Genomic DNA, 47028 nt, shown 5'->3' on the forward strand with positions numbered 1-47028 from the left:
TAGCAAACTGTGGGAAGTCCACATAACGACCACCTACAATTGCAGTGATGTTATCAAAGTCTAAGTAGGCTGAAATATAAACAGCGGCTGTATCTTCAACTACGTTACGGTACGCACTTTCTTGAAACTCTTGGTTGTCTGAAAGGCTTCCTGTTGTTGCTAAGTTAGTTCCTGCAAGCAACTGTTGTAACTGAGCGTAAGTATTCGCTGGGTTAGATAAACCGTTGTAGCTTAAAAACGTGAGTAGGTCGTTTTGTCCTGAACTACCTAATTGATCAAATGAGTTATCGTGGCTAACAGTTGTAAAGCTATTTGAAAACGCAGCATTGTAATCATCTACCCATAAAGTCGCTAATGAACCGTCTGAGTCATTAAATGCATTTTTATAAATGTCTTTAATTTCAACTTTGTATTGCTCGTACTCGTAATCTCGGTTGGTAACACGTACACCGGTTTTTATTTTAGATACCCAGCTTAAGCTGCTGATAGGTTCAAACATTTCTACATCAAAACGAATAGCTGTTTCTTCGTTATCAGTTCTTCTATCTTCACTTTTAAATGTACGTAATGCTAAGTTTTGTGGGTCTGTAAATGCGTTTGGATCTGAGTGAATAATACTTGGGAGTTTATTACCGTCTTGTGAAAAAGCGCCATCGTATAAATGGTTTACTAAATCAACGCCACCGCTTGCTTCAAATGTCGATTTTTCGATTGGGCGAAGAGTAAATTCAGAATCAGGTCTTACGCTTTCAGATGATGCAACAGCAATTTCACCAGAAATTTTTATATTATCAGTGATATTCCATTCTGCACCAAGTGCATTTGAAAACGAGTCAGTTTCTCTAAAGTCACTGTATGTTTTAGGAATACCAAATTCGTTTGTTAGTGTGTAGTTATTTACGCCGTTAGCACCTTGAGTTGTGTTTGCATCTGTTGATAGTGAACCTGCTACACCCAAAATAGAGTTACCAGCTTGTTCGCCTGAGCGTTTAGTACCGCTTAAATCAAGGTACACCATGCCATTACCAGATTGAGGTGCCCATTGCAGAGATAAATTTACAGCGGTGCGTTCACGTTTTTCTACGTATTGCTCAACACTGTGCTCGTCGCGTACGATAGCGTTGCCACTTGGTGTATTACCTTCTTGGCCGTTAATTTCAATATCTTGAGGCTTAACACGGCTTGAAGTTTCATCTTGACGAATTTCACGATCTTGATATGAAAACATCACAATAGCGCCAAACGTACCCATTTCGTCAAAGTCCCAATTGTCGCCAATTGAACCACTAAAAATAGGGGCTACATTTTCGGTTTTATCTGCGTATTCGCCATCAATCGAAATAGCACCTGTTAGTTTATCTAACTCTAATGGGCGAACTGTTTTTAAGCTAACGGTTCCGCCTAGCGCACCTTCAATCATGTCTGCGGTAGGTGATTTAACAACTTCTACGGTTTTTAAGAAACTTGAAGGGTAATCTTGTAGGCTAATACCATCACGCGAGTCACCAATGGTAGAGCGGCCATTTAATTCAACGCGGTTTTGCGGTAAGCCACGAATCGATACACTGTCACCCACACCAAAATCGGTATTAATAGATACACCTGTAATACGTTGAAGTGCTTCAGCAATATTATTATCAGGCAGTTTACCAATATCCTCTGCAACAACAGCATCTACAATACGTCCGTCAGTACGCTTAAGCATTGCAGCCGCTTTCATACTGCCTAACATACCTTTTACTTCAATAACTTCTATATCATCAGTTGGTATATCTGAAGTTGTCGGCGCTTCCTGTGCTGAAATAGTAGAAGACGCCATTAATAAAAGGGCAGCAGCGCTGAGTGTTGTTGAGCTACTTTTTTGGTGTTTATTAATTAGCGATGAAGTAATTTGATTGAGTTTCATGTATCTCTCCCGTTGGGGTACGACTTGCGTCATTGTGTGTGTTGCAATATGGTTTGGTTAACCAATTTTGTTGTGTTTGATCTGTTTGTGTCATACAGATTGTGTGGTTGAAATTAGTACAATTTAAATTTTATTACAACCTTTGTTTACCAAAATTTCATAAAATGTATTACAAATTATTATTAAATTTACTTAAAGTTAATTTGTTCAATGAGTTATGATTGATGGAATGTTTAAATAATATTTAATATAAATTGGAAAATAACCATTACCAGAGCCATTTTATATATGATTTGTAATATTTAATGAGGTATTTATGACTAACTTAAATTTTTTATGTAGGTATTTAGTGTGTTAATTATGTGCCTAAATTGGCTATTACTATTCTTAATAGATTAAGTAAACCTAAAATTGTTACGATTAAATAACTAGGTTGAAATTACTGGTTTTTATTTACGTTAATTATTTGGTAATACCAATTTTCTATTGTGTTTAATTTATATTTATATTATGGATATGTGGTGGGGTGTTGTACAAAATGGTAAATGAGCTTATTTTTTGCAAAAAAAAGCCCCGCACAAATGCAGGGCTTGTATAGATTAAAAATTTTAGCTTTGCAGTTGGCCTGTAGCTGATTCAATATGAGCACGTACAAACCATTGAAATTGCTCTAAGTCAGCTAATTGGCTAGTAATCATATCTTCAGAAACAGGATCTAGCTCTGAAAGCGTTTCGATTGCTTTACGGTGATCGCCATTAATACCGTTGTACACTTTATCAAGTGCACCTAAATGCTCGGTTACTAAACCTTTACCAACAGAATATTCATTCCATGAGCGACGGTCTACTATCGATTGCGGCGTTCCAACGGGTATACCGCCAAGGGTCGCAATTCTCTCCGCGATTGTATCTGTCATTTCGCGTACAGCTTCAACTTGTGGGTCTAACATTTCGTGTACGCCAATAAAGTTAGGTCCAACTACATTCCAGTGAATATGTTTTAAAGTAAGCTGTAAATCAATAAGCGCAACCATACGGTTGTCGAGTGTGGCAATTGTATTTTGCGCTGCATCGTTATCCATTCCGGGTGCTGTAAATTCGGCTACTTTATTTGTATTACTCATAATGTCTCCTGTTATGTGATTTATTGTTTATAAATCTAATTACAAACATGACTTGGTATTAATAAAGCAATACATATGCCGAATTTTTTAATTTATATAACAGGCTGTTTTATATGGATATAATTTAAATTTAAGTTTTTATTAGACTTTAAATAAAATGTGCTTATGAATTATCTGCAGCTCCTTTGTAAATTATGCACACTGCTAATTAGCCCCGCAAATATAAAGCAGAACTAAGTAGATCCTAATATTTGTATTGGTTACTTTTTTTAATCTAATCTCTTTTTATTATTTACCTACTTTAGTTAGTGAATACTCACTGGTATACTCCTGCCGCATTTTAATTGGGGTTCTGTTAATAATTTATGAATTTTTTAAAAACACTGTTTACAACATTTATACTGCTTTTGTCGCACTCAGCATTGGCAGAAAACTGGAGTGTTACACAGCTCCATACAAATTTTGGTGATGCTTTAAACCCATTTACTGGGGAGTCGTCATTTACACGCACATACACCATAGAGCATGCATCTGAGCATGACTTAGGTGATAACTACTTATTTATCGACTTTTTAAACGACAGCCTTACCGATGGTTTTCAAGATACGGGTATTTATGGCGAGTGGTACACAACACTTAGCCTATCTAAAGCTCTTAATACTTCATTAAGGTATGGTCCAATAAAAGATACAGGTTTAGTGTTTGGTATTAATGCAGGCGAAGAAGGCTTAATGAAATACACGCCTGGCGTAAAACTAAGTTGGGATGCCCCTGGGTTTGATTTTTTAACCACTACTTTTGCTGGATACATCGATGCTAACGGCGGTATACAAAAAGATCAGCTAGCTAAGCAAGATAACAGTATTTTTGTAGATCTTGCATGGGGCGCACCTTTTTTGTTAGGTAGCCAAGCATTTTATTTTACTGGCCACGTTGAATATATTTCAGGGCGTGATGACGAGCAAGGCAGCAAAGTAAACGAATGGCTACTCGCGCAGCCCGCAGTGCATTGGGATGTTGGTCAAAACTTTAATTTAGAGGCCAAGCAATTAATGGTTGGGGTTGAATGGCGTTATTGGTACAACAAGTTAGGTACTGATGAAATAGAAAACCAACCATTTTTACATGCTATTTGGGTTTTTTAAGTAGTATGTTTTAAGCATTTTAAAACGAATAAAAAAATAGCGCCTTAGGCGCTATTTTTGTTTACTGTGGTTGTTAACTCATGTGGTTGGTATAGCTTTATTCGTATCCGCGAGGTTTTTTAGTTTTAATAACTGCGATATAGGCATGCCAGCTAGCGTAGCTAAGTAGCGGCATAATGATAATAAACCCCGTTGCCCCGGTAGCAAAACCAATGGCTACCAATAAAAATATACAGATTGACCACACTACCATGGCTGCAAAGTTAGTTTTTACTGCATTCATAGAGCTGATCACTGCTGTCATTATATCAACGCGTCGCTCCATCATAATTTGTGGGGCAAATGCCGAAAGCGAAAATACCGTTACTAGCAGTACTCCACCTATAATACTGCCTAGTGTTAAAAACGCCGATAGCTCTTCAAAGGTTGGGTTGGCGTGGCTTGGGTATAAAGCGTGTACTAATGCAGCTAAGCGCATCCAAGCAATCATTATTACCATAAGCAATATAGCAAAACCCCATTCACCTACAGGGTTTCTAAACATCGACTTAATAGAGTGGGCAAACGTTGGTTTGTGGCCTTTTTCAAGTTCCCACGCTACATCGTAAAGCCCTGCTGCAAATGCCGGACCTATTAAAGCAAAGGCAACTGTTGCCGGTAAAATAACGAGGTAGGTGCCTGTAAACACAGCTGAATAAACAATAGCAACAGGAATAAGCGTAAATATAACCCCGTAAATGAGGCTTAGTATGGGCGCGCGTGCCATGTCTTTAAATGCAAGCGCTAACCAATGAAAGGCGGCAAAAGTATCAACCTTATTACACTCAATACAGCGTGCAAATTCGGTATTTTTATTAATAGTATTTGTTGTTGGCATAACAATGTTCCTTAACAAGGTGTCTATTAAAGGTTTAGAACACATTGGCTTTATTTACAAATTGAACAATATATACGCAAAAACATTAGGCTTTTCTCACTTTATATTCACAAATGTGATTTTTAAGCTTTATTACTGCGTAAAAAGTAATGCGCTTAGCTTTAGGTCGTTGTAAAGTCGTATTTTGGTTAATAAAAGGTTAATATGTCGGCGTTATAATGTTTTAAAAATTTACAAACAGTTCAACAGGAAAAAAAATGGACGACATAATAAATAATCTTGATGTAAATCAGTACTTACCTGCGGCAATAGATTGGGCAACTAATATTTTGCTAGCAATTATTATTTTACTTTTAGGCTTATGGTTAGCAGGTAAAGTAAGAGGCATAATTATAGGTTTGTGCCACAAGTATACTCACTTAGACGATACACTATTTCGCTTTTTAGGCAGCATGGCTCGCTACATTATTTTAGCGTTTGTGTTTATTGCAGTGTTAAACCGTTTTGGTGTACAAACGGCTTCAATTATTGCGTTGTTAGGCGCTGCAGGTTTAGCAATTGGTTTAGCATTGCAAGGTGCTATGTCTAACTTAGCTGCAGGCGTAATGTTACTTATATTCAGACCTTATAAAGTGAATGATTTTATTGAAGCAGCAGGGCGCTTTGGTAAAGTAACTGAAGTAGATATGTTTACTACAATTTTGCAAACGTTCGATAATCAACAAGTTATTATTCCAAATAGCCAGATTTGGGGTGCGCAAATTATTAACCACTCACACCACCCAATTCGTGGTGTAGATATGCACTTTGGTGTGGCATACGATGAAAACACCGACGCAGTACGTAAAGTAATAGATAGTGTGTTAGACGCACACCCACATATTTTAAAAGACCCAGCACCATTTGTAGAAGTAGAAACCCTTAACAACAGCTCAGTAGACTTTTTAGTAAGGCCATTTTGTAAAGGTGAGCACTACTTTGAAATTTTATACACAGTGCCGGAGCTTATTAAAAAAGCCCTTGATGAAAACAATATAGAAATTCCATTCCCGCATCGTAAAGTTATTTTAGTTAACGAGAATAAAGATTAGCTAAATCTAGAACTACATAAATCTAAGAGCACTTTTACGTGCTCTTTTTTTTCTGAAAAAGTTACATACCTGTGTAACTTTTTCTTTTTTTAAACCCTCTAAATACTACTTTTTTGCCTGTGTGGGCCTTTTTTACTAGGTTGGATGGCTGGTCTTTATTTTGCATTTGCATAGTCGCTTTTAGTTTTAAAGCTCATAAAAACTATCGACCCATTAAATCAAATTGTATGAAGGACTAAACATGGCTGAATCATTTAAATACTCAGGTAATAAAGGGCATGGCGGCGAATTGCATCAAAAGGCATCGGATGAACACCCTACCATGACCACCGCGCAGGGCTGCCCTGTAAGCGACGATCAAAACTCATTACGTGCGGGCAAACGTGGCCCCGGATTATTAGAAGATCATATAATGCGCGAGAAGATCTTTCACTTTGATCATGAGCGCATTCCGGAGCGAGTAGTGCATGCTAGGGGTTATGGTGCGCACGGATATTTTGAAACTTACGACACGCTTGAAGATTTAACGTGTGCAGATATTTTTCAGCGAAAAGGTGAAAAAACGCCTGTGTTTACTCGCTTCTCTACGGTTGCTGGTAATAAAGGATCACCAGATTTAGCGCGTGATGTACGCGGTTTTGCGGTTAAGTTTTATACCCAAGAAGGAAACTGGGATTTAGTGGGTAACAATATACCAGTATTCTTTATTCAGGATGCAATGAAGTTTCCTGATTTAATTCATAGCGCTAAAGCCGAGCCTGATCGTGGTTTTCCGCAGGCGCAAACAGCACATGATAACTTTTGGGACTTTGTGAGCTTGTCACCTGAGTCAATGCACATGGTTATGTGGGCAATGTCTGATAGAGCTATTCCGCGCTCTTTACGCTTTATGGAAGGCTTTGGTGTTCATACCTTTAAATTTATTAATGCCAAAGGCGATGAAAAATTTGTTAAATTTCATTGGAAGCCAAAAGGCGGTATGCAATCGGTAGTATGGAACGAAGCACTTAAGCTTAACGGCGCCGATCCTGATTTTCATCGCAGAGATATGTGGGAATCTATTGGCAATGGCGACTTCCCTGAATGGGAGTTAGGTGTGCAAGTGTTTGATCAGCAGTTTGCTGATGAGTTTGAATTTGATGTTTTTGATGCCACTAAACTTATTCCTGAAGAGCAAGTGCCAGTTCAAATTGTTGGCCGCATGGTGCTTGACCGTGTTGTAGACAACTTTTTTGCAGAAACAGAACAAGTTGCCTTTTGTACTCAAAATATTGTACCAGGGCTCGACTTTACGCCCGACCCGTTACTGCAAGGTCGTAACTTTTCATATTTAGATACTCAAACTAAGCGTTTAGGTGGGCCTAACTTTACGCACATTCCGGTCAATGCTCCTAAATGCCCAATGCGTCATTTTCAGCAAGATGGCCACATGGCAATGCACAATCCAAAAGGGCGTGTAAATTACGAACCAAACTCGTGGAGCGGCGACGAAAATAACCCGCGCGAATGCCCTGTACATGGCTTTAAAAGCTCAAGCGAGCCTGAAGTAAGCGGCGGTGATAAACTACGTTATCGCTCAGAAACATTCAGCGATCACTACAGCCAAGCACGCCAATTTTATTTAAGCCAAACAGACGTTGAGCAAGCGCATATTCAATACGCGCTAGTGTTTGAGCTTTCTAAAGTTGAACATTTACCAATACGTGAGCGTGTAGTTTCGCACTTACTTAATATAGACGACACGTTAGCACAAGAGGTTGCCAAAGGCTTGCGCTTACAAGAAATGCCAGAGCCGGCAGAAGCAGCATTGCCAACTCGCGATGACTTACCTACTTCAGATGCACTTAGTATTTTAAAAAATGCGCCCAACACCTTTAAAGGCCGTAAGTTAGGTATTTTAGTAAGCGATGGCTTTGACGCTGATATTTTTGCTTCAGTTGTCAATGAACTTGAAGCCGAAGGTGCAAACTTTGAAATTATTGCAGCGCAAGTTGGCGGCGCATGTTGTAGTAAAGGTAAGCATATTGCAGCGGACCAAGTAATTAATGGTGGCCCTTCGGTACTGTACGATGCAGTAATGATACTGGCGACTCAAGAGGGCGCTGAAAAACTTGCTGGCATTCCTGAGGCCAAAGACTTTGTAAACGATGCATTTGCTCATATGAAATACATTGGCTATACGCAAGAGGCTGTGCCTTTATTTAAAGCGGCAGGCCTTGATGGAAAAGCAGATGATGGTTGGATAGATTTAGAGGCGCATTCAGCCGATAAGTTTATAAATACATTACGTAATTTAAGATACTGGAAACGTTAATAAGCCAATGATTAAAAAACCACAGCATGAATTGTTGTGGTTTTTTTAAGCTCACCTAGCTAAGGTATTAATTCAAGCCAGCAATAAAATTGGATTTATTATGAAGCTTAATGGCGCTTGCCAGTGTGGCGAAGTGAAATTTACGGTTAACTCAAAGCACCCTTATCCTTACAATTTATGTTACTGCTCTATTTGTCGTAAAACCGCTGGGAGCGGCGGATTTGTTATTAATTTAAGCGCAGAGTATAAAACGCTTGAAGTGCAAGGGCGTGAACACATCACTGTTTACCATGCAAAAATAGGCGATAAAGTCAGCCCAGCAGAGCGTCATTTTTGTAAGCATTGTAGCGTTAACTTGTGGTTATATGATGCACGTTGGCCAAAGCAAGTTCATCCCTTTGCTGGTGCAATAGATAGTGAGTTACCCATACCGCCAGAGCGCACTCATTTGATGCTTGGTAGTAAAGCAAATTGGGTAAATGCGCCCATTAATGAAGGTGATAAGCAATTTGAAGAGTACCCTGATGAAAGTATCGCTGCTTGGCATCAGCGTTTAAATCTCGAAAAGTAACGCAATTTTTTGTATGAGCTAAGCTTAAGTGTAGAGGCAATTAAACGCATATTTAGTTACTTAAAAATTAAAGAACACCGCGTAAGTAAAGGAGAACATTATGGCAGTTTCAGCAATCCCAAAAGGGTTTACTTCAATAACACCTTATTTAATTATTGATGGCGCTCAGCAAGCCATTTGCTTTTATTGCGATGCATTTGATGCACAACTTGTTATGCAAATGCCTTTACCTGAAGGTGGTATTGCACATGCTGAAATTATCATTGGTGACTCCCATATTATGATTTCAGATTCATGCCCAGATGAGTCTTTTAAAAGCCCAAGTGAGCTTGGTGGCACACCTGTAAGCTTAATGCTGTACGTTGAAGACGTAGATGCAGTTTTTAATAAAGCCATAGAGCTAGGTGCCACGCAAATACGCCCAGTGCACGACCAATTTTATGGCGACAGAGCGGGCACTTTACAAGACCCATATGGCCATATGTGGACCATAGGCACACACAAAGAAGATTTAACAGATCAAGAAATTAATCGAAGAATGGCTGACTTAATGTCAAAAGAGCAAGATGCATAAAGCAGCTTGCTCTTTGGAGATTAGAATATATTAACAATTAAATTTGTGTATCTATTAAAGTTCTAATTTCATTTAGTGTGGTTTCTTTAACTATTTTGCCGTTTTCAAAAACAACCACTAATAGGCCTTTAGATTCTTCTTGCTCGGTTACGTCATCAAATAAAGTGAGTTCGCCATTTACTCTGTCTATTTTTAAGAGCCCTTTAGCCGATTTTTTCTTTGAATCAGTTTTTGGGTCTTTAAAAATAGCTAAACGTTCACCTGCTTTAACTACACTTGTTGCTTTTACAGCAGAGCCATGTGTATCACGTGTTACGTATTGATAGCTGTATGAGCCAATACCAAGTACGACTTTTGAAGCGAAGCCTTTATCTAATAAGCGTTGTAAAATTTGGCGTTGGCGAATTAGTGTTATTGCGTCACCATATATAGCACCAATATGCTCATCAAGCAGTTTATAGCCTTTAGATGATATTGTGCCGCCAAATGTATCCCATAGGCACTCTATAAGCCCTTTAACTTCACATTCCATTAGCTCAATAGTGTTGCTATCTTCAAATCCATAATATTGACCATTAAAGCGATACGCTTCATAGCCTTTATTAATAACGTCAGCTTCAGCTTCTTTTTGTGTTTCAAATAACTCCTTGTAATCAGATATTGGTGAAACTTTGTAACCCGTTAATACTTTAACAGGGTCACCTGAGTCGGGGCGTATAACTAAGGTGCCATCGCGCGCCATTATTTCGCTTTTTAGCTGAGGCAAGTAGTCAGTAACAAGTGTCCAAAAGTCCCATGTGTCAGACACAACACTTAAAATCCCTTTTGGTGATTGCTCTTTCATTAAGTACTTAAAAAACTCTATTTCACCTTCCATAATCCATGAACAGGTAACCGAATGTTCAGTTGCATCTACAGAGCAGCCAACTAGCTCGTTATCTACATTTGCTCCGTAATATTTTTCTGCAAATAAAACAGCGGGTATGGTATCTGTACCTACCAGTCCTGATGCTAAATGGCCAAAGCCACTCATTGCCGCAGCGTGTTTGCCAAACATACCTCTAAAGCTAAAGTCATGGCCTTGAAATGGAACAAACTCCATAGGCGTCCCTGTTTTTTGTGCAAACTCTTTGAATACTTTTAAATATGCAACAGAGGTTGTAGCGCTGGTTTGTATTGGCCAGTTTTCGCAGCTCAATACAGTTTCAATCATATTCGTTAGCCATTGAAAGCCAGCTTTAGTGTTTACTATCGTCATAGGTGGAACTAAATAAGGGACTAATGTTCCCTCTGGTAACGCTTTAATTTTTAATGGTAAGTAGCCTAAATCATGTAAATCTTCTAAATACTTTACATCAACTGTATAGCCAAGCATTGAGCTCATTATACGTTTATGGTTAGCAACGGCAGTTGCTTTATCTAGTTTAAAAAACTCATTCCATTCTTCTAAAAGATAACTTTTAATAAAGTATTGAAGACCAACAAACGCAACTTTATCGTTATTCTCTATGTTGCTAAGTTTTCCGCTTCTTGATGTAAAGTTTGCATATACTTCACTTACATCAGGGTGATAAGCACGGCTATGAAATTCTTTATAAACATCTTTTTGCATACTTGCAGCTGTAATAGTCATGGTGTTTTCCTTACATCTCAATTATTTGTAAACTAATGGTGTTACTATTTTTAAACTCATTAGCCGGTTTAAACGAATCAGTTGTATAAATGCGCTCTATTAGGCCTTCAAAAACATCAAGCCCCTTTGAAAAAATACCGTGAGTTATAAAAAGAGAAACTTCAGCAGCACCATTGCTTTTTAGTACCTTTGCAAGTTCAATAAACGTTCTGCCGCCATCACAAATGTCATCAGCAATAAGTACGTTTTTACCTTTAACATCGCCAATAATTTCTGTTTTTATTATTTCACCAGTTTTTAAGTTTCTTACTTTTTGAGCTTGAATAACCTCAGGTACGCCATCGAATTTTTCTGAAATTTTAATCGTTTTTTTACTTGCCCCAGCGTCAGGAGAAATAAGTGTTAGTTCGCCTTTTGCTAAACGTTGGCTAAGCTCTTCACAGCGTCCAAGTAACGAAATTTGCTCAACATTAGTTACTCTATTAATTAAAGCAGGGGATACATCGCTATGCGCATCCCAAATAGTAACCTTTGAAAAGTGTAAGCTATTAATAAAATTTGCCATAACAGCAGCGCCTAGCGCTTCTCCTTCAACGCATACTCGGTCTTGGCGTGCATAAGGAAAGTAGGGAATAGCAAGTTCGATAGGCGTGCTTTCATTTGTTAATCTTTTTAACGCATCAACAGCAATCATTAATCTAACCATTTTTGAAGAATTGGTTAGTCGTTCAAAAATCTCTATTTTGATAGAGTCTGAAAAATTAGCAGTGTTGAATCTGACATGCTCTTCACCACCTGAAAAAGTAAAGTGATCATAATCAACCAACGATTTACTTCCTGTTGAGTTATAGCTAAATATTTTCATTTTTTGTCCTTTTAATGTTTGTGTCCTAGCGACACAATAAGGCTATCAAATGTACCTATAGTAATCAAGCTGTTTTTTAAGCTAAATTACTGAGCTAATGATATGTCTGTAATTTTACGGTAGGTTGAAATTGAGATGTGTTTAATTTATTGTGTCATTAAGACATTAACTTTGCATGGGCATGCAATGACTAATCATTACGATATTACTGAGTACAAAAATCCATTATTTACAGTCGACAGTGTGTTATTTACTGTTAAAAACGGTGACCTAAAAGTACTGATGGTTAAGCGTGCTAGCGAGCCATTTGCAGGTCGGTGGGGGCTGCCAGGTGGGTTTGTTGACGTAGATATTGACGATAGCGTAAGTATGACGGCGCTTAGAAAGCTTAAAGAAAAAACCAGTGTGGCGCCTCAATATTTAGAGCAGTTGCAAACATACTCAGGTATTAATCGAGATCCTAGAGGGTTTAGTGTCACTTTAGTTTATTTTGCTTTAATTGCAGAGGCTCAAGTATCAACCCATATAGAAACGGTTGATGATGCAAAGTGGATAGATATAGATGAAGTAAATAATTTGCCAGTAGCTTTTGATCACAAGTATATTATTGAGCAAGCTAAAGCGCGTTTAAAACAAAAAGCATTGTACTCAATGGCGCCGGTTTATTGTTTGCCAGAGCATTTTACCGTAGGGCAATTTAAGTCAGTCATTGAAACCATTATAGGTAAACCTGTTCAGCGTAAAAGTATAATAAGGCGCATTGAAGCTGCTGGTATGTTTGAAACACTAGATGAAAAAGTTAAATCTGGCGGTCGCTTAGCACAGTTATACAAAGTAAAAGCCGGCGTTGATATTGTAAATTTCGAACGTAATTTAAGTGTCTAACTTTAAATGGAATTAAATTTTGAGTAGTAAAAACGTCCTCTCGTATTATCGCGATTGCTACAAAGAAGATAGCGCGGATTTAAATTTATGGAATCTAAATAAATTAAAAAAAGAGGATCGCTTTGTTCTTCAAGGCCGAGATGATTTAGGTTCTGGATTTTTACCACGTCTTCCAATTCCTGCTGATTTTGCTAAGCAAATGATGAAGCGTGTAGAAGTCTATCAGCGAGAACGGGTACTACTTTATGCACGCTTTATATTAGTTGGTAATCTTGAGGTTAAGGGGGAGTTGAAACAGGTTGTTTCGCCTATCTTATTTAATGAAGCTGTTATAGAAAAAGAACAGGATGACTATTACTTTTCTCTTACTGACGCTCAACCGGACATAAATGAATCATTAACTCAACTATTAATACCACAGGGTAACAAGCTTACAAGTATCGATGAAACGGCTGATATTCAGTCAGCTTATTTTTGGACCTCATTATTAAAAGAAAGCCCGATAGCACTGAACCTATTTGAGCTTTTAAACTACCCTGAACTTGCCAATTACGACGAAATAAAAAAAGCCTTAAAAAGTAAAACCCCAACACTTTTACCTGCTTCTATGCTGGTTTTTGCTGAGCGCTCAAATAGTAGCCGAGGTGTTCTACATGAGCTAGAAGAAATCATTGAATCAGATGAACTATCACCGCCTATTAACGGTTTAATTGACACTTTGAAGCCTTCAATTAAAAATAAAAATCTGAAGTACGATTATTTGCCTGGGCTATTATCAGCTTCGCAAAAGAAAGTTATCTCAATTGCCGCAAATATTAATTTAGGCTGTGTTTCTGGACCGCCAGGCACGGGGAAAAGCTACACCATTGCAGCGATTGCGGCTGAGCATATGGCGCGAGGAGAATCGGTGCTTATTGTAGCAAACAATAATCCCGCACTGGATGTAATAGCCGATAAACTTGATGAAAACTTTGGGCTAAGCGATGTATCCATACGCGCCGGACAAAAAGAATTTTTAAAAAAATTAAAAGATTATATTGCCGATTTATTAGCAGGGTACTTAGCGGATGAACAAGATAACCCCGCGCTTATTGAGTCTGAACTAAATAAGCTAAATACCTCATTAAATGAATTAGAACTGCGCTTTAGTCAGTTTTGCCACCGAGCCATAATTAGAGGTAAAAGACTCAAAAATCTTGAAGAAAAGAATATCGAATGGCTTAGCAATTTATACATTAAATTTGCTCGTCGTGGTATTAAGCAATTAGCAAAGCAGTGGTCTTCGTTAGAGCAAATAAATACCCAACAACTTAAAAGAGAAAAACTGGCGAGTAGTTATTTAAGCGCGTTAAAAAATAAAAACCTTAAAGCGCTAATTGATACTCAGCGTAAATCGTTAAACGCATTTAACCAAGCTATTCGTAGTCGCACATCTAAAAGGCAGTTTGAGCTTTTTGATAATATAGAATATGAGTCTTTATTATCGGCTTTTCCGGTGTGGCTCGTAAGTTTAAATACCTTGTATAGAGTACTCCCGTTAAAAGCCGAAATGTTCGACTTAGTTATTATTGACGAAGCGACACAATGTAACATCAGTAGTTGTTTACCTGCACTTTATCGCGCAAAAAGAGCGATTATTGTCGGTGATACTAAGCAGTTAAAACATTACTCTTTTTTGGCAAAAAACAAAGAAGCCCAGCTTATGTCTAAGAATAATGTGAGCTTTAGCGATAAAGGCGTTATGAGCTATCGTGATAACTCTATTCTAGATCTGACCTTAAATGCATTAAACGATAATAAACAACTGGCATTTTTAGATGAACATTTTAGAAGCAAGCCTGAGTTAATTAATTTTAGTAACGAACATTTTTATCAATCAAAGTTAAAAATAATGCAGCACAGACCTTGTACAAGTACGGGTAACTTACTGGTACAACGCGTTAATGGAACTCGAGATAGTTCAGGTATTAATCATCTTGAGGCGGACAGTATTATAAACACGATTAAGCAACAAATTGATGATGATAAAAGCGCAGGGATCAGCCATAGCATTGGGGTTGTTTCGCCTTTTAGAAACCAAGCTGATTATATTACCAAAGAGATAGAAACTCACTTTAATGAAGCTGAGATAATAAAGTATAAACTGAGATCTGCCACTCCATTCGGTTTTCAAGGCGAGGAGCGAGACATTATGCTTATCTCTTTTGCGCTAGATAATAATGCTAAAAGAGCTGCGGCTTATATTAATAAAGCAGATGTATTTAATGTGTGTATTACACGAGCGAGGCAAAAACAATGTGTATTTTTATCAATAGATGAAACGCAATTGCCAGAGCATTATTTACTAAGACGTTATATAAGTTCAATAACGCAGTTTGAAGCAACTCACAATGTAACCTCTGATATTGATAAATTTCAGCAAAGTGTTATCTGTGAATTAACTAGTTTAAAAATAGAAACGTGGGCTGGTTACACGATAGCGGGAACGGATGTTGATATTTTATGTCGTTACAATAATCAATACCTCGCAATTAATTTAGTCGGCTTTCCTGGCCCATGGGCTGACTTTTTTGAGCTCGATACCTATAAATTATTTAGCCGCGCCAATATAGAAATACTACCAATTAGTTATGGATTATGGGTTGTAGATAAAAATATGTGTGTAAAATATATCTTTAGTAAAATCCAACTAATACAGTGACTTATAAAAAGGAATTTAAATGTTTTTATCATTATTGAAGCCTGAGTATGGTTACTATGGATTATTTTTGATGAGTATTATTACTTTTCCCACTTTACTTATTTGGGCATATTCTATAAAAAAAGAACGAGTACGGACTAAGGGTTATGATATTGAAGTTGATGCGAGAAATCATAACATGACAGTAGATGAGTTTATTGAAAAAAAATTAAAGGAAGAAGTTAAACCTCTTAGTAATTTAAAACAGCTCGTAAATAATGTCCATGAAAAATTATATGCCATTTTTATAGTTTTATTTTTTTGCATGCCTGTCATCATGGCTGTCTATAGTTCTTCTATATTAATATTTGCAGATAGTTATTTTATTCATTTTCTTATGTATGCAGCTATCTGGTTTGGATATGGATATTTTTTAATGCCTTTCATTGAAGGGGCAGGTGAGGGAGCTATGCTATTCATGCTTCACTATGCTGCTTTCATAATTGTTTTTATTTTTAGTTCGTTAATCGTCATTGCTAGATGGATAATGGGTGTATTGTGGTAATTAAGACCTATATGGGAAGATTTCAAAAACAAAAGGCTCAGCTATTAATAGCTGAGCCTTTTGCTTGAGGGATTAATCATTAGCTCTTACCCAAGACTTATTGCGAGGTACTTTATTTCATCACCATCCATTTGCGGTAAAAAATAAATATCTTGGTACTTAAAATATTGTTGATCGTTAATCGTGACAGCCTCTGCCGAAATAGGGAGAGTGTCGTAGGTTTGGCCTAAATCATAATTTTTAGCACTGCCTACCTTTATAGCCTGATTAACAACTATTTTAGGCTCATCAACTACTCTATAACCATTATTGTCAGCTACATAATAAACGTTTTGATACGCATAGTACGTTGTATTATGACGTTTAAAATACGAGTAATGCTTTGGTAATGAGCGAATTCTTAGGCCTCTTGGTGGCTTAACCACATGGTAGCCTCTTTTCGCTTTACGATAATAAATACCGTCACTGAAGGTAAACGAAATACCATTAAATCTAATTGATGCACTGTTACGCGGTAAATGATTAAAGTAGCGCCCTGGTCTGTAGGTAACTACATTGTGGCGGTTACTTTTTATGTAGGTACGTTTGCGTTTTTCTTGCTTGTAATGCACTACTTTACGTTTTGTTTCTTTACGCTTTTCGCGTTTCTCTTGTTTACGATCTTCCCTTTTGTTTTGTTTATATTCAATACGTTGCTTTTTATCTTCACGGCGTTCATCGCGTTTGTACTGAATACGTTTAGCACGGTCGTTATTAAAATTTTTGCTGTTCTCTCGCTCGTTTGGTGCTCCAAGCGCAGAGCCAGATACTGTGCCAAATGCAAGTAGAGCTGGGAGTAAAAAAGTAAGTTTCATAATATTGCCTCGTGTATGTTTTTACATAACTGGGTTCAATACTAGCGTTTTAAACTGAATGGTAACTGACATGTAACGGCTAACAAGGGGATGTTTACAGCTTTTTACTAACGTTTACTGTTCTTGACACAAGCCAACGCTTTCTCACACTTTTGACGATTTTAGGAACTTTTATAGGCTATAAGTCGCGTAACTAATTGTTACGGCAAGTGCTTTTAACACTTGCCGTAATTTGTATTTAACCTGAACTTTAGATAATAAATTTATCTCGAGCAGCTATTTTCAGCGCTAGCAGCGTTGAATTTACTGAAAATCTCTGGCTAGAGAATAAACCTAAATATCATCATGGTTCAATATGTTAGTAAATCTCTTAATCAGAGTTTAGGTTAATTAGCGTTTTGGTTTTTCGGGTAGGGCTGCTTTTAATTGCTCCAATGGTACGTTAAGTGCTTTTGCTACAACCGCTAAATCGGCATTGGGGCCGCCAGCGTCTTGCATGGCTTGATTTAGTGCCTTTTCGCTAATGCCTAGCTTTTTAGCTGCTTGCGCAAACCCAGGTGGTGACATGCCGCCGCCATTAGGACCACCTGCTTTTGGGCCACCGCCACCAGGTGGTTCATGGCGTGTTATTTCAGTACCTTCGGGCGGTTTAGCACCTACGCCAGCTTGTGCTGTGGTAGTAAAGTTGTTTTGTGCAACCACGCCTTTTAAGCACTTAGGTAAATTAGGGAACGTATTACTGGCATGATAGTGGTAAGTAACTATGCCGTTTTCACCCGTAGGACCTGTGTGGCCATTACAGCTATCTAGCTCGGCAGGGGTTGTACCATCAACTTCTTGGCTTCCGTAAATTGGGTAGCCATCAAAGCCATAGCCAAATAGGGCACTTGGCTTTTGCGCTAAATTATTACAGTTAGCGTTTACATGTTCGTGTTTATATACGCTATCTATATCACTTGCTGTACCGTGATAGTGGTACCAACCACCAGGGTCAATATGGCCCGCGCACGTATCAAGTGCTGGTAAATGCCCAGTTCGCTGCACACTTGGCGCATCTGAAAATATAGGTACACCCGCAAGCGCTATCCCTACTTTAGACACTGTGCCCAAAGCAGTTGATTGCTCAGACATAACAGGGTGAAGTGGCAAAAGGGCGGTAATTTCCACGCTCTTATCTACCGATACATTAATGCATGCATGATCAACTGTTGGGCGAATGGTCGCGTTATCAACAATATGTACGTTGCCGTCTTCGTCATAAAAGGTAAAACCTTGCTCGCTAAGCATGGTTAAAAACGCTTTATCTAATCTATATAAACCTGCGTCTGTGCCATCCCAATCCCAAATTCCGCCAACGTCGTCGAGCGTTTCTGGGCAAAAAGGGCCGACTTCAATGTTGTCGGGCTGATATTTTAAAACAACCTGAGCACATTGGGTTTGTAAGCCGTTTTCAAGCGTACACTCAACAGTTTGTGGCAGCTTTACCATGGCTTTAATATTAAAATCATCGGTATTAATAAGCGTGTTTTTGACTGTTTTTTCTTGAGAGGTAGCTGCTGTATTGTCGTTTTGGGCGTGTTCGCCACATGCAGATAAAAGTACAGCGCTACTTAATATACAAAGTGCTAGTTTAGCTTTTTTTGCGTTAATGCTACTTGCCACCGCTTGAGTGACTTTGGTTAAGCTCATACTTACCCCAAATACTGTTTAATTTCGTGTACCTAAGTATGGCAATAAATTGTGCAAATAAAATGAAAGTTTTAAAAGAGTTATTGATATGTCTAAGATGCATGGCTGGCTTTTAATTAACATTATTGAGCGTGGTTATTAAGTTATTCAATAAAATTACACGATTAAATACAAAGTATAAAAGTACAAGTTAATTACTGCTGTTTTTACTTGCCCAAGGTTTACCTAATAAAGCTCCTTATAGTTAGAGCTCAAAACGCAAAAAGCACAAACCTAGGTTTGTGCTTTTATATTTTACGGTTAAATAATTATATTTTTTCCCAGTAGGGTTCGTCACCAAAGTAGCCGCTAAAGTAGTCTATAAAGGCCCTTACTTTTGGCGCTAATAAACGCGAACTTGGATAAACACTCCAAATAGCGGTGTCGGATGCAAGTGGGTAGTCTTCTAAAATTTGTACCAGCTCACCACTTTGTAGCTTTTTATACACACACCAGCTCGACATTAATGTAATACCTAAGCCTTGTACGCATGCGTCGCGCACGGCTTCACCGTTATCGGCTTGTAATACATTATTGGTTTTAATATTTTGTGGGCCTTCGGGTGTTGTAAACGACCACGTAGTTAAACCATGTAAATTAACACAGGTATGATTTTTTAAATCTTGCGGTGTTTTAGGAGTGCCGTGTTTAGCAAGGTACTTAGGTGATGCGCAAATTAAGCGTTTGTCGCGGGCAACTTTTCGAGCAATTAGGGTTGAGTCGTTTAATGCGGCGTCGCGTATTGCTATGTCAAAACCTCCGCCAACCATATCAATAATGCTATCGCTTAGGCGTAAATCAATTGTCAGGTCGGGGTATTGCTCAATAAAGCCCTCTAGCGCAGGAATAATATGCATACGCCCAAATGAGGCTGGTGCAGTAATACGTAGCTTACCTTGTGGGGTAACACTGCCTATACCTACCGACGCACGCGCCATTTCAATATTAGCAAGTACTTCTTCGGCGTGAGGTAAAAAGGCTTGGCCTTCTTCAGTTAACGACACTTTACGCGTTGTACGGTGCATAAGTTTAACGCCTAGGGTTTCTTCAAGCTTATTCATTTGTGCGCTAGAAACCGCAGCCGACAAGCCTAACTCCTTGCCTGCTAAGCTAATATTGTGTGTTGTTGCTATTCTTACAAACAGATTTAAATGGGCAATATTCATTATCAAATTTTTCAATAAACTGATTATTTAAACAACTATATTATCAAAAGTTAGTTGTGTAAATATACTAGCAGCTTATTCATTGTGACTTTTCCTTTGGCGCTTATTATAAGCGCCTTTTTTTTCTGTTTTTTATCTCGTTTAAATTTTAAATTTAGAGTGAGTCCATTTCATGAATCGTAATACATCATTACTTTCTAAGCATTTATTTAAGCAAACATGGCCTATGTTGGTTTGTTTTCTATTATGGGTAGCCAATTAATCGACAGCATTTTTATTGCTAAATTAGGGGCCGACCCATTAGCCGTAGTGGCGTTTAGTATTGCTATTTTTCAGGTGGTTGTAGGCGTACAAGTAGGGTTAGGTATTGCTGCCACCGCGACTATTTCAACAGCCCTTGGCGAAAATAAACTTAACTACGCGCGCTATTTAGGTAACTTAATTATTGTTATTGGCACACTTGTGGTGACCATTTTATGTGTAGGGCTGTGGTTTTTTCAGCAACCTATTATTTTAATATTGGGTGCTTCGTCTTCATTATTTGAGCTAACCGCGCTTTATTGGTTGCCCTGGCTATTAAGCTGCTGGATTGGAGCTTTGCTTTATATTGGCTACAGTATTTGCCGCGCGCATAACGAAACCTTATTACCTGGGCGTGTAATGGTGCTAACCAGCGTGTTAAATATTGCGCTCGATCCACTTTTTATGTTTACCTTTAATATGGGCTTAGCGGGCGCTGCATGGGCAGCATGCATTGCGTTTTTAACGGGTTTTATTGTTATATTTTATACGCTTATTAAACGAAAGCTAATTACCTTTGAGGTTATAAATAATCGCACAGAACAAGCCGTGCAAGCAATAGCTAAAATGATGGCGCCGGCTTTACTTTCGCAATTTATTCCGCCTATTTCAGCCATGATAGTAACCGCGCTTATTGCCGCTTATGGTGGTTTTGCTGTAGCGGCTTGGGGGCTTGCAAACCGAATTGAATATATAGCAATTATTTTAATTTTAGCGCTTACCATGGCCTTGCCGCCCATTGTGGGTAATTTAAAAGGGCGTGGCGAGCTTAAGCAAATAATGAGCGTTGTAAAACTTGCTTGCGGTTTTGTTATTGGCGTACAAATTTTATTAGCCGTTATTATTTATGCCTTAGCTAACCCACTTGCACATGCATTAAGTGAAAACAGTGCCATTGTTTTAAACTTAATTGACTACTTTGCGTTTGTGCCGCTAAGTTACGCTGCGCTTGGCGTGTGCATGATCACGGTATCGGTATGTAACGCATTGGGGTTTCCGACTACGGCATTATTTATTTCAATATTACGGCTATTTTTATGCTATTTGCCACTTCTTTGGTTAGGCTCGCATTTTTATGGCCTAACAGGGCTGTTTATTGGTATGGCATGCGGCAATACCTTGTCGGGTATTGTGGGTTGGCAGTTATTTAAGCAGCAATATAACCGCCTAACTATGCAGTTTAGCGGGCATTCTATTGCTGTTTAGTATTATCAAAATTATAAAGAAAGTTATTCCACTATAATTGCAATTATCAAAATAGTTGCATGCAATTATTATACACCTCATAGCGTAATTGATTAATCTATAATGGCTAATGCTGCTGTGTTTAGTTCAAGCAATTGCGATAAAAAAGAAAACTGCTTGAGGTGAACAACATGAAACTTTTTAAACTATTTTTAATAGCAATAACGTTATACGCAGACGCTGCAACGGCTGCACAAAACTACTTTTCAATGAGCTACATTCAAGGTGAGGGCGACGTACAAGGCGTTAAACTTGCTTATCAATACGGCCTAGATTACCAAATAGAAGGATTTGAGGAACTCGAAATTTACCTTGAAGCGAACGTTAACTTTTTTGAATATGACGACCCAAAACGTTACGACGCTAATTTAGGTTTATCGCTCTCGCCTGTTATTTTTTATCCTATTGGTAGCATTGCAGGTAACCGTGTTTTTGCCGAGTTTGGGATTGGTTTAAGCCTATTAGACGACACTAAATTTGCGGGTAAAAACATAAGCACCCATTATCAATTTGAAGACCGCCTAGGCATAGCCATGAAATTTGGCGATAGGGAACAGCACAGCGTATCTCTTAAGTATTTTCATTATTCAAACGCAGGTATTAAAAAGCCCAACCCAGGCCTCGATTTTATCTCGCTAAGCTACACACGCGCACTTTAATATTATCCACCTCGGTGAAAAATACTTCACTGAGGTTTTTAGTTAACCCCTTTTAACCCATCCTTAACCCTTGCTCTAATAAACTATGTGTAATGATGTAAATTAGGCACAGTTAAATGGTTTATTTTAAAAAGCGCTCAACAGTTTTATTGCTTGCACTTAGCTGTACGCTTGCTGCGTGTAGTAGCCAGCCAAGCTATACAGGTAATAGCACCGAGCAATCGCTAAAGCAGCATGCAAATTGGCAATACACACAAGAAGATGCAACCGAGGTTAGTTATATCACTGATTTAGTGAATATAGCGGGGCTTGATTCGCTTATTGAGCAGGCTGTTGCAAATAACCCTTCGTTTAACCAAGTGCATGTGGCGCTAAAACTTGCTTATGCACAGCGCGATGTAACCGCAGCAAGCCAGTGGTTTAGTATAGATGCCGACTTTGACGCTCAGCGAAACGAAACGAGTGGCACGCAGTACAGCTCATCGGTAGGTGTAAGCTGGGAAGCCGACGTATGGCAAAAAATTGCTGATAACGTTGCCGCGCAAGACATGACCATTGCTAGTAATCAAGCCACTTATCAAGGCGCTAAAGACACCTTAGTAGCAAGCGTTATACGCACGTATTTAAACATTATTTTGCAGCAAGATTTATTAAATATAGAGCAGCAGCGTTTAACGGTTCTAGAAAATAACGAACAAAGTATTGTTGAGCGTTACCAATACGGCTTAGGCGATTTAGAAGCCCTTGATACCGCCCGCACTGATACGTTATCGACCCGTGCCACTATTGCCGATTACCAAGAGCAAATAGCGCAAGCTAAACGTGCTTTAGTATTATTAGTAGGCGTTGATAAGCTTGAAAACTTACCTACTACTTCTGTTTTACCTGAGGTTGTTGAGCCACTAAGCGCGTTACCAGAGCAAGATTTAGCGCGTCGCCCCGACCTACAAAGTGCCTATTACAATATCCAATCTAAACGTTATTTAGTTGATGTAGCTTACAAAGATTTACTGCCAAGCATTACGCTTTCGGCATCGCTTAGCGATTTAGCAACTACACCAAGCCAAGCGCTATTAACCAGCCCAGTTTGGAACTTATTAGGAAGCTTAAGTGCGCCATTGTTTCAAGGTGGAGCATTGCGTGCACAAGTTGATATTGCAAAATTAAATGCCGAACAAGCGTTTTGGGAATATCAAGACACCTTATTAAGCGCCGTAAACGAAGTAGAAAATGCGCTAGGCCAAGAGCAATCATTAACGCAGCAGCAGCTACAAATTAGCAAAGCGCTTGCCAGTGCTAAGCGCAGTTTTAGCAACTATCAAAGCAAATACCAGCAGGGATTGGTTGATATTTTAGACCTACTAACCGTGCAGCAACAGGTATACGACCTACAAGCTCAGCTTAGCCAAATAAATTACACCCTTTTAACTAACCGTATAGATTTAGGCCTTGCCTTGGGCCTTGGAGTATCGTCATGAAAATTTCGCCAGCACCTGTTGTTGTAACCCTAGTTGCCATTGTTTGCATAGGGCTTGCTATTACATATAACGGCCAAAAAATGGCAGCACAAGCGAACGGGCCAAAGCCTGAGCCAACTGAATCTATAGCGCCAAATGTAACGGTAATTAATGCTGTGCCAAGTACGTATCAAGCATATGTTAGCGGCCACGGTGAAGCCAAAGCACATTGGGCACTTACCTTAAAAGCGCAAGTTAAGGGCGAAATAACGAATATGAGTGAGCAATTTGCCACAGGTAATTTAGTTAAAAAAGACCAAGTACTTGCACAAATAGATAACACCGAATACCTACAAGCAGTCGCGAGTGCTAAAGCCACCCTTGCCGATGCTAAGCTTGCACTTCAAGAAGAGCAAGACTTAGGAGGCCAAGCAAAACGTGAATGGCAGCGCTCGGGCGTTACTCAAGCTCCCAGCTCACCATTAGTATTTAGAACGCTACAGCTAGAAGCTGCACAAGCTACTGCCGATAATGCTCAATACGCATTACAAACAGCGCAACGAGATGAAAAAAATACTCGCCTTAGCGCCCCGTTTGATGCTGTTATTTTATCGCGCGATATAGACCTAGGTACGTATGTAAGCATTGGCGACACGCTTGCTACATTAAACAGCACCGACAAAGTAGAAATTAGCGTACCGCTTTCATTAAGTCAGTGGCAAAACTTAGCAAGCGATAAGTCGGGAGAGGTTATTTTAAGCGATGTAACAACCCAAAATCAGTGGCAAGGTTACATTGCTCGTTTTGAGCAACACCTTGACGACAGCTCGCGCCAGCGCAGTGTAGTGGTTGCGCTAGACAAACCTTTTGAGCAAGCAACACCGTTATTGCCAGGTACTTTTTTAGCGGTGCAAATTGCTGGTAAATCGCTTAATAACGTAATTAAATTACCAGCTTCTGCGGTATCGCAAGATGGCCTAATTTGGTACGTAAACGAGCAAAACAGCTTAGTAAGCATTAAAGCTAATAAAGTATTTGAGCGTGATGAATATGTTTATATTTCGCCTATTGAAGGGCAAAGTAACTTACGTGTTGTTGCACGCCCGCTAGTGAGCTACCTAAACGAAATGTTAGTAAACCCCGTAGTTGAGGAGATGCCATAATGAGCCCGCATCAAGCACCGCAATTACCTAATAATACTAACCCTTTGCACGGCATTATTAGCTGGTTTGCTAATAACTCAGTAGCGGCTAATTTATTACTAATTAGCGTAATAGTAATGGGCATAATGTCGCTTTCTACCTTGCGTAAAGAGGCGTTTCCTAGCCTTGAGCCTGATACTATTTCGGTATCGGTGGTTTACGACAGTGGCGATGCCCTGCAAGCAGAAGAAGGCATAGCTCTAAAAGTAGAAGAAGCTCTTGAAACCGTACCCGGCATTAAGCGTATTACCTCTACATCCGATGCCAGCGGCAGCCATGTAAGCATTGAGAAAAAAACCGACTACTCGTTAGATGAACTACTAACCGATGTAAAAAACCAAGTAGATGCCATAAACAACTTTCCGGCAGATGCCGAAGAGCCGGTGATCGATAAAGCCCGTAGGCAAGATCACGCATTATCCATACAATTATTTGGTGATGCCGACCGCCATACATTGCAAAGCCTAGGTGAGCAATTAAAAGCTGATTTATTAGCTAAATCAGGCATTAGCGATGTAGAGCAATCGGGCGTGCTTGACCCTATGATGTCGGTAGAAATCGACGAAGGTAAATTACAAGCCTACGGTTTAACCATTAGCGATGTAAGCGAGGTGATTAACAACGAATCATCGAGCCCGCTTTCTACTAGCTTGCGCGATAGCAACAAAATTATGCGCCTAAAAGCCGCTGACCAAGCTTATTGGCAGCGCGACTTTGCCGATATTGTATTGCTAACAACGCAAACAGGCACACAAATTAAATTAGGTGATGTAGCAACCGTTACCGACACCTTCGCAGAAGATACCAACTCGTTAAGCCGTTATAATCAAAAAAATGCTGTAGGCATTGAAATTTTAATGGATGAAAACAGCGATATAACCACCATTGTTGAGCAAGCACACAGCGTTATCGACACGTGGCACGAGCGCGGTTTATTGCCACAAAATGTAGAGCTTGAAAGCTGGCAAGATAAAAGCACCATGATCACCGAGCGTCTATCGCTGCTTACTAAAAATGCCGTAACCGGTATTATTATGGTGTTTGTAATTTTAGCGATATTTTTAAACGTACGTGTTGCATTGTGGGTTGCCGGTGGCTTGCCATTTGTATTTTTTGGCACACTGTATTTTATGACCGACAGCTTCACCGCGCTTACCATAAATGAAATGACCACCTTTGGTTTTATTATGGCACTGGGCATAGTGGTCGACGATGCCGTAGTAGTGGGGGAGAGTATATACACTACCCGCAAAAAACATGGCGATACCCTTAATAACACTATTTTAGGCACCATGAAGGTAGCTGTACCCACTATATTTGGCGTATTAACCACGGTGGCTGCGTTTGTTGCGCTTTCGAATGTATCAGGCAACCTAGGTAAAATTTACGCTCAGTTTGCAACCGTAGTGACTATTTGTTTATTACTTTCTGTTGTTGAATCAAAGCTTATTTTACCGTCGCATTTAGCGCACGTAAGCACTAAACGCCAATTAAAGTCAGGTCTTAGTGGCTTGTGGTCAAAAGTACAGCACGGTGCCGACAGCGGCTTAAATTGGTTTAGCGTTAATGTGTATCGCCGCGTAATTGAATACTCACTACGCTTTAGATATGCAGTAGTCGCTGCATTTATTGCATTTTTTATACTTGTTATTGGTATGCCTATGACGGGGGCGGTAAAAGTTGGTTTTTTCCCAAGCATTGCCGGCGATACTGTCAGCGCTGAGCTTGTTATGCAAAACGATGCTGCTTATGGGCAAACTAATAAAAACTTGTTAGCGCTTGAGCAAAGTGCACTGCAAGCACAGCAAAATTTAATGGATAAGTACGACTCGCAAGATAGCGAAATAACCAGCTTACAATTAGTGAGCAGTAGCGATACAGGCGGTACGGTAAGTGTTGAGCTGTTAAACGAAGGCGAATTTACCGCCAACGAATTTGCACAAGAATGGCAACGTCTTGCTGGCATGCCAGAGGGCAGTAAAAAGCTACAAGTATTGGCCACACGTAAAATGGTCGATAACTTTAAAGTAGAGCTAAAAGCATGGGATGACGAAACCGTTATGGCCGCAGGCGCACTGTTTAAAGAGCGCTTACAAAACACCGCTGGTGTTAATGGCATAGACGACAACTTAAACCCAGGTCAGCCACAGCTTAAATTTACTTTAAACGCACAAGGCCGGGCTTTAGGTATGGATACCGCGAGCCTATCAGAGCAAGTATTACAAGCTTTTGGTGGTGCAATTGTACAGCGCTACCAGCGCGATAAAGACGAAGTAAAAGTACGTGTACGCTACCCAGAAAACGCTCGTAAAACACCGGCCGATATATTGCAATCGCGTATTAGATTACCCGATGGCACTGTTGTGCCTTTAATTAACGTAGCCAATATAAGCAGCGAATATCAGCAAGATGAAATAACCCGTATTGATGGCCTACGTGCAATTTACTTAAGTGCTCAAGTAGATAAAAACGTAGTGGCCTCTAATGAACTGGTTGATAATTTAAGCCGCGATTTAGTACCTGAGCTTACTAAGCAGTTTCCTAACTTAAGTATTCACTTTGCTGGTGAAGCCGAAGAGCAAGACGAAACCACAGGCTCAATGGGCACTATGTTTATAGCGGCGTTATTAGTTATTTACGTATTGCTGGCTATTCCGCTTAAATCTTACATTCAACCTGTATTGATTATGGTGGCGATTCCGTTTGGTATTGTGGGTGCTATTTTAGGCCACTGGTGGAACGACTTAACCATAAGCATACTTTCTTTAAATGGTATTTTGGCGCTAAGCGGGGTAGTAGTAAACGACAGCCTATTACTTGTTTCGCGCTTTAACGAGCTTGTAAAAGACGAGGGCATGAATACGCACGATGCCATTATAGAGTCGTGTACAAGCCGCTTACGGGCTGTTTTGCTTACCTCAATTACAACGTATGCGGGCTTAGTGCCGTTATTAAGTGAAACATCATTGCAGGCACAGTTTTTAATTCCAGCTGCGGCATCGCTTGGTTACGGTATTTTATTTGCAACCGTAATTACATTAATACTAATACCGGCCTTATTAATGATTCAAATAGACGTTAAGCGCTTACTAGCCAATGTGTTAGACTTTTTAAGTGGTAAACGCACTCAAGGAGCTGCCTCTTAATGATAAACGTACTACTGGTTGAAGACGACATAGACCTTGCAACAACAATTGTAGATTACCTCGATATAGAAGACATTGAGTGTGACCATGCAAGCAACGGGGTTATGGGTTTAAATTTAATCCAAAATAATCAGTACCAAATGATTATTTTGGATGTAAATATGCCCAAAATGGATGGCTTAACAATGTGTAAAACATTGCGCGAACAAGGTAAAGATACGCCGGTATTAATGCTGACTGCTCGCGATAGCCTCGACAACAAACTAGAAGGCTTTGCCGCCGGTAGCGACGATTATTTAGTTAAACCTTTTGCCATGAAAGAGCTAGTAGCACGTGTACAAGTACTTGCAAAGCGTAAAAGCGGTGAGGCTAAACGCCTCACTCTAGCTAATTTAAAGTTAGATTTAGCTCAGCGCTGTGCAAGTGTTGAAGAGCAAACATTAAAGCTCTCTCCCATTGCCTTTAAACTGCTCGAAACCTTAGTACGCGAAGCGCCGCAACCTGTTACACGCAGCGCTATTATGCAAGCCGTTTGGGGCGAAGAGCAGCCCGACAGTAATAGCTTAAAAGTGCATATATACCATTTGCGTAAGCAGTTAGAGGCAGCTACTGAGCAAGTAAAACTTGAAACCATTCCAAGTGTTGGCTTTGCAATAAAACCAACCCAAGAGCAACCGTAATGAAAATAAGGCCAAGCCTAAGAATTTACTTTTTTGCCAGTATGGTGGTGCTTAGCTCTGCTATGGCCATTGGTTTTTCATTTTTAAGCGTCAATTACTTTATTGATGGTCTAGATAAAGGCTTAAATGGCGTTATGTTTGCGCTTTCGCAAACGGCAAAGGTTGAAGATGGGCAACCAATTGAAATGGTCGGTTTTAGTGTTGCGAGTCGCTGGGAAGATATGCCAAAGGAGATAAAGCAACGATTTATAAAACCAACTCACAATGGCGTACTTCAAAAAAGGGCAGATAAGTCATCTTTTTTTTCGATGCCCGAAAACCTATTTTTTGCCGTGTATTATCAAAACGAAGCTGGAGAGTCGCGTTATGTATCGCGCATCATGCTTGAAAAAGACCGCCCTAGAAAACAAATTACCGATGAAAAACCAATGCAAAGGTTGTTTTGGATAGCCTTAACGGGGGTTACGGCAATTGCTTTATTTACCTTCTTTTTGTTTATGGTAATGAAAAAAATAGCCAAGCCAGTTGAATCGCTACGTGGTTGGGCTAAGTCGTTAAATCAGAAGAACTTACAAAACACGCCACCCGATTTTACCTATAACGAACTAAATACCTTGGCAACGCTAATACGCAGTAGCTTGCTTTCTGCTCACGACAGCGTAGAGCGCGAACAACGCTTTTTAAGTTATGCAAGCCACGAGCTGCGTACACCAATATCGGTTATTCGCAGCAATGTAGAGCTACTCAACCGCTTAAGCGAAAAAGCGCCATTAAGTGATAAACAACAGCTTACATTGCAACGCATAGAACGCGCCGGTTTAACCATGAGCGACTTAACCGATACGCTATTATGGCTAAGCCGAAACGAAGAGCAGCAAAGTAGCCCAGAGCCCGTAAACCTGGCCGATAAAATAACAACCCTAAGCACCGAACTTAATTATTTACTTATCGCAAAGCACGTTAATGTGGCTTTAAACACACAGCAAGACTGCACAATTACAACCGATGCCACTGCTTGTCATATTGTACTTACTAACTTAATTCGTAATGCTTATCAGCATACACAAGCGGGGCAAGTACACATTTCGCAGCAAGGCAGTAAAGTCACAATTATTAATTGCAGCGCAAAAGATGATGCCCCCGTCGCTAAAACATCCACAGCAAAACACGCCAGTATAGGTTACGGACTAGGCCTGCAATTAAGCGAAAAAATAATCAAACGCCACGGCTGGGTATACGAAGTAAACGACATGCCAGGGCGCTACGAAGTGGTGGTCGATTTTAGTTAGTTATTAGGTTAATTAGGCTAGAAAGTATTGATAACCGCGCTAAAGCTTTTTATAAAGAGTTAGCGCGGTTTTTTGTTGTAGGTGTGAAGTTTAAAACAAGTAATAGTAAAGTGTTAAGTAATTTGATAAAACCTTAGAGGCTAAGAGATTCGCAGAATGTTAATTTATTAATCTCCAATAAAATTGAGGTCGTATGGAATTAAAAGACTTTGGTTATCATCAATTTGATAGCTTTATGGAAGAGCATAAAATAGAAATTAGCGATGAGAGCTATTTAGGTGTGCGTTTAAAAAATTTAGGTAATGGGGGTTCTGGTTCAAATATACTAAATATTAATGCTGCAGTTGAATCTCTTGTGGGCATTGATAGACATGAATCATGGCTTGTTGAAAACCTCAAGTTGCTATCTTACGAGTCTTATAAATCCAATGACAAAAAAATTCAGTTAAACTCAAAAGTAGCTGCTGAACTTATTGCAGGCGGACAACTATCTAATGTTTTTCATGAAATTGAGCCTTTAGTAGAAAGGCAGGGTCAAAAAAATCCTGATTTTAAGTTACTAGACTCTACTTATTTGGAAGTATATTGTCCCCAAACATCTCAACAGAATATTGAAGCGGTACAAAAGCAACATAATGAACAAAAAGATAAAATGGTTTCGTTTTCATTCTCTCACCCCCAAACAGGACAAACAGTAGGAGCAAAAAGGTACCCTTCAAATAAGATTATAGATAGAGTATTAAGCCACAAAAGAAATAATGACCAAACCAAAGTTGATTCTTATAACTTGCTTTGGCTTGATTTAACTCATGGTTTTAATGCTTTTTGCGATGATGCCCTGCCATTAGTCACTATCCACCATGTAGGTACTATATATACTGGTAGTTTTGGTATTTGGCATGCATTTTATGGCAAAAAACGTAAGTCTACTTTTGCCCCTGAGAGAACAGAGTTACGTTATCTAAACTCTAATTCTGGTTATTACCAACAAATGGAGGATGGGCTATTTAGGCAAAGAGAGTATTTGAATGGTGCCTTATTGTTAACTAAAGATGGTTTGATTTTCTTTGAAAATCCATGGGCAAAAATGGCATTACCGGAGGAGGTAAAGAAAAAAATCACTCAACTCTACAGATTTCGGGCTAACTATTCATGGTTTCAAGCTGGTGAAAAGATTATGCCGAGTGAGTTGGTTGAGAGGGAGTTAAATAAGATAGAATGGCTCTACCAAAAGAGTGACTAATCAGTTTTCAAACGCTTACAGTTTAAAGCTATTTTTAAATTAATTTTTATTGTTAGATTTATTCTATAAGCTCGTTATATTTACATGGAGTGTTTATTTTTATGTTCAAAATTATAATTATTTTAATATCAATTATTTCTTTTAATGCCTTGGCAGCAGAAGAAGTGAAGCTTGGAGTTGTAGGGAATGTTGGGGCTGATGGCTTTTTTAGCCCAAAAGTAATGTCATTTATTATTGAAAACGTAAAGCCTAATTCACCCGCTGAAAAAGCAGGGATTGTTGCAGGGCAAAAAATTATTTCTATAGAAGGCTGTAAAATTCCGGGCTGCCCTGCCAGTAAAGCAAAAAAATTAATGCGCAAGGAGTCAGGAGATATCTTACAGTTAGTTTTAGAAAATGAGGATGGTAGCCAAGTTCCTTTAGAAGTTCCTATGAATGCTTGGTAAGCCTAATGAGCTTTAAAGCGCCGTTAATTGTCGGATGGCGCTGCGCTTGCGACCTACGTTTTAAAACGGTTTGAAAGTACATTAAAAAGCGGCTTGACGCAATGAACGTTAAGCCGCTTTTTTGTGATTACTGATAGGATAATACTTGTAAATGATTACTCGGCTGCAGCTTGTTTGGTTTTTCTAAACATAAACTCAAGCGGAATATGTAAGCGTTTTGCCCATGCGTTTTCGGTGTGATCTTCCCCTGGGAAGTACTGGCTTTGCCAAAGTTTTGCCGGATACTTATGCTCCATAAATAAATCATCAATTTGCGCTTGTAACTTAAGGTACATGGCATCTAAGGTGCTGTCGCCATAATCAAAATACACCTTTTGGTTACTTAGCTTTGCGATGTTGTTGGCAATGTACTGTTTAAATTGTGCAAATACTTCGTCGTCGTGGCTAAAAATACCCGGCCAGTGGGTCGACATACTAATAGCACCTGCAAATTCGTTAGGGTAATTAAGTAGTGTATACCACGATATAAGCCCACCCATGCTAGAGCCACCAATATAGCGGTGCTGCGCGCCTTTATTTACGTTGTAGTTAGACTCTATATAAGGAATAACTTCTTTAACTAAAAAGCGTGAGTAGTTGTCTGAGTACACCTTAGAGGCAAATAATTTGTGGCCTGGGTATTTTTCTAACTGGTATAGGGCGTTTTGCTTTTGTTTGCTCAAGGCCTCAAACGGTTTTTGTGGGTAGTATTCGCTGTGGCGGTTTTCTACGGCGTTAGGAATGCCTACCACAATAAATGGGCGTACTTTGCCTTGCTCCATTAATGAGCCAGCTACTTCATCTACGCGCCACTCTTGCTTGTTCCATGTGCTATTGGCATCAAACAGCATGCGGCCATCGTGCATGTAAAGTACATCGTAGGTGGTGTTTTTGCTGTAACCTGGCGGTAACCATACATTTAAAAAACGGTTTTTTACAAACTGTGATTCTATATTGTCGATCACCTCAATATGGCCCTTGCTTACTTGCACTTTGGCCGTGTTTGCATAGCTGGTATGCACTACAAATATTGATAAGCTAAACAGTAAAGCAACTAATTTCATGGTGGCGCCTTAGCATACAAAAAGTGCACTATCACAAGCTCGCATTGTTAATTCAATGTGAATACGTATGCACTTGTATTTAAGCAACAAATGCATACACATACAATTTATAAATCGCTGCGCCAGCCCATGCCCGACTCTTCCATAAGGCGCTCGTATACGCCTTCAATATTAAGTGGCAACCATGCTTTGTATTGCTTTAAATCTGAAAATTCATCGAGCTTAACGTTTTGTTTTATTTGCTCTAGGCTTTGTCCTGCAAGCGCTGCGGCGGTTACTTGGCTGTAAAGCTGCTCTATATAACTTAAGTAGCGTGCAACATCAGCCTTACTACCTATGTCGGCATGGCCGCCCACAAAGGTATTAAAATCGTAATTTAAAACCGCTTGGGTTGAATTAATCATACCTTGAATATCGTAGCTCCATAGTTTTTGCCATGGCATTCTGCCAATGACTATCCAGTCGACCACAAATAGTGTTTTTTGTTTTTCGAACAGCATACTTACCGAGCCTCGGCCATCGTTAGGGCCGTGGTAGTTAAGTTTTAAGGTTGAGTCGCCAAGGGTAAGTATTAATTCGTCATCAAAAGTAAGGTTAGGCATAACCGTTTTTATTTGTGTGTTTTTAATATCTTGCGCGGTAAGTTTGTGTGCTACAAAGGTAGTGTGCGGGCTTTTAAATACCTCGGCGCCGTAAATATGGTCGCTGTGATTATGGCTATATACAACGTATTTTACCGGTACATTAAAACGCGTTTTAATTTGCTCATTTAGCCATGTGGCTGCTTTTTTATTAAGTGGGTCGGTAACGATTGCGCCTTGTGGGGTAATTAAAAATACCGAACGGTGTCTGTCGTCAATAAAGCGGTGGAGGCCATCGCCTAAATCTTCAATTTCGTAACTTTGCGCCATAAAACCTGTAAATAGTAGGCTGGTGGCAAGTAGTGTTTGTAATAAGCGAAGCATGCACAATCCTGTTTAATGTTCTTAGTGTTAAGTAAGAAAGTGCTAATGAGTAAAAAATTTCAGTCAAAGTAAAAGCCATTTTATTTTAAATATAAAATGGCTTTATTAAGTTGGATTTAACGCAGGGTGAGCTGTTGGTTTATTTCTTCAAAAATACCAGCATCATCTATGGTTGAAGGTATTTGTAGTTCGTCGCCATCAATAAGTTGACGTAAATTTTTACGTAGTATTTTACCTGAGCGTGTTTTTGGTAAGCGCTCTACACTCACAATAGTTTTAAGGCAGGCAATAGCGCCTATTTGGTTTCGTACTGTTTGAACAAGCTCTTGCTCTACATCGGTAGGGGAGCCAGTAAAATCGTTTTTAAGAACAATCATCGCCATAGGTAATTGCCCTTTTAGGTTATCGGTAACTCCAAACACAGCGCATTCGGCAACGGCTGGGTGGGCTGCTACTATTTCTTCCATTTCGCCAGTTGAAAGCCGATGGCCTGCTACATTTATAACATCGTCTGTGCGGCCCATTATAAATAAGTAGCCGTCGTCATCTATGTAGCCACCATCGCCCGAAAGGTAGTAACCCGGGTACTCCGCTAGGTAACCTGTTTTAAAACGTGGTGTATTTTGCCAAATGGTTGGCATGCAACCTGGTGGCAATGGCAGTTTTATTACTACAGCACCTTGCTCGTTTGGTGCGCATTGCTCGCCATGCATATTTAGTATTTGCACATCAAACCCTGGGGTTGGCACCGTTGAGCTGCCTGGTTTTGTTACTAATTCTTCTATGCCTACGGGGTTACAAGCAATGGCCCAGCCTGTTTCGGTTTGCCACCAGTGATCGAGTATTGGTAGGTTTGTTTTTTCTTTAAGCCAGTTGTAAGTTGGCGGGTCTAGCCGCTCGCCCGCTAAAAATAAGCGTTTTAAACTACTGGTGTTGTGTTGCTTAAAGCCCTCTGCGTTAGGGTCTTCTTTTTTAATGGCTCTAAATGCAGTTGGCGCGCTAAATAATGCATTTACCTTATACTCTTCAACCACTCGCCAAAATGCACTGGCGTCGGGAGTGCGTACAGGTTTGCCTTCAAATAAAATAGTGGTGCACCGGTACATTAACGGCGCATACACTATGTATGAGTGTCCAACTACCCAGCCAATATCTGAAGCAGCCCAAAACACATCACCGGGCTGCATGCCGTAAACGGTTTCCATGCTGTAGTGCATAGCAACTGCGTGACCGCCGTTTTCGCGCACAACACCTTTAGGTGTGCCTGTGGTGCCAGAGGTATATAAAATATAAAGTGGGTCGCTTGCATTAACGACAACAGGCGCAACTTCTTTGGCGCTTTGCATTGCGTTGTCCCAATTAATATCGCGTGTAGGCGTTAATGGCGCAATTGCTTGCTCGCGCTGATAAATAACACAATGATCTACCTTGTGTGTGGCAAGGTCTAAAGCGTTATCTAGCAGTGGTTTGTATTCAATAATGCTATCTACCTCTACGCCACATGAAGCGCTCAGTACTAGCTTTGGTTTAGCATCGTCAATGCGTACAGCTAATTCGTGGGCTGCAAACCCACCAAATACCACTGAATGAATTGCTCCTAAGCGGGCGCAGGCCAACATGCCTATTACAGCTTGGGGGATCATAGGCATGTAAATAACAACCCGGTCGCCTTTACTAACGCCTAATGATTGCATTACACCTGCAAATTTAGCTACCTGCTGTTGCAGTTGTAAGTAACTATACGTTTGCTTGGTATTGGTTACAGGGGAGTCGTAAATGAGAGCTGTTTGTTCACCAAAGCCTGCAATTACATGTTGGTCGAGCGCTAAAAAGCTGCTATTTAATTGGCCGCCGTCAAACCAGTGGTAAAGGCCGTCGTTGTCTTGTGTGTAGGCGTGTTCGGGTTTTTTGTACCAAGGTAGGCGCTTTGCTTGTTCGAGCCAAAACTGCTCTGGGCTTTGCTTAAAATTATTATAATGTTGTTTATATGGGCCTAACATAATTGGCTCCTAATACTAAATATGTGTGAGAGACCTTACAAAAGTAGGCCTTTTTTTAAGCAATAGGTATTCGACTATGGTCGGCTAAAAGTTAATCAGCAAAGTGTTTTTTATATAGCAAAATTGACAAAATAAACTGTGTAGCTCAGCATGGCGGGCAATTAAAATGAGTGAAAACAATTTATGAGTAACACAGTACGAGTAGGCGTGGCGGTTATTATTATGCGCCAAAACACTATTTTATTAGGTGAGCGAATAGGTGCACATGGTGCAAATACATGGGCAACGCCCGGCGGGCATTTAGAATTTGGCGAAAGCGTTGAGCAGTGTGCAATACGCGAGGTATGTGAGGAAACAGGGCTAAATGTAAGTAAAGTAACTAAGCTAGATTTTACTAACGATATTTTTAGTGCTGAAAACAAACATTACATTACTTTATATGTAAAAGCCGATTACGAAGGCGGTGAGCCTGTGCTAAACGAGCCAAATAAATGTATTCAGTGGCGCTGGTGCGATATTAATAATTTACCTTCGCCACTGTTTACATCACTTAAAAACTACTTAACTACAACAACGCTTACGGCTTAGTTGATGGGCTTAATACTAATTTTTTAAAGCTTACTTGCGCGTAATCGCCATTTTGTTTGTCTGTAGCCCAATCACCCGTACCTAAACAACCTGGGTACCAAATTCCTTTAGCGCTTTTGGTACTACATTGGTTATACGCACCCGCTTTAAAGTAATGCCAATCGGCAGCGTAGCCATTAGGATGATCTTTATCATCTACTTTGCCATAAGCATCTACGTTATTACCTAAGTTAATAGAGTAGTTAACGTCCTTTTTGCCTTGAGCACTAAATGTTAGGTGCATAACATTTTTATGTACGTTTACGGTGTAGCTAAAGTCTTCGCCAAGCGCTATACCGTTAGCCGCTGGGTCATCTGGGTTTTCCCAGGTGTTGCCCCATACAGGGTAAGTAATGTCGGTACGGTTAGGATCTTTTTTTGGTAAGTTACGCTCGTAGTTCCAAAAAACAGATCCGGTTTTATGGCCTGGCCATTTTTTGTAATAAATTTTAAGTGGTTCGTTGCCCCAGCCATAGCCCAGCTTAGTGTCTATAAGTGCTTGATCTTTACCTGCATGTATTTGCCCTACAACCACTGAGAATGCAGCTTTCTTGCTAGGGTCGGTAGCACGTAGCGCAACGTGATCTACTTTTAATGTTGCTTCCATTTTTCCGCCTACTGAGCCAAAACGCTCCGATAGCGGGTGGACAGCAAGTGCAAAATTGTTTTTTGAATTTTTAGTTTTTATTTTGGTGTTTGTTCCGCGGATCATTTGTCGTAATTCACTGCGGGTATTGGTTGAATTTGCGCTGGTAAGCGCTTTATTTGGCGAAGTAAATACCATATAACCCTGATCATCAAGGTAGAAAAAATCAGGGTGTGCGTAAGTTTGAATTTCTTCAACGTCTACTGTATCTATTTTTCCGTCGTTGTTTAAATCGACAGGTACGTTAATTTTCCAGTTTGATAAATCAAATTTTGATGCAGGGACTGCTGCATTATTTTCAACTTTAGTATTTGTACTAGCGCAGCCCATAAATAATAAAGGAGTAACAGCAGCAAGTGCTGTGAGTTTAAAAGTAGATGTATATTTTTTCATGGTTGTCTCTGTGTGATGATTTTAAAAGTAAACGATATTAACTTCGCTTAGCTTTAATTTAACATACCAATTTAAAATATCAACATTACCAATTTTAGATTTTTGTTATTCTTAAACAAGGTTATTGGTTATACCAATGTGTTTTTTTGCTGTTTTTTGCGCTTTTTATTTAAGTGTTTACGCTGCGCCTTTTTTATATGCTTTGTTAGCCACTTTGTCATTTTAGGCATTAGCTCAGGGGCAAAATTATGGCCCATACCAGGGACTACTCTTAGCTTGGCCTTTTTTATAAGTGCGGCTGTTTTTTTACCGGCATTAAGCGGAATAACCACATCGTCACTGCCATGAATTACGAGTGTTGGGGTTTTAATTTTACGTATTAAATGTTGCCTGTTTTTACTTGCGGCCATAGCAACTAATTGGCGCTTATAGCCATTAGGATTATATGAGCGTTTTACAATTTGAGTTGCATGCAGGCGAAGTGCGCCTTCTGTTTGCGGATAAGCAGGGCTGCCAATAAGTTGATTAAGCTTAATATTATAATTTATTGCCTCGTCGTGGCTGGTGTTTTTAGGCTGTAATTTTGCAAGCTTTATAAATACGCCAATGCTTTTAGCACTGAGCCTTGGCAGGCTAGAGCTCGACATAATAGTGGTTAAGCTGAGCACCTTTTTTTTATGCTGTGCTGCTATCAACTGGGCTATCATACCGCCCATAGAAGCCCCCACAAAATGCGCTTTTTTAATTTTAATGGCTGCCATAAGCGCCAGTACGTCATCAGCCATGTCATCAAGTAAGTAAGGAGTTTTAGCGCGTATTGGTAAGCGTTTACTCAACCACGATTTAAATAAGCTGGGGTTTGTGTGGTGCTCTAAGTGAGTTGAAAGACCAGTATCGCGGTTATCAAAACGAATAACTCTAAAGCCTTTTTTTACCAAGCCATAGTAAAGCGAGTCGGGCCACACGGTCATTTGAGCGCCTAAGCCCATAATTAAAATTATTACAGGGGATTTTTTATCGCCTTCGTCTTGGTAGTTAAGCGTAATACCTTGAGGTGTTTTGATTGTTCGCATAGCCAAGTAGCATTGTTAGCTTTGCTAAAATTATAGGCGCTATTTATTACAACTTGTTGGCAGTGCTTGGTAAGGGCAGTTGCCACTTTTGTAAAATAGCGCTGTATTCGCCATTTTCTTTTATAAATGCTAAACCTTGAGCAATTTCTTGTGCAGATTGAGAATCAAAAAGCTTGCTTGCAGCAAAATTAAGAGAAGAGGGTAGCTCATCTAGATGAATGCGTTTGGTTATTAGATTTGGATCGAGCCCTGAACGTTCCAACTCATTATTAAGGGTGAGTGTATTCGTTACTACAAAATCGATACGATTTTTATATAGCATTTGCCAAAGTTGTTGGTAATAACTAACAAGAACTAGGTTTTTGTTTTCTGTAAATCCTTTACGCTTTAAGTAAGCTTCGCTTGAATAGCCTCGAATGGTAGCCACTTTATATTCTTTAGCAAAATTTAAGTGAACGACCTCATCTATGTGGCTTTTTAAACTAATTAAATAAGCATCTGCAAAATATACCTCGCCTAACCAAGTAAAGTTGTTAACACGATTTGGTGTTTTTAATAGCGATAGCATTATTGCGTTAGGATTTGCTTGCTGTTGCTTAAAAATACGTGCCATTGGCATTATTTCAAACTTGGCGGTTAAATGGCTCTGCTTTATTACTGCTTTTGCTATATCAACTAATGCGCCATCGGGTTCGTTATTTTTATTTATAAAATGATACGGCGGAAGGTCTTCGGCAATAAAAGTGACAGAATGAGCACTGCATAGGGCGCTATACAACATCATTACCATGGCACTAAATACAACACGCACAAACATAAATAAATCTTTTTAAGTAATATTACAGCTAGTGTAATGAGTGTGGCTTAAAAGGTATATATGTAATGTATATTTAATGTAAGTAAATGGTTACTTTTGGTTTTTAATATTGCCTTTTATAAATTTTAAGGGTGAGCAATTATGCCACCTCATAAAAGCACGATTGAAAGAGCTTTGATCTGTAAAACCTAAAATGTTTGATACTTCAGTAAGCGGTATATTACCTAATAAATTAACAACACGACTTTTACGTTCTTTTTCGAGTAGTTGAGCAAAAGTTAAGCTTTGTTTTTTTAAGCGCCGTTGTAATGTACGAGGCGTTACATTGAGCGCATTTGCTATGCCTAATAGGTTGCAGTTTTGCAATGTAGTTTTTGCTATAAGTAATTGTTTAACTTTTTCACTTATACATCCCTGGCTTTTAAAGCTAGTTAACTGCTGTTCAGATAGTTGTTTAAATGTTTTATTTATAACGGCGTTGTCGGTTTTAAATGCAAGGGTTAAGTAACTGCTTGGAAAGTTTATCTGGTTATATTGCGCATTACTTTTAACTGGGCAAGCAAACCACGACTCTAAGTGCTGCTGTTGCTTTAACTGCCAATTATAGGTAAAGCTTATACTACTTGGTGAAAGTGATGAGCTTATTAGCTGGCGAATAACACTCACCCACGCAGTCATATTTCGTAATACAACTTGTTCATTACAACTCGAATTCGCCAGCCAGCGAACGGTTGCCGTGTCGCCATTTAACAAAAATTGAGCTTTACCAATATCGGCTACTAAGCTGTCGTAGTTTAAAAGCGCTTGTATTGCATTGCTAAGGTTATCGCTTGATTCAATTAGATAGCCCAGTACACCGTAATCGGCAGTGCGAATATGTTTTCCCAGCTCAAATCCAAATAGTGGGTTGTTAAGTGCCGTGCTGGCAAAACTTAATAATGCGTTGTAACTCTGTAAGCTTATACGCGGAGCAAGTTGCTGGCTGCTTTTATTTACATACTCATTAAAACTGATTGCATTAAGTGCCTCTTTATAATCAACATCTTGAGTTTGCAAGTAATCTAAAATACTCGAAAAATAATGATCAGCCAATGTGTGCATTTGTCGTCTAAAGCTAAAAAATGGTCGTGTATGAGCAAGTTTGCCATGTTAAGTTTTTATATGCTAGTTGAATGCTAAATAACCTCATGCTGTAAATAATGATTTTTATTAAAATAAAGAAAACGCTTGATGCATCGCCTTCAAAAATAACAGAAACACTGTTAAATCATAAGCAACTAGGGCGATTTTTTAATGCTAAATTTAAGCTAGTAGCGGCTGAAAATAACGGTGAATTAAAAGGGGGTAAAGGCGCTATTCGGCAAGTAAAAATGGTAAATGCGGCGTTTAACGAGCAAATTATAAGTGCTAACCAAAGCCATATTTGCTATCAAATAATAGGTAATAAACCTGTCGCTAACCACCAAGGTGATATATACCTAAGCGCAAATACAACACTAGAAGGTCTTAGAACAAACTTAAGTTACTATATTCAATGCAAAGCGCCTTGGTGGCTGCCAAATATTCTTCTAAAACATGTAATTACAAAAGACATAACCCAAGCATTAAATAAATTAGAACATTATTTGCTAGTGGGGGATGTATGAGCTCAGAAATTATTTTACTCGCCATAAGCCCGGTATTTTTGCTTTTTGTTTGCTACGAGTTTATTAAGTTTAAACGTTATTACGACATAAAGGACAGCCTGGCAAATACCGCCTTAGCGCTACTCCATCAAGGTGCTGATGCACTTGCTTTATTACTGCTAATGCCTTTTTTTTATTGGCTGTATGAATACCGGTTATTTGATATTGAACTAAGTATTTTAAGTGTTGCTTTTGCCTTTTTACTGCAAGATTTTTTATATTATTGGTTTCATCGGGCATCACATCATATTCACTGGCTGTGGGCTGCGCATGTAGTGCATCACAGCTCTACCAAAATGAATTTTACAACGGCATTTAGGCAAAGTGTAATGTACCCCGTAGCGGGTATGTGGGGATTTTGGCTACCTATGATCTTGCTAGGCTTTGACCCATTAACCGTATTTAGCGTAGTGGCACTTAATTTGGCGTATCAATTTTTTGTGCATACGCAAATAGTAGGCAAGTTAGGCTGGTTTGAAAGCGTATTTAATACACCGTCTCACCATCGGGTTCATCATGCGATTAATAAAAGCTACCTTGATAAAAACTTTGCAGGCGTACTTATTATTTGGGATAAGCTATTTGGTACCTTTGTAGAAGAAGATATAAATCAGCCATGCAAATACGGCATAGTAGGGCAATTAAATAGTAATAACCCACTAATAATAACGTTTCATCAGTGGGCTCATTTATTTAAAAGTGCGTTTAAAGCAAAAGGTTTAAAAGCTAAATGTAAGGCGGTACTTGGCTACCCAACAAGTAGCGTTAAAGATAAAGCGGCCAGTTAACCTAGCGGCTTTTTACTTCTTGGGGCGCCTAATAAAATGCACATATGGCAAATACACACCGACAAAAATGCGCTAATACCTAATGCACCGCCATAGCCATCGAGCTTAGGTACTAAGTATTCAAATAGTAACGAAAATAAAATAGATGAACTGGCAACCGTGTAAATACCAAACCGATGCGGTGCACTCATACCTATAAATGTGCCTCCAAAAAATACGACTGAGTACAAGTTGGGGTTTAGGTTTAAGGCGCTTAAAATTAAATAGGCAATAATAGAAAGTGAGGCCGAGGCACGTATGCCATCAAAGCGATTATGTTTAGCTAAATAAAACGTTAAAAATGCGCCGAGTAAAGCAATAAGTGGATATTCTATGTTCATAAAACGACGCCTTTAGCTAACATAAATAAAGCGACACTTGCAAAGGCAACACTGCCAAGCTTACCGCCAAAGCCTGTAAACATATTTATGGTAAGCACGTATAAGCTAGCCCCAATGACTGAAATTATTGCTATTTCCCAATAACTTGTAATTAAGTGCGTAGAGCACATACCAGCAAAGCTGCCTGCGTAAATTGCAGCATACGGATGATTTTTATAACGCGCAGGAAAAGGAATAAACGAGCCAACAAGCCCTGTAAGTGCAGCTGAAATCACTAAAGGCAATGCAAAAGTGGTGTGCATTGCAAAGCAGGCTAAAAAGCCAAAAAAGAAAGTGATGAATTTTAAAAATAAGAATTTAATCATAGCGGCGCATTTTAAACTAATCCTTTTACGCTTTCTAACAATCCTTAATAAATAAAACAGCATTATTAGCTTAAAAAGTTATTAAGGTTATTTTTTAATCTCAGATGGTATTGTCTATGCTTATTTGTGGCTGTTAATGTTTCATAAATTATATTTTATGTATAATAGAGGTTATTAATATACAAATACTAAAAATTAAAGGTAATTTATGTCTAACTGTCTTCATTTGGCTATTCCGGCTGGCGATTTAAAAGTAGCTAAAGCGTTTTATTGCGATGTACTTGGCTGTAAAACAGGTAATAGCGAAGAAGGGCGCTGGGTAGATATAGATTTTTGGGGTAATGAGTTAACACTGCATCAAAGTGTTGAGCGCTTACCAACCGTTCGCCACGATGTAGATATGGGCGCAGTAGCTGTGCCGCATTTTGGTATTCATTTATCAGAAGATGAATTTAACGGTTTAAAAAAACGTATTGAAGCAGCAGGGCTTGAGTACCTTGATAAACCGTACCGCCGTTTTGTAGGTGATGAGTTTGAACAAGAAACTTTTTTTATTGAAGATCCAAACGGTAACGTGCTTGAAATGAAAACCATGGTAAACCCTGAGGTTTTATTTAAAAAAGCGTAATTAGTGTTTTATTTATTAAATATTAGGCCACTTTTATAGTGGCCTTTTTTGTATCCTATGGGGTTTTGTGTACCCACAGGTGAAAATAATTGCATTATATGCGTTACTTTTATTCACTCTACAACACGTAATTTAAAACGTAGACTTTAAAGTAACTCTCATACTTTATAATTATTATGTTGCTTTTAAAACTCACCATTGCGCCTCTACTTTTATTATTAATTAACTATGCTCAAAAACGCTTTGGCAGCTTTGTGAGTGGCATTATTCCTGGCCTGCCAATTACATCTGGACCTATTTCTTATTTTATTGCGCTTGAGCAAGGCAAGTTATTTGCCAGTAATTCAGCGGTTGCATCTTTGTATGGTATGAGTGGTATAGGGCTATTTTGTTTTTGTTATGCAGCAATGCTTACAAAACACTCAGTTATTAAAGCTCTTTTTGCTGCGTTAACGCTGTGGTGCTTATTTAGTGTATTTACCTTGGTATTACCCATTAATATTGCGCTTGCGTGTGTTATTTCGCTGAGCGTTTTATTTGCGTTGGCATTTGCATCGAGTAAGTTAAAGTTTGCACCTGACGCAAAGCCATTTACCGCTGCGTGGGAGCTGCCGGTAAAAATGCTGTTGGTTACTAGCTTTATTGTTTTAGTTACGTTTATTTCGGCAAATATTGGCGCTAAGTGGAGTGGGTTACTATCTACCTTTCCGGTGATATTAGCGGTTATGGGGGGCATTGCTCACGCAAGTGATAAAAAGTTTTCGGCTTATAAAGTACTTAATGGTGGCATTATTGGCTCGTTAGGGGGCTGTATCTTTTTTGCTGTAATTGCACTCGCGCTTAAATTTAATTTTGTTATTTGGCAGGTATATGCAGCCGCAGCGGCTTGCTCAACATTGTTTACTATTATTATGAGCCACTATATAAACCGTAAACAGTTTGCTAAGCCGGTTACGGTTTTAAATACTTAAAGTTAGCCATCAACTAAAGTGAGTGGCTTTACTTTTCGCTGTAGTTTTTCATGATACATAGCGGTGTCGCCGGCTTTTAAAATTTCGTCAATATTTTTAGGAGGCTCACTAAATACACTGCTGCCAATGCTTGCTTTTATAGCAATAGGTTGGTCGTTATGCGTAATGGTGAGTTTGTTTAACTCTGTTTTTAGGTGGTGCGTTTTTGGATTTACCTGCGCTCTGGTATAAAAGTGGGCAAGTACTACAAATTCATCACCGCCTAAGCGACCGACTGCATCGCTGGTACGTACAATACTCTTTAAACTGGCGGCTACTTTACATAAAGCTTCATCGCCTACGGCATGCCCATAATTGTCGTTTATCTGTTTAAAGTCATCTAAATCTATATACATTAAGCACAAAACACCGCCTTTTTTGGCGTGCTGCTCAATAAGCCCTGCTGATTTTTTACCCCAGCCTCGGCGGTTTAAAATGCCACAAAGGTGATCGTAATCGGCTTCGGTTTCGGCGCGTCTTTGTGCTATTCGCATACGGCTAATACGCCTAGAAACAGCCACGGCTAGTAAAAATGACTCTACAGCAAAGGCTATAATTAAACCGTAGCGGCGCATAAATGGGCTTTCGTTTATTAATAAAATTCTAAAAATCATACTCACAAACACAAAGCTAAGCGCTATAAATACAAGTGCAGCTTCGCGAATACCTTTGCGAGCTTGCCAAGCCGATAATACAAACACCAAAGCAATAATAACCAAGGTTGTATAACCCGTAACTTTGCCAGCTATGTTCCACATTTGTGGCGTTTTAAACAGTATTTGTAAAACGCAAAACAGCATTACAACTAAAGCTAAGCCTTTTAAAAGGGGATCTACTTTTGGCCAGCTAACTTTAATTTGTAAAAGAGCACAAATAAACCAGGTTGCGCTTATAACACTAAAGCCAATAAACATTAGGTATATATTAAATAAAGTGCTGTTGTGCTGCGTGGTTAAAAATAAGTACAGTTGCCCTTCTTGTAAAAGTATAAAGCCGCCAATACAAAAAATGTATAAGCTGTAGAGCTTAAATATATCGTCTTCTAAGCGGCTTCCCATAATTAACACATACAAAATAAGCGTAATGCATAAGCCATAAAACAGCCCTAAAATCAGGTTTTGCTGTTGGCTTTTTTGCATAAATACTTCAATAGGTTGCCACTTAAAGACAGGACGAAACGGCATGGGGGAATATAAAGTTAAAACTGCCGTAGTTTCTCCTCGCTCTAATAAAAAAGCGGGTTTATTGTATTTTATAGGGGTAAGTATTGTATTTTGTTGCCGCCATTCAAAACTCTCAAGTGTAGAGCGATTAAAGCTAAACACACCACCGTGCTGTAATTGGCATTTTACCAAATATTGATTTTTACCAAATCGGGTTTCTAACCTTACTTGTTCGTCTGCATTTAAAGTTTTTGAGGGTGTTGTTATTGGATATGTTTGGCTAACTTCACAAGTTTGCGCAGCAAATGCAGGGTTAGTAAATAATAAAGTAGTTAAAAAAGCGCCTACAAATAAGAGTACGTACCTTTTAGGCCACTGAAGATAAAGTGTGAGTACTGCTAAAAAACTTAACTTTTTAAAAGCCATAGGCGAGAGAAAATAAATACTACATTTTTTTATACTAGCAGAGCTCGCCTATTTAGCTATTAGTTAATTACGGTGTATAGAGCTTTGTGGATTGAAATATATTCAAGCTAGGAGCGTTTTAATCGCGGCGCTAGGTTAACCCCCCGGAAAGCTTGCCATGCAGCTGTAAATTTAACCAACCATAAACACGCCCCTGTAAATTAACTGTGCAATTGAGTTAACACTTCGCTAGGTGTTTTATTAAAGTGGCGCTTAAACTCGCGGCTAAATTGCGAGGGGCTGGTATAGCCTACCTTTAATGCGGCCTCATTTGCTTTACTACCGTTGCTTGTAATGAGTTCTTTTGCTTTGGCTAAGCGTACTTTTTTTAAGTATTGCAATGGCGATTCAAAGGTCACTTGTTTAAAGGCGCGATGAAACGACGACACACTCATATTTACCTCTTCAGCTAAGCCTTCAACAGTAATTTGATCTGCATAGCTTTTATGCATGGTAGAAAGTGTTCGTGCTATTCGGGCGTAGTGCCCATCGTGCATGGCAAGGCCAATTAAAGTATGACCCTGAGGCCCACAAAGTACACGGTATACCAATTCTTTAATTATATCTTCACCAAAAATATCGGCTTCTAGCGGGCTATTTAGTGCGCTTAATAAACGATGAGTTACTTGCTCCATAGCACCATCTATTTTTGCTGATTGCACACCGCTCATTTGCCCAGAAGTAAACGGCGTATGTTCGCCCATTTGGTTTACTAACTTATGTAATGTTGCTGGGTTAATATCAACAACTACACCCATTACAGGTAGGCCGTTATCAGTAAAGGCTTCGCATTCAAGTGGTACGGGAACACCTAAAACCAGGTAGTCGCCAGCCCCATATTTTATTTGATGATCAGGGAAATGAATTATCTTATGCCCTTGGCCAACTAAAATAATACCAGAGTTGTAAATGAGTGGCTGACGAGGTGAACTCTTACTCGCACGATGAAAGTAAACTCCGGGAATAATAGTTTTCGTAACGCCCTCAAAATTGAGCAAATCATTGTGCTCGGCGTATTGCTGCAACATGTTGGCTATAGTGGGCATTAAAAAACCTTTTATCGTACAAATTTTGCGTAAAATAACAATGTTGGCAGTATTAGGCAAGCTTTAGGCATTTATTAGGCTTTTTTAATGTTTGTTTTGCCACTAATATGCACTCATTGAAATTTGGCTTAGTTAGTAACTAAGCATTCTATTTAGGGCGTGTTGATCTTTGATGGTTGAATTTGCAGCAGTATGTTTGGTTTTAGGTAAGGCAGAGCCTATGAAGTGT

41 protein-coding genes are annotated in these 47028 nt (G+C 39.2%); 22 read left to right on the forward strand and 19 right to left on the reverse strand.

Annotation, left to right across the window (positions count from 1 at the left end; genetic code table 11):
- Window positions 1-1906: TonB-dependent receptor plug domain-containing protein (locus tag CWC11_RS17745; RefSeq protein ID WP_171038446.1), on the reverse strand; the 1906-nt coding region annotated here is incomplete at its 3' end.
- A 608-nt stretch (window positions 1907-2514) separates the two neighbouring features.
- Window positions 2515-3030, reverse strand: a complete 516-nt coding sequence (gene dps, locus CWC11_RS17750) for a DNA starvation/stationary phase protection protein Dps (protein ID WP_138683753.1) — start codon at window positions 3028-3030, stop codon at window positions 2515-2517.
- Between the two features lie 365 nt (window positions 3031-3395).
- Between dps and CWC11_RS17755 the strand changes: the two genes are divergently transcribed.
- A complete protein-coding gene (locus CWC11_RS17755) occupies window positions 3396-4175 on the forward strand; it encodes a nucleoside-binding protein (protein ID WP_138683754.1) in 780 nt (259 codons plus the stop codon).
- 97 nt (window positions 4176-4272) lie between these two features.
- On the opposite strand, the gene CWC11_RS17760 is transcribed toward CWC11_RS17755, so the two are convergent.
- Window positions 4273-5052, reverse strand: coding sequence for a DUF2189 domain-containing protein (locus tag CWC11_RS17760; protein ID WP_058547082.1), 780 nt, complete (start codon window positions 5050-5052; stop codon window positions 4273-4275).
- Between the two features lie 257 nt (window positions 5053-5309).
- Between CWC11_RS17760 and CWC11_RS17765 the strand changes: the two genes are divergently transcribed.
- The 4 genes from CWC11_RS17765 to CWC11_RS17780 all read left to right on the forward strand — a co-directional run bounded on the left by CWC11_RS17765 (window position 5310) and on the right by CWC11_RS17780 (window position 9602).
- Window positions 5310-6143 (forward strand): mechanosensitive ion channel family protein, encoded by an 834-nt coding sequence (locus CWC11_RS17765; protein WP_058547083.1) that lies wholly within the window; start codon window positions 5310-5312, stop codon window positions 6141-6143.
- 241 nt (window positions 6144-6384) lie between these two features.
- Window positions 6385-8457, forward strand: coding sequence for a catalase (locus tag CWC11_RS17770; protein WP_138683755.1), 2073 nt, complete (start codon window positions 6385-6387; stop codon window positions 8455-8457).
- Window positions 8458-8557: 100 nt separating this feature from the next.
- Entirely contained in the window at window positions 8558-9028 is a 471-nt protein-coding gene (locus CWC11_RS17775; RefSeq protein ID WP_138683756.1) for a GFA family protein, read from the forward strand.
- Between the two features lie 100 nt (window positions 9029-9128).
- Window positions 9129-9602 (forward strand): VOC family protein, encoded by a 474-nt coding sequence (locus tag CWC11_RS17780; protein ID WP_138683757.1) that lies wholly within the window; start codon window positions 9129-9131, stop codon window positions 9600-9602.
- Between the two features lie 37 nt (window positions 9603-9639).
- Here CWC11_RS17780 and CWC11_RS17785 read toward each other — a convergent pair whose 3' ends face one another.
- The gene (locus tag CWC11_RS17785) at window positions 9640-11235 is read right to left on the reverse strand and encodes a nicotinate phosphoribosyltransferase (RefSeq protein ID WP_138683758.1); all 1596 of its coding nucleotides are present in this window, start codon (window positions 11233-11235) and stop codon (window positions 9640-9642) included.
- A 10-nt stretch (window positions 11236-11245) separates the two neighbouring features.
- Window positions 11246-12100: a ribose-phosphate diphosphokinase gene (prs, locus tag CWC11_RS17790; protein ID WP_138683759.1), complete on the reverse strand. Its 855-nt coding sequence runs from the start codon at window positions 12098-12100 to the stop codon at window positions 11246-11248.
- Window positions 12101-12286: 186 nt separating this feature from the next.
- Here prs and CWC11_RS17795 point away from each other — a divergent pair, with 186 nt between their 5' ends.
- From CWC11_RS17795 to CWC11_RS17805, 3 genes are read left to right on the forward strand one after another with little or no spacing between them, the layout of a single operon-like run.
- Window positions 12287-12985 (forward strand): NUDIX hydrolase, encoded by a 699-nt coding sequence (locus CWC11_RS17795; RefSeq protein ID WP_138683760.1) that lies wholly within the window; start codon window positions 12287-12289, stop codon window positions 12983-12985.
- A 19-nt stretch (window positions 12986-13004) separates the two neighbouring features.
- Window positions 13005-15686: a DEAD/DEAH box helicase gene (locus CWC11_RS17800; RefSeq protein ID WP_249330764.1), complete on the forward strand. Its 2682-nt coding sequence runs from the start codon at window positions 13005-13007 to the stop codon at window positions 15684-15686.
- A 19-nt stretch (window positions 15687-15705) separates the two neighbouring features.
- Window positions 15706-16230, forward strand: a complete 525-nt coding sequence (locus tag CWC11_RS17805) for a hypothetical protein (protein WP_138683762.1) — start codon at window positions 15706-15708, stop codon at window positions 16228-16230.
- An 86-nt stretch (window positions 16231-16316) separates the two neighbouring features.
- Here the strand turns inward: CWC11_RS17805 and CWC11_RS17810 are convergent, their stop codons facing one another.
- The 3 genes from CWC11_RS17810 to CWC11_RS17820 all read right to left on the reverse strand — a co-directional run bounded on the left by CWC11_RS17810 (window position 16317) and on the right by CWC11_RS17820 (window position 19978).
- On the reverse strand, window positions 16317-17084 hold the full coding sequence (locus tag CWC11_RS17810) for a DUF6515 family protein (RefSeq protein ID WP_138683763.1): 768 nt from the start codon (window positions 17082-17084) through the stop codon (window positions 16317-16319).
- Window positions 17085-17474: 390 nt separating this feature from the next.
- A complete protein-coding gene (locus CWC11_RS17815; protein WP_138683764.1) occupies window positions 17475-18773 on the reverse strand; it encodes a YHYH protein in 1299 nt (432 codons plus the stop codon).
- A 308-nt stretch (window positions 18774-19081) separates the two neighbouring features.
- Complete coding sequence (locus CWC11_RS17820) at window positions 19082-19978, reverse strand: LysR family transcriptional regulator (protein ID WP_089348571.1); 897 nt, start codon at window positions 19976-19978, stop codon at window positions 19082-19084.
- A gap of 219 nt (window positions 19979-20197) precedes the next feature.
- Between CWC11_RS17820 and CWC11_RS17825 the strand changes: the two genes are divergently transcribed.
- From CWC11_RS17825 to CWC11_RS17865, 9 genes are all read left to right on the forward strand, one after another.
- On the forward strand, window positions 20198-21484 hold the full coding sequence (locus tag CWC11_RS17825) for an MATE family efflux transporter (protein ID WP_212748093.1): 1287 nt from the start codon (window positions 20198-20200) through the stop codon (window positions 21482-21484).
- 170 nt (window positions 21485-21654) lie between these two features.
- Window positions 21655-22182: an acyloxyacyl hydrolase gene (locus CWC11_RS17830; RefSeq protein WP_138683765.1), complete on the forward strand. Its 528-nt coding sequence runs from the start codon at window positions 21655-21657 to the stop codon at window positions 22180-22182.
- Window positions 22183-22298: 116 nt separating this feature from the next.
- Window positions 22299-23660, forward strand: coding sequence for a TolC family protein (locus tag CWC11_RS17835; RefSeq protein ID WP_138683766.1), 1362 nt, complete (start codon window positions 22299-22301; stop codon window positions 23658-23660).
- Entirely contained in the window at window positions 23657-24802 is a 1146-nt protein-coding gene (locus CWC11_RS17840) for an efflux RND transporter periplasmic adaptor subunit (RefSeq protein ID WP_138683767.1), read from the forward strand. Before CWC11_RS17835 ends, CWC11_RS17840 begins: the two co-directional genes overlap by 4 nt.
- Window positions 24802-27987, forward strand: a complete 3186-nt coding sequence (locus CWC11_RS17845) for an efflux RND transporter permease subunit (protein WP_138683768.1) — start codon at window positions 24802-24804, stop codon at window positions 27985-27987. Before CWC11_RS17840 ends, CWC11_RS17845 begins: the two co-directional genes overlap by 1 nt.
- Window positions 27987-28667 (forward strand): response regulator transcription factor, encoded by a 681-nt coding sequence (locus CWC11_RS17850; protein WP_089348561.1) that lies wholly within the window; start codon window positions 27987-27989, stop codon window positions 28665-28667. Before CWC11_RS17845 ends, CWC11_RS17850 begins: the two co-directional genes overlap by 1 nt.
- A complete protein-coding gene (locus CWC11_RS17855) occupies window positions 28667-29956 on the forward strand; it encodes a sensor histidine kinase (RefSeq protein WP_138683769.1) in 1290 nt (429 codons plus the stop codon). The genes CWC11_RS17850 and CWC11_RS17855 overlap by 1 nt, the downstream gene beginning before the upstream one ends.
- Before the next feature lie 193 nt (window positions 29957-30149).
- Complete coding sequence (locus tag CWC11_RS17860) at window positions 30150-31199, forward strand: hypothetical protein (RefSeq protein WP_138683770.1); 1050 nt, start codon at window positions 30150-30152, stop codon at window positions 31197-31199.
- 101 nt (window positions 31200-31300) lie between these two features.
- Window positions 31301-31645: a PDZ domain-containing protein gene (locus tag CWC11_RS17865; protein WP_024033228.1), complete on the forward strand. Its 345-nt coding sequence runs from the start codon at window positions 31301-31303 to the stop codon at window positions 31643-31645.
- Between the two features lie 155 nt (window positions 31646-31800).
- On the opposite strand, the gene CWC11_RS17870 is transcribed toward CWC11_RS17865, so the two are convergent.
- The 3 genes from CWC11_RS17870 to CWC11_RS17880 all read right to left on the reverse strand — a co-directional run bounded on the left by CWC11_RS17870 (window position 31801) and on the right by CWC11_RS17880 (window position 35713).
- Entirely contained in the window at window positions 31801-32748 is a 948-nt protein-coding gene (locus CWC11_RS17870) for an alpha/beta hydrolase (RefSeq protein WP_138683771.1), read from the reverse strand.
- 107 nt (window positions 32749-32855) lie between these two features.
- Window positions 32856-33713, reverse strand: coding sequence for an MBL fold metallo-hydrolase (locus CWC11_RS17875; RefSeq protein ID WP_138683772.1), 858 nt, complete (start codon window positions 33711-33713; stop codon window positions 32856-32858).
- Window positions 33714-33829: 116 nt separating this feature from the next.
- Window positions 33830-35713 (reverse strand): AMP-binding protein, encoded by a 1884-nt coding sequence (locus CWC11_RS17880; protein WP_138683773.1) that lies wholly within the window; start codon window positions 35711-35713, stop codon window positions 33830-33832.
- Window positions 35714-35896: 183 nt separating this feature from the next.
- Here CWC11_RS17880 and CWC11_RS17885 point away from each other — a divergent pair, with 183 nt between their 5' ends.
- Entirely contained in the window at window positions 35897-36301 is a 405-nt protein-coding gene (locus CWC11_RS17885; RefSeq protein WP_138683774.1) for a nucleotide triphosphate diphosphatase NUDT15, read from the forward strand.
- On the opposite strand, the gene CWC11_RS17890 is transcribed toward CWC11_RS17885, so the two are convergent.
- From CWC11_RS17890 to CWC11_RS17905, 4 genes are all read right to left on the reverse strand, one after another.
- Window positions 36291-37379, reverse strand: coding sequence for a polysaccharide lyase family 7 protein (locus CWC11_RS17890; RefSeq protein WP_138683775.1), 1089 nt, complete (start codon window positions 37377-37379; stop codon window positions 36291-36293). The two genes, CWC11_RS17885 and CWC11_RS17890, sit on opposite strands and share 11 nt — an antisense overlap.
- A gap of 128 nt (window positions 37380-37507) precedes the next feature.
- Window positions 37508-38452, reverse strand: a complete 945-nt coding sequence (locus CWC11_RS17895) for an alpha/beta fold hydrolase (protein WP_138683776.1) — start codon at window positions 38450-38452, stop codon at window positions 37508-37510.
- A gap of 46 nt (window positions 38453-38498) precedes the next feature.
- Window positions 38499-39269: a substrate-binding periplasmic protein gene (locus CWC11_RS17900; RefSeq protein WP_138683777.1), complete on the reverse strand. Its 771-nt coding sequence runs from the start codon at window positions 39267-39269 to the stop codon at window positions 38499-38501.
- A gap of 90 nt (window positions 39270-39359) precedes the next feature.
- Window positions 39360-40370: an AraC family transcriptional regulator gene (locus CWC11_RS17905; protein WP_138683778.1), complete on the reverse strand. Its 1011-nt coding sequence runs from the start codon at window positions 40368-40370 to the stop codon at window positions 39360-39362.
- A gap of 98 nt (window positions 40371-40468) precedes the next feature.
- Here CWC11_RS17905 and CWC11_RS17910 point away from each other — a divergent pair, with 98 nt between their 5' ends.
- Together CWC11_RS17910 and CWC11_RS17915 are read left to right on the forward strand one after the other, a co-directional pair.
- Window positions 40469-40915 (forward strand): SRPBCC family protein, encoded by a 447-nt coding sequence (locus CWC11_RS17910; protein WP_138683779.1) that lies wholly within the window; start codon window positions 40469-40471, stop codon window positions 40913-40915.
- Window positions 40912-41742, forward strand: a complete 831-nt coding sequence (locus CWC11_RS17915) for a sterol desaturase family protein (RefSeq protein WP_138683780.1) — start codon at window positions 40912-40914, stop codon at window positions 41740-41742. Before CWC11_RS17910 ends, CWC11_RS17915 begins: the two co-directional genes overlap by 4 nt.
- On the opposite strand, the gene CWC11_RS17920 is transcribed toward CWC11_RS17915, so the two are convergent.
- Both CWC11_RS17920 and CWC11_RS17925 read right to left on the reverse strand, forming a co-directional pair.
- A complete protein-coding gene (locus CWC11_RS17920) occupies window positions 41739-42122 on the reverse strand; it encodes a hypothetical protein (RefSeq protein ID WP_138683781.1) in 384 nt (127 codons plus the stop codon). The two genes, CWC11_RS17915 and CWC11_RS17920, sit on opposite strands and share 4 nt — an antisense overlap.
- On the reverse strand, window positions 42119-42424 hold the full coding sequence (locus CWC11_RS17925) for a hypothetical protein (protein WP_058547511.1): 306 nt from the start codon (window positions 42422-42424) through the stop codon (window positions 42119-42121). The genes CWC11_RS17920 and CWC11_RS17925 overlap by 4 nt, the downstream gene beginning before the upstream one ends.
- A gap of 271 nt (window positions 42425-42695) precedes the next feature.
- Here CWC11_RS17925 and CWC11_RS17930 point away from each other — a divergent pair, with 271 nt between their 5' ends.
- Window positions 42696-43115, forward strand: coding sequence for a VOC family protein (locus tag CWC11_RS17930; protein ID WP_104642088.1), 420 nt, complete (start codon window positions 42696-42698; stop codon window positions 43113-43115).
- A 176-nt stretch (window positions 43116-43291) separates the two neighbouring features.
- A complete protein-coding gene (locus CWC11_RS17935) occupies window positions 43292-44086 on the forward strand; it encodes a hypothetical protein (RefSeq protein WP_249330765.1) in 795 nt (264 codons plus the stop codon).
- 2 nt (window positions 44087-44088) lie between these two features.
- Here CWC11_RS17935 and CWC11_RS17940 read toward each other — a convergent pair whose 3' ends face one another.
- Both CWC11_RS17940 and CWC11_RS17945 read right to left on the reverse strand, forming a co-directional pair.
- Window positions 44089-45714 carry a sensor domain-containing diguanylate cyclase gene (locus tag CWC11_RS17940; protein ID WP_138683782.1) on the reverse strand — a complete coding sequence of 542 codons (1626 nt, stop codon included), beginning with the start codon at window positions 45712-45714 and terminating at the stop codon, window positions 44089-44091.
- 200 nt (window positions 45715-45914) lie between these two features.
- Window positions 45915-46799 carry an AraC family transcriptional regulator gene (locus tag CWC11_RS17945; protein ID WP_138683783.1) on the reverse strand — a complete coding sequence of 295 codons (885 nt, stop codon included), beginning with the start codon at window positions 46797-46799 and terminating at the stop codon, window positions 45915-45917.
- Window positions 46800-47028 lie beyond the last annotated feature (229 nt).

Source organism: Pseudoalteromonas sp. S3178 (assembly GCF_005886985.1).
GTDB lineage: Bacteria > Pseudomonadota > Gammaproteobacteria > Enterobacterales > Alteromonadaceae > Pseudoalteromonas > Pseudoalteromonas carrageenovora.

What these genes read in the sequence shown, in the direction of transcription:
- dps (WP_138683753.1), bottom strand. Translation starts at nt 3,030, where the DNA reads ATGAGTAATACAAATAAAGTAGCCGAATTTACAGCACCCGGAATGGAT.
- CWC11_RS17755 (WP_138683754.1), top strand. Translation starts at nt 3,396, where the DNA reads ATGAATTTTTTAAAAACACTGTTTACAACATTTATACTGCTTTTGTCG.
- CWC11_RS17760 (WP_058547082.1), bottom strand. Translation starts at nt 5,052, where the DNA reads ATGCCAACAACAAATACTATTAATAAAAATACCGAATTTGCACGCTGT.
- CWC11_RS17765 (WP_058547083.1), top strand. Translation starts at nt 5,310, where the DNA reads ATGGACGACATAATAAATAATCTTGATGTAAATCAGTACTTACCTGCG.
- CWC11_RS17770 (WP_138683755.1), top strand. Translation starts at nt 6,385, where the DNA reads ATGGCTGAATCATTTAAATACTCAGGTAATAAAGGGCATGGCGGCGAA.
- CWC11_RS17775 (WP_138683756.1), top strand. Translation starts at nt 8,558, where the DNA reads ATGAAGCTTAATGGCGCTTGCCAGTGTGGCGAAGTGAAATTTACGGTT.
- CWC11_RS17780 (WP_138683757.1), top strand. Translation starts at nt 9,129, where the DNA reads ATGGCAGTTTCAGCAATCCCAAAAGGGTTTACTTCAATAACACCTTAT.
- CWC11_RS17785 (WP_138683758.1), bottom strand. Translation starts at nt 11,235, where the DNA reads ATGACTATTACAGCTGCAAGTATGCAAAAAGATGTTTATAAAGAATTT.
- prs (WP_138683759.1), bottom strand. Translation starts at nt 12,100, where the DNA reads ATGAAAATATTTAGCTATAACTCAACAGGAAGTAAATCGTTGGTTGAT.
- CWC11_RS17795 (WP_138683760.1), top strand. Translation starts at nt 12,287, where the DNA reads ATGACTAATCATTACGATATTACTGAGTACAAAAATCCATTATTTACA.
- CWC11_RS17805 (WP_138683762.1), top strand. Translation starts at nt 15,706, where the DNA reads ATGTTTTTATCATTATTGAAGCCTGAGTATGGTTACTATGGATTATTT.
- CWC11_RS17810 (WP_138683763.1), bottom strand. Translation starts at nt 17,084, where the DNA reads ATGAAACTTACTTTTTTACTCCCAGCTCTACTTGCATTTGGCACAGTA.
- CWC11_RS17815 (WP_138683764.1), bottom strand. Translation starts at nt 18,773, where the DNA reads ATGAGCTTAACCAAAGTCACTCAAGCGGTGGCAAGTAGCATTAACGCA.
- CWC11_RS17820 (WP_089348571.1), bottom strand. Translation starts at nt 19,978, where the DNA reads ATGAATATTGCCCATTTAAATCTGTTTGTAAGAATAGCAACAACACAC.
- CWC11_RS17825 (WP_212748093.1), top strand. Translation starts at nt 20,198, where the DNA reads ATGGCCTATGTTGGTTTGTTTTCTATTATGGGTAGCCAATTAATCGAC.
- CWC11_RS17830 (WP_138683765.1), top strand. Translation starts at nt 21,655, where the DNA reads ATGAAACTTTTTAAACTATTTTTAATAGCAATAACGTTATACGCAGAC.
- CWC11_RS17835 (WP_138683766.1), top strand. Translation starts at nt 22,299, where the DNA reads ATGGTTTATTTTAAAAAGCGCTCAACAGTTTTATTGCTTGCACTTAGC.
- CWC11_RS17840 (WP_138683767.1), top strand. Translation starts at nt 23,657, where the DNA reads ATGAAAATTTCGCCAGCACCTGTTGTTGTAACCCTAGTTGCCATTGTT.
- CWC11_RS17845 (WP_138683768.1), top strand. Translation starts at nt 24,802, where the DNA reads ATGAGCCCGCATCAAGCACCGCAATTACCTAATAATACTAACCCTTTG.
- CWC11_RS17850 (WP_089348561.1), top strand. Translation starts at nt 27,987, where the DNA reads ATGATAAACGTACTACTGGTTGAAGACGACATAGACCTTGCAACAACA.
- CWC11_RS17855 (WP_138683769.1), top strand. Translation starts at nt 28,667, where the DNA reads ATGAAAATAAGGCCAAGCCTAAGAATTTACTTTTTTGCCAGTATGGTG.
- CWC11_RS17860 (WP_138683770.1), top strand. Translation starts at nt 30,150, where the DNA reads ATGGAATTAAAAGACTTTGGTTATCATCAATTTGATAGCTTTATGGAA.
- CWC11_RS17865 (WP_024033228.1), top strand. Translation starts at nt 31,301, where the DNA reads ATGTTCAAAATTATAATTATTTTAATATCAATTATTTCTTTTAATGCC.
- CWC11_RS17870 (WP_138683771.1), bottom strand. Translation starts at nt 32,748, where the DNA reads ATGAAATTAGTTGCTTTACTGTTTAGCTTATCAATATTTGTAGTGCAT.
- CWC11_RS17875 (WP_138683772.1), bottom strand. Translation starts at nt 33,713, where the DNA reads ATGCTTCGCTTATTACAAACACTACTTGCCACCAGCCTACTATTTACA.
- CWC11_RS17880 (WP_138683773.1), bottom strand. Translation starts at nt 35,713, where the DNA reads ATGTTAGGCCCATATAAACAACATTATAATAATTTTAAGCAAAGCCCA.
- CWC11_RS17885 (WP_138683774.1), top strand. Translation starts at nt 35,897, where the DNA reads ATGAGTAACACAGTACGAGTAGGCGTGGCGGTTATTATTATGCGCCAA.
- CWC11_RS17890 (WP_138683775.1), bottom strand. Translation starts at nt 37,379, where the DNA reads ATGAAAAAATATACATCTACTTTTAAACTCACAGCACTTGCTGCTGTT.
- CWC11_RS17895 (WP_138683776.1), bottom strand. Translation starts at nt 38,452, where the DNA reads ATGCGAACAATCAAAACACCTCAAGGTATTACGCTTAACTACCAAGAC.
- CWC11_RS17900 (WP_138683777.1), bottom strand. Translation starts at nt 39,269, where the DNA reads ATGTTTGTGCGTGTTGTATTTAGTGCCATGGTAATGATGTTGTATAGC.
- CWC11_RS17905 (WP_138683778.1), bottom strand. Translation starts at nt 40,370, where the DNA reads ATGCACACATTGGCTGATCATTATTTTTCGAGTATTTTAGATTACTTG.
- CWC11_RS17910 (WP_138683779.1), top strand. Translation starts at nt 40,469, where the DNA reads ATGATTTTTATTAAAATAAAGAAAACGCTTGATGCATCGCCTTCAAAA.
- CWC11_RS17915 (WP_138683780.1), top strand. Translation starts at nt 40,912, where the DNA reads ATGAGCTCAGAAATTATTTTACTCGCCATAAGCCCGGTATTTTTGCTT.
- CWC11_RS17920 (WP_138683781.1), bottom strand. Translation starts at nt 42,122, where the DNA reads ATGAACATAGAATATCCACTTATTGCTTTACTCGGCGCATTTTTAACG.
- CWC11_RS17925 (WP_058547511.1), bottom strand. Translation starts at nt 42,424, where the DNA reads ATGCACACCACTTTTGCATTGCCTTTAGTGATTTCAGCTGCACTTACA.
- CWC11_RS17930 (WP_104642088.1), top strand. Translation starts at nt 42,696, where the DNA reads ATGTCTAACTGTCTTCATTTGGCTATTCCGGCTGGCGATTTAAAAGTA.
- CWC11_RS17935 (WP_249330765.1), top strand. Translation starts at nt 43,292, where the DNA reads ATGTTGCTTTTAAAACTCACCATTGCGCCTCTACTTTTATTATTAATT.
- CWC11_RS17940 (WP_138683782.1), bottom strand. Translation starts at nt 45,714, where the DNA reads ATGGCTTTTAAAAAGTTAAGTTTTTTAGCAGTACTCACACTTTATCTT.
- CWC11_RS17945 (WP_138683783.1), bottom strand. Translation starts at nt 46,799, where the DNA reads ATGCCCACTATAGCCAACATGTTGCAGCAATACGCCGAGCACAATGAT.